The sequence below is a fragment of the Rhizobium oryziradicis genome, assembly GCF_001939045.1.
Lineage (GTDB): Bacteria > Pseudomonadota > Alphaproteobacteria > Rhizobiales > Rhizobiaceae > Allorhizobium > Allorhizobium oryziradicis.
This window is the reverse complement of sequence record NZ_MKIM01000016.1, coordinates 1-44,756: the sequence shown is the minus strand read 5'-3', so window position 1 is coordinate 44,756 and position 44,756 is coordinate 1. Positions and strand designations below refer to the sequence as shown.

42 protein-coding genes and 1 pseudogene are annotated in these 44,756 nt (G+C 55.2%); 23 read left to right on the top strand and 20 right to left on the bottom strand.

Translation table 11 applies throughout. The annotated features are described in order from the left end of the window. The 3 genes from repC to repA all read right to left on the bottom strand — a co-directional run. Positions 1-750, bottom strand: a 750-nt coding sequence (gene repC / locus BJF95_RS00495; protein ID WP_139317340.1) for a plasmid replication protein RepC, incomplete at its 3' end; no start/stop codon positions are given. 166 nt (positions 751-916) lie between these two features. After that, on the bottom strand, positions 917-1,879 hold the full coding sequence (gene repB / locus BJF95_RS00490; protein WP_075637481.1) for a plasmid partitioning protein RepB: 963 nt from the start codon (positions 1,877-1,879) through the stop codon (positions 917-919). 75 nt (positions 1,880-1,954) lie between these two features. Then, a complete protein-coding gene (gene repA, locus BJF95_RS00485; protein WP_075637480.1) occupies positions 1,955-3,151 on the bottom strand; it encodes a plasmid partitioning protein RepA in 1,197 nt (398 codons plus the stop codon). 506 nt (positions 3,152-3,657) lie between these two features. On the opposite strand from repA, the gene BJF95_RS00475 reads away from it, so the two are divergent. After that, positions 3,658-4,551 (top strand): GntR family transcriptional regulator, encoded by an 894-nt coding sequence (locus BJF95_RS00475; protein WP_075637478.1) that lies wholly within the window; start codon positions 3,658-3,660, stop codon positions 4,549-4,551. 2 nt (positions 4,552-4,553) lie between these two features. Here BJF95_RS00475 and BJF95_RS00470 read toward each other — a convergent pair whose 3' ends face one another. The 5 genes from BJF95_RS00470 to BJF95_RS00450 form a co-directional block, all read right to left on the bottom strand. Then, entirely contained in the window at positions 4,554-5,348 is a 795-nt protein-coding gene (locus tag BJF95_RS00470) for a heme ABC transporter ATP-binding protein (protein ID WP_075637477.1), read from the bottom strand. Then, a complete protein-coding gene (locus BJF95_RS00465; protein ID WP_075637487.1) occupies positions 5,349-6,434 on the bottom strand; it encodes a FecCD family ABC transporter permease in 1,086 nt (361 codons plus the stop codon). Positions 6,435-6,446: 12 nt separating this feature from the next. Then, positions 6,447-7,328 (bottom strand): heme/hemin ABC transporter substrate-binding protein, encoded by an 882-nt coding sequence (locus tag BJF95_RS00460; RefSeq protein ID WP_083638625.1) that lies wholly within the window; start codon positions 7,326-7,328, stop codon positions 6,447-6,449. Then, positions 7,325-8,377: a hemin-degrading factor gene (locus tag BJF95_RS00455; protein ID WP_075637476.1), complete on the bottom strand. Its 1,053-nt coding sequence runs from the start codon at positions 8,375-8,377 to the stop codon at positions 7,325-7,327. Before BJF95_RS00455 ends, BJF95_RS00460 begins: the two co-directional genes overlap by 4 nt. Positions 8,378-8,570: 193 nt before the next feature. Then, positions 8,571-10,745 carry a TonB-dependent hemoglobin/transferrin/lactoferrin family receptor gene (locus BJF95_RS00450; RefSeq protein ID WP_245297199.1) on the bottom strand — a complete coding sequence of 725 codons (2,175 nt, stop codon included), beginning with the start codon at positions 10,743-10,745 and terminating at the stop codon, positions 8,571-8,573. A 478-nt stretch (positions 10,746-11,223) separates the two neighbouring features. On the opposite strand from BJF95_RS00450, the gene BJF95_RS00445 reads away from it, so the two are divergent. The 7 genes from BJF95_RS00445 (at position 11,224) to BJF95_RS00415 (ending at position 18,900) form a co-directional block, all read left to right on the top strand. Next, the gene (locus tag BJF95_RS00445; protein WP_075637485.1) at positions 11,224-12,108 is read left to right on the top strand and encodes a helix-turn-helix domain-containing protein; all 885 of its coding nucleotides are present in this window, start codon (positions 11,224-11,226) and stop codon (positions 12,106-12,108) included. Between the two features lie 98 nt (positions 12,109-12,206). Further along, positions 12,207-13,124: an ABC transporter substrate-binding protein gene (locus BJF95_RS00440; RefSeq protein ID WP_075637474.1), complete on the top strand. Its 918-nt coding sequence runs from the start codon at positions 12,207-12,209 to the stop codon at positions 13,122-13,124. Between the two features lie 63 nt (positions 13,125-13,187). Then, positions 13,188-14,690, top strand: coding sequence for a sugar ABC transporter ATP-binding protein (locus tag BJF95_RS00435; protein WP_075637473.1), 1,503 nt, complete (start codon positions 13,188-13,190; stop codon positions 14,688-14,690). After that, entirely contained in the window at positions 14,680-15,666 is a 987-nt protein-coding gene (locus BJF95_RS00430; RefSeq protein WP_075637472.1) for an ABC transporter permease, read from the top strand. The genes BJF95_RS00435 and BJF95_RS00430 overlap by 11 nt, the downstream gene beginning before the upstream one ends. Before the next feature lie 68 nt (positions 15,667-15,734). Beyond that, a complete protein-coding gene (locus tag BJF95_RS00425) occupies positions 15,735-16,466 on the top strand; it encodes an SDR family oxidoreductase (protein ID WP_075637471.1) in 732 nt (243 codons plus the stop codon). A 37-nt stretch (positions 16,467-16,503) separates the two neighbouring features. Continuing rightward, a complete protein-coding gene (locus BJF95_RS00420; RefSeq protein WP_075637470.1) occupies positions 16,504-18,126 on the top strand; it encodes an FGGY-family carbohydrate kinase in 1,623 nt (540 codons plus the stop codon). A 48-nt stretch (positions 18,127-18,174) separates the two neighbouring features. Then, complete coding sequence (locus tag BJF95_RS00415; protein ID WP_075637469.1) at positions 18,175-18,900, top strand: SDR family oxidoreductase; 726 nt, start codon at positions 18,175-18,177, stop codon at positions 18,898-18,900. Between the two features lie 55 nt (positions 18,901-18,955). On the opposite strand, the gene BJF95_RS00410 is transcribed toward BJF95_RS00415, so the two are convergent. Together BJF95_RS00410 and BJF95_RS00405 are read right to left on the bottom strand one after the other, a co-directional pair. Further along, positions 18,956-19,918, bottom strand: coding sequence for a dihydrodipicolinate synthase family protein (locus tag BJF95_RS00410; protein ID WP_075637468.1), 963 nt, complete (start codon positions 19,916-19,918; stop codon positions 18,956-18,958). A 216-nt stretch (positions 19,919-20,134) separates the two neighbouring features. Further along, positions 20,135-20,839, bottom strand: a complete 705-nt coding sequence (locus BJF95_RS00405; protein WP_075637484.1) for a GntR family transcriptional regulator — start codon at positions 20,837-20,839, stop codon at positions 20,135-20,137. A 279-nt stretch (positions 20,840-21,118) separates the two neighbouring features. On the opposite strand from BJF95_RS00405, the gene BJF95_RS00400 reads away from it, so the two are divergent. After that, complete coding sequence (locus tag BJF95_RS00400; protein WP_075637467.1) at positions 21,119-22,147, top strand: LacI family DNA-binding transcriptional regulator; 1,029 nt, start codon at positions 21,119-21,121, stop codon at positions 22,145-22,147. Here the strand turns inward: BJF95_RS00400 and BJF95_RS00395 are convergent. Together BJF95_RS00395 and BJF95_RS00390 are read right to left on the bottom strand one after the other, a co-directional pair. Further along, complete coding sequence (locus BJF95_RS00395) at positions 22,144-23,097, bottom strand: alpha/beta hydrolase (RefSeq protein WP_075637466.1); 954 nt, start codon at positions 23,095-23,097, stop codon at positions 22,144-22,146. The two genes, BJF95_RS00400 and BJF95_RS00395, sit on opposite strands and share 4 nt — an antisense overlap. A 17-nt stretch (positions 23,098-23,114) precedes the next feature. Next, the gene (locus BJF95_RS00390; RefSeq protein WP_280950423.1) at positions 23,115-24,263 is read right to left on the bottom strand and encodes a Gfo/Idh/MocA family protein; all 1,149 of its coding nucleotides are present in this window, start codon (positions 24,261-24,263) and stop codon (positions 23,115-23,117) included. A gap of 137 nt (positions 24,264-24,400) precedes the next feature. Here BJF95_RS00390 and BJF95_RS00385 point away from each other — a divergent pair, with 137 nt between their 5' ends. Genes BJF95_RS00385 through BJF95_RS00340 form a run of 10 tightly spaced genes read left to right on the top strand, consistent with a single transcriptional unit; the run spans position 24,401 to position 33,843 of the window. After that, entirely contained in the window at positions 24,401-25,738 is a 1,338-nt protein-coding gene (locus tag BJF95_RS00385) for an ABC transporter substrate-binding protein (protein WP_075637464.1), read from the top strand. 1 nt (position 25,739) lies between these two features. Further along, positions 25,740-26,672, top strand: coding sequence for a carbohydrate ABC transporter permease (locus BJF95_RS00380; protein ID WP_075637463.1), 933 nt, complete (start codon positions 25,740-25,742; stop codon positions 26,670-26,672). After that, a complete protein-coding gene (locus tag BJF95_RS00375; protein WP_075637462.1) occupies positions 26,669-27,505 on the top strand; it encodes a carbohydrate ABC transporter permease in 837 nt (278 codons plus the stop codon). Before BJF95_RS00380 ends, BJF95_RS00375 begins: the two co-directional genes overlap by 4 nt. Positions 27,506-27,508: 3 nt before the next feature. Continuing rightward, the gene (locus BJF95_RS00370; protein WP_075637461.1) at positions 27,509-28,324 is read left to right on the top strand and encodes a sugar phosphate isomerase/epimerase family protein; all 816 of its coding nucleotides are present in this window, start codon (positions 27,509-27,511) and stop codon (positions 28,322-28,324) included. A gap of 11 nt (positions 28,325-28,335) precedes the next feature. Further along, the gene (locus BJF95_RS00365) at positions 28,336-29,412 is read left to right on the top strand and encodes a Gfo/Idh/MocA family protein (protein WP_075637460.1); all 1,077 of its coding nucleotides are present in this window, start codon (positions 28,336-28,338) and stop codon (positions 29,410-29,412) included. After that, on the top strand, positions 29,412-30,233 hold the full coding sequence (locus tag BJF95_RS00360) for a sugar phosphate isomerase/epimerase family protein (RefSeq protein WP_075637459.1): 822 nt from the start codon (positions 29,412-29,414) through the stop codon (positions 30,231-30,233). Before BJF95_RS00365 ends, BJF95_RS00360 begins: the two co-directional genes overlap by 1 nt. Beyond that, positions 30,233-31,057, top strand: a complete 825-nt coding sequence (locus tag BJF95_RS00355) for an alpha/beta fold hydrolase (protein WP_075637458.1) — start codon at positions 30,233-30,235, stop codon at positions 31,055-31,057. Before BJF95_RS00360 ends, BJF95_RS00355 begins: the two co-directional genes overlap by 1 nt. Next, on the top strand, positions 31,054-31,782 hold the full coding sequence (locus BJF95_RS00350; protein ID WP_075637457.1) for a ribulose-phosphate 3-epimerase: 729 nt from the start codon (positions 31,054-31,056) through the stop codon (positions 31,780-31,782). The genes BJF95_RS00355 and BJF95_RS00350 overlap by 4 nt, the downstream gene beginning before the upstream one ends. Next, positions 31,779-32,753, top strand: a complete 975-nt coding sequence (locus tag BJF95_RS00345; RefSeq protein ID WP_083638624.1) for an ROK family protein — start codon at positions 31,779-31,781, stop codon at positions 32,751-32,753. The genes BJF95_RS00350 and BJF95_RS00345 overlap by 4 nt, the downstream gene beginning before the upstream one ends. Then, positions 32,746-33,843, top strand: coding sequence for an ABC transporter ATP-binding protein (locus BJF95_RS00340; RefSeq protein WP_075637455.1), 1,098 nt, complete (start codon positions 32,746-32,748; stop codon positions 33,841-33,843). The genes BJF95_RS00345 and BJF95_RS00340 overlap by 8 nt, the downstream gene beginning before the upstream one ends. Here the strand turns inward: BJF95_RS00340 and otnI are convergent. The 7 genes from otnI to BJF95_RS00305 form a co-directional block, all read right to left on the bottom strand. Beyond that, entirely contained in the window at positions 33,821-34,597 is a 777-nt protein-coding gene (otnI, locus tag BJF95_RS00335; protein WP_075637454.1) for a 2-oxo-tetronate isomerase, read from the bottom strand. The genes BJF95_RS00340 and otnI overlap by 23 nt on opposite strands. Positions 34,598-34,666: 69 nt before the next feature. Continuing rightward, the gene (locus BJF95_RS00330) at positions 34,667-34,996 is read right to left on the bottom strand and encodes an L-rhamnose mutarotase (protein ID WP_075637483.1); all 330 of its coding nucleotides are present in this window, start codon (positions 34,994-34,996) and stop codon (positions 34,667-34,669) included. Between the two features lie 2 nt (positions 34,997-34,998). Continuing rightward, entirely contained in the window at positions 34,999-35,811 is an 813-nt protein-coding gene (locus BJF95_RS00325; RefSeq protein ID WP_075637453.1) for an amidohydrolase family protein, read from the bottom strand. A gap of 6 nt (positions 35,812-35,817) precedes the next feature. After that, positions 35,818-36,828 carry an aldo/keto reductase gene (locus BJF95_RS00320; protein WP_075637482.1) on the bottom strand — a complete coding sequence of 337 codons (1,011 nt, stop codon included), beginning with the start codon at positions 36,826-36,828 and terminating at the stop codon, positions 35,818-35,820. Positions 36,829-36,886: 58 nt separating this feature from the next. Beyond that, on the bottom strand, positions 36,887-37,828 hold the full coding sequence (locus BJF95_RS00315; RefSeq protein ID WP_075637452.1) for an ABC transporter substrate-binding protein: 942 nt from the start codon (positions 37,826-37,828) through the stop codon (positions 36,887-36,889). Positions 37,829-37,908: 80 nt separating this feature from the next. Then, complete coding sequence (locus BJF95_RS00310; protein ID WP_075637451.1) at positions 37,909-38,943, bottom strand: ABC transporter permease; 1,035 nt, start codon at positions 38,941-38,943, stop codon at positions 37,909-37,911. Further along, positions 38,940-40,511, bottom strand: a complete 1,572-nt coding sequence (locus BJF95_RS00305; protein WP_075637450.1) for a sugar ABC transporter ATP-binding protein — start codon at positions 40,509-40,511, stop codon at positions 38,940-38,942. Before BJF95_RS00305 ends, BJF95_RS00310 begins: the two co-directional genes overlap by 4 nt. Positions 40,512-40,744: 233 nt before the next feature. Between BJF95_RS00305 and BJF95_RS00300 the strand changes: the two genes are divergently transcribed. The 4 genes from BJF95_RS00300 to BJF95_RS00285 all read left to right on the top strand — a co-directional run bounded on the left by BJF95_RS00300 (position 40,745) and on the right by BJF95_RS00285 (position 44,411). Next, positions 40,745-41,428, top strand: a complete 684-nt coding sequence (locus BJF95_RS00300; RefSeq protein WP_075637449.1) for a FadR/GntR family transcriptional regulator — start codon at positions 40,745-40,747, stop codon at positions 41,426-41,428. 76 nt (positions 41,429-41,504) lie between these two features. After that, on the top strand, positions 41,505-42,239 hold the full coding sequence (locus BJF95_RS00295; protein WP_075637448.1) for an SDR family oxidoreductase: 735 nt from the start codon (positions 41,505-41,507) through the stop codon (positions 42,237-42,239). Positions 42,240-42,258: 19 nt separating this feature from the next. Next, positions 42,259-43,104, top strand: a complete 846-nt coding sequence (locus BJF95_RS00290; RefSeq protein ID WP_075637447.1) for a fumarylacetoacetate hydrolase family protein — start codon at positions 42,259-42,261, stop codon at positions 43,102-43,104. 26 nt (positions 43,105-43,130) lie between these two features. Beyond that, complete coding sequence (locus tag BJF95_RS00285) at positions 43,131-44,411, top strand: L-fuconate dehydratase (RefSeq protein ID WP_075637446.1); 1,281 nt, start codon at positions 43,131-43,133, stop codon at positions 44,409-44,411. A 101-nt stretch (positions 44,412-44,512) separates the two neighbouring features. On the opposite strand, the pseudogene BJF95_RS23945 reads toward BJF95_RS00285, so the two are convergent. Beyond that, positions 44,513-44,756: pseudogene (locus BJF95_RS23945) on the bottom strand (capsule biosynthesis protein); the annotation flags it as partial.

Here is a 44,756-nt window from a genome sequence, read left to right as displayed (position 1 = left end):
GTCGTCATTGCCATCGTTTTTTTGACTTTTAAGCTGCATTTCCAAAATGTTGAGGATCTCGGAGCGCAACATCTCCAGCTCCTCCAGAATGGGCGCAATATCCGCCTGGCCTGGATTGCGCGGAATACGGCCAACAACGCCAATATAATGGCTTTCAATCATACCCCAATCGCCAGCGGCACCCTCTTCCATCGCAGCCGAGATCAGCTTGCGCACATCCCGCCGGCAGAGTGTCAGGCGCTCCTTCATTTGGCGAAGGGCCTTCTTATCCGTTTCCACCTGCTGGGCAAGGTGCGCCAGTTCGTGTGCGCGCGCCAGCATGGGGGCCAGGCTGAAACCATAGGCCGTCTCAATCGCGCCTGAGCGATCCTTTCGCGCATAGCGCTTGCCGTTCGGGCTGTCTTTGCGGATGATCAGACCCGCATCCACCAATGCACCCAGATGGCGGCGAAGCGTTGTGCCGCTCATGCCATGGGCCCGCACGGAAAGCTGAACATTGGAGGGGAAAACCACCAGTCCAAACTCTTCCGACAGCTCTGTTTCGGGATAAAAGGACAAAAGCGCATTGAGCACGGACAGCGCCGGCTGGGCAATGCCCAACAACTCGCGCGCCTCACAGGCGTTGCGAAAGGCTTTCCATTTGTCCACGGCTTTGACAGGCTTGGCATCGGCTGTGTCCAGCTGATTTTTGACCAAAGCAAGCGTCATGGAGCGCCGCCCAAAGGGCGTCGTCACATTTCCTATCTGCATTTTCTTTCACCTTTCAAAAGGCAAAGGAAAAACGCTCACCAAAACGGTGCCAAAACTCTTGACTATGATTCGAGGAAATGCGATTCTCTACTTGCTTAAGGTTATGAGAAGGGCTTCCACGACGGAAACGTTTGGGGGCCTTTTTCTTTTGCGGTTCTGTCTCCTGCTATTTATCTTTTGTCTTGCGAAACGCTGTATACAAGGCGTCGAGATGGGCGGTAATATAATCGCCAAATTCGACAGCATCTTTTGCCTTCAGCGCCATTGTGTATGTCTTGCCATCACTGCGGATATCGGCCGCAACCTTGCGATCCGAAGCGCCCCATTGCACTTTTCTGGGCTCTCGAAAAACGCCTGCAATTTTCTTGCGTTTCAACAGATCATAGACCAGAGCAAACCGGGCATTGCCATCGAGGCCGCTGAAATCCATCTCCGTGATGCGCGCCCGCAATCTGTCCAGATTTTTGGGATCTTCCAGCAATTGGCGCACCTCATACCATCGATCGCGACCTGGCGCCTTTGCTCCGCCAATGATGTCAAGAATGTCTTGCGGAATCTGGCCAACCGACAGCATTTTCGACAAGGTCGCCGGATCAATCGACAAGGCCGACATCACGGTCTGAGTGTCATAGTTCCGCGCCATCAGCTTTTGCGCAAATGTCGCCTTCTCGATGAAGGAGAGATTGGCACGCGCTGAATTTTCCATGCCTTGCGCAATCACATGATCACGATCATCAAGCGCTTTGACCACCGCCCGCACGTTTAGCCCAAGCTTGCGCATCGCTTTCAGCCGTCTATGGCCAAAAACCACCATATAGCGGCCCGAAACGGAGGGATGAGGGCGCACCAGAATGGGTGAATCCTGTCCGCGTTCAGCGATGGCCGCCACCAGCTTTTCAAACTCTTCCGCACTGTCTTCAATACGGTCTTGAACAAATGAGCTGTCGATCACATCCGGCTCAAGCTCAACAACGGTTTCGCCCTCCAGAAGCTTGTCGGCCTGTGCACTCAACTCATCAATGGTTGATATGATCGAGCGTGACGCCCCTTTGATGGTATAATCCGAGGCAACAACGACGGCCGCGGGTGTATCACCCATCACATTTGCAAACGGGTTCTTACGCGCCATGCGGTTTTCTCCGTCGAATGCCGATGTCCAACCGCTGCTCAAACAACGAATGCGCTTTTCGAACTGTCATGCTCATCACAAGCGCCCCCATGCCCGATGCAACAGACCTTGAATTTCAAAATTAACGGCATCCATGGATTCAATGGCGCGATCATAGGTCTCGCGGGTGAAATTGGCGCGCTCGACCTCATACAGCGTTTGCTTGGTCAGCCCCGCATCCGAGATTGCCGTTGACTTCAACATCGGATTTTTAAGAATTTCCTCCGCCAGCATCGACTGCATAAAACCCAGCATTTGTGCCTGCGGCACATCCGTCGGTTCATAGCGTGTGATCAGATAGCGCAGCCAGTCCATTTTTACATTGGCACCCGCACGCTTGATCGTCCTGGTGATATTGCCCAGCATCAACAAAAACTGGCTCATGGACATCAAATCCAGCATCTGCGGATGCACCGTGATCAACACCGATGTGGAGGCCGTGAGCGCCGTTAACGTCAGATAACCCAGCTGCGGTGGGCAATCGACCACAACCACATCATAACGGTCATCCACATCCATCAGCGCCTTGCCAAGACGGGTGAAAAAGCGCTTGCCCTCTGTGCCGCTCTGCATGGCAAGCGGTGTGTCATATTCATATTCCTGCAGCTCAAGATTGGCCGGAATAATATCAAGGTTTGGAAAATTGGTCGGCGCAATCACATCACTGATCGGCCGCTTTCCATCATCATAGCGGATTGCATCGTAGAGTGATGGATTTTTGTCCAGCTCCGGCTGAAAGCCGTGCAGAGCAGACAAGGATGCCTGCGGATCCAGATCAATCGCCAACACCCGATGGCCGGTCAGCGCCAAATGCTGGGCGAGATGGGCCGTTGTCGTGGTCTTGCCAGATCCACCTTTGAAATTGACCACAGCAATAATCTGTAATTTATCATCACCCTTGCGCTGAGGCACATATTTCTTGGCATCGGACTTGCCGGTTTTGTCGAGAAACACCCGCAGATCCTGCATCTGCTCAGCTGTATAGAAGCGGCGCCCGCCGGACGAGGTGGTGGGAACGGGGCCCTTGCCTTCGAGATGCAAACGCTTCAAATTGTTGGGACTGACACCCATGTAATGGGCAACTTCCGCCATGGAAAATTTCCGTAGCGTCTTGCGCGCATTCGGCGGAAATTTCTCCAAACGCAACTGATCGAGACGACGCGAAATCTCTGCCCCTTGGAGCAGGATTTTCTCATCGAATTCAAACGTTGGCATCGGCGAATAAGCGGTCATTCAATCTACCGTTCTGGCGATATTTTGGAGCATTTCATAGAACTGTCGCTATTATCGATGTTTGATGTGATTTGACAAGGGAATTCAGGCTCATCAATTTTCAAGGGCAAGAGCGCATCTCATCCATCAAACAGCAAGAAATACAACGTTTCCATGAGGTTATGATCGAGTGTCGTGAGAGACAGGGCTTCGATGCGCCCAACGGAAATTACGATCATTGTTGAGCAAAGATCGCAAGGGAAGAGACAGACGCGTCAAAAACGCCGCTATCGCGCTTCATCTCACAAGAGAATCGCAAAGATGTGACGCTCAACGACCGGTGAGTCGCAAACCATTTGCAATCAGCCCGCTCAGAAACGGAACATGCATCACCGTCAAAGAAATTGAAAAACCGGGCGATCCTTTGTGCCTGATAATGCGGCATAATCTCGCTGGCATTCAATTGTCTTTTATCGAAAAAAATCATATTTTGCGTCAGCCGTGCTCACATCCTGTCAAGAGATGCCATGAAAACCAACGCTCTGTATAAGAGAACCTATAATCAATGTCTCCGACGATTGGCCACTGCATCTGCCGGGGATGTTCTGCCATCCGAACCCAAGCTGTCTGCAGCCTTAGGCGTCAGCCGCACCACGTTGCGCGCCGTGTTGGCGCATATGCGAGAGCGTGGCATCATTGCCATTGATGGTCGCTCGAAACACATGCTGCGCAAGCCTTTCGCGGATGATTATCTCGACGGCAGCGATCTTGAACCGCTGTCAGAGATGGTCGAGCGAAAATTCATGGAGTGGATGAGCGGGCCGGAATTTCACCCCGGCCAACCCATCAACGGCCTGGATCTGGCGCGCCAATTTGGGGTATCCACATCGGCTATTCGCGATTGCCTCAACACCTTCAGCCAATTTGGCCTTTTGCAGCGCCAAAGCAGCGGGCGTTGGACCGCGACCGGATTGAGCGTCGAATTTGTCGCTGAGCTGTTTGACATGCGCGAGGTGATGGAGCTGCGCGCTGTTGAACATTTTGTCGCCTTGCCCGCCAACCACGGGGCATGGAGGGCCTTAGCCGCCATTGAAAAGCAGCATGAGGCTCTATTGGCAGATATAGAGAGCCGATATCGCTATTTTCAGGCCCTTGATGACCGTTTCCATCGCCTGATCAACAGTGTTGCCCCCAACCGCTTCTTCAGCAACATCCAAGGGGTTATGTCGATGATTTTCCATTATCACTATCAATGGAACAAGAAGGACGAGAAAGAACGCAACCACGTGGCCGTGACAGAACATCTCGCCTATATCAAAGGCTTGCAAAGCGGCGAGATCAGCGATGCCAAAGCCGCCTGCCGCCTGCATTTGCGAACGGCCCGAGCGACATTGCTCGCCTCACTGCAAACCTCGGCTTGACGTCAGCACGCAAACATCGACTGCGGCAAGATAAAAGGCATGTTGGGCGCAATTACATTTGGCGCAATCGGGCAGTCAAACACATCGCGCAGTGACTTTCGCGTCAACACCAATGATGGCGCACCTTCAATGGCGACAGCACCTTCCTTCATCAACACGAGATGATCGGCATAGATTGCCGACAGGTTAAGATCATGCATCACCGCGATCACGCCGCCGCCTTGTCGGGCATAATGGCTGGCAATATCCATCAACGCGATCTGGTGTTTTATGTCGAGATTGGCCACCGGCTCATCCATCACCAACCAGCGCGGGCCGTCATCGCCCATCGGCTCCCAGATCTGGCACAGCACGCGGGCAAGCTGCACACGCTGGCGCTCGCCACCGGAGAGTTGAGAGACCAGACGGTTGGAAAAACCCGTAAGATCCACCCTTTGCAAGGCTGTCTCAATCAACGCGCTGGTGCGCTGTGAGCGGCCCATTGCACCGGCTTCCAGGCCAAACCGCACCACTTCCGCAACAGAATAAGAAAAGGCGATAGAGGTTTCCTGAGGCAAGACGGCGCGAAGCGCCGCCATTTGCCACGCTTTCAACGTCACAAGATCGGTGCCGTTGATGCAGACCTTGCCTTGATAGGGAATTTCGCCGCTGATCGCCTTGATCAGGGTTGATTTTCCAGAACCATTTGGCCCGGCAATCACCGTCACCTGACCTGCCCTGGCGCAAACATTGACGCCATGCAAAATCCGGCGGTCACCATATCGAACATCAAGATTGTGCGCTGTAAGGTCTGCCATTCACATGTCCAAAAGATTGCGCCGTTTCAGCAGCAACCAGAGAAAAAAGGGTGCGCCAAACAAGGCAGTGATAATGCCAATGGGCAGCTCGGCGGGCGCAACAATGATCCGCGCCACAGCATCGGCCAGCACCAGAAGAGCGGCACCCAGCAGCGCTGTTGCAGGCAACAGATAACGATGATCCGGCCCAATCGCCAACCGCAGCACATGCGGCACCACAATGCCGACAAAGCCGATGCCGCCGCTGACCGCCACAGCGCCGCCCGTCATGGCCGACACAACAACAATGCTGCTGCGCTTCAATGTTTCGACCGGAATGCCCATATGGCCAGCCACGGCCTCACCCATGGACAAGCCGTTCAACCCACGCGCCATGAACGGAAGCGCCGTGGATGCCAAAACCATGATGGCACTGAGGGTTGCAACCTTGAGCCATGTGGCCCCGGCCAAAGACCCAAGCTGCCAAAAGCTGAGGTCTCGAATTTGATGGTCATCAGCGATATAAACAAGGCAGCCGGTTGCCGCCATGGCCAAGGCCCCAAAGGCTATGCCCGCCAGCAACATGGTCGGAACCGAGGTTCGACCATGGCGGGTGGAAACAGCATAAAGAGATGCGGTGGTGGCCAGCGAGCCGACAAAGGCAAGCAGGGGCAGAGCCAAAAATCCGGTATAGGTCACAAAGGGCAGGGCAAATGTTCCGCCCAGCACAATAATGAAGGCGGCGCCAAGCCCGGCCCCGGCCGAAACGCCCGCAAGACCAGGATCGGCCAGCGGATTGCGAAACACACCCTGCATAATGGCACCCGACACAGCAAGGGCCGCACCCACCAACATGCCCAGAAAGACACGCGGCAGGCGGATTTGCTCAATGATTAACAAGTCCCGCCCGCTGATGACCGTGTTAAACCCCAGATAATGGCCAAGCACGGCCTTCACGGAGGCATCCGAAGCTCCGGCGGTGAGCGAGATCGCCGCAGAGAGCACCAAAAACAGCGCAAGCAACACAAGACAGATTTTAGCCCGGAGCGCCCGCGATGAAAGAGCAAAACGCGGCTCTGAAGGTGCAGAAATCCGTGGCCATGCCATTGCCATCAGCCATCACTCCGTTTTGCCGGGTTCTAAAAGGGCTGCGTTGAGCGCCGTCACCGCATCCGCCGTTCTGGGTCCGAACCCGAGCAGATACATGCCATCCATACGCACCAGCCGCCTGGCTTTGCCCGCCGGTGTCGCAGCGATGGCGGGATTGCTGAGAACTGTCTGATCATCAGTTGCATGACCACCCGTGCCCGTCATCATCACAACGACATCGGGTGCCGCTTTGATGATGGCTTCATCGCTCACCTGTTTGTAGCCATTGATGTCGGCCATAACATTCTCAGCGCCTGCGAGTTTCAAAATGCCGTCGGCGTGATTGTGGTTGCCCGCCGCCATCACCCGACCATTTTGCAAAGACAGGATGAACAGAACACGGACCTTGGGCTTTTGATCGGCACTTTTGGCGATAGCCGCTTGAAGTGCACCATTGAGGCGGTTAGCCAGCACATGCGCTTTTGGCTCGACGCCCAAGGCAGCACCAACCGCTTCGACCTTTTTGGAAATCGATGCCGCGTCATAGCCATCGGGAATGGTTGCAATGGGCACGCCTGCGGCTTTGATGGTTTCCAGCGCTTCAGGTGGTCCGGCACCATCCAGCATGAGAATCAGATCCGGGTTGAGCGACAGAACGCCCTCTGGCGAAAGGGCGCGAATATAGCCGGCATCTGGCAGTTTTAGCGCTTGCGGCGGGTAAACACTGGTGGAATCCCGACCAATGAGACGCGCCTCTTCGCCCAATGCATAGACGATTTCCGTCACAGAGCCACCAATGGCGACAATTTTTGCAGGATGGCTATCCTGCGCGATCCCAGAGGTGGCCCAAAAACTGAAGAGCACACCCACCAGCATCCATGCTTTCAGATAGGAAGACCGGATCTGTGTCATGCGGCCCTCGATGTGTCTTGGGTTGGCAGCGCTTCAACGATTGCGCGCCACTCTGACCGCTCGTCCTGACCTTCAATGCGCTTGCCAAAAAACTGGATGATCAAATTGCCGCTCGCGTCATAGGCTTCCAGCGAGGTCACATGGCCTTTATCGGTCGGCTTTCGCACAACCCAGGCTTCAGCAATGTGGTCTTCGCGCAGATGCAGATGGAAGGTTTCATCCATCACATTCAGCCAAGGCCCAACCGATTTGATATTGGCCACCGGCCCCGAGTGGATCTGCACGCAGCCCTGGTTGCCGACAAAGCACATCAGGGGAACCTGGGTGCGGACGGCCCCTTCAAACATCACCGATACCGCTTGGCGGGACACCTTCCATGCGAAATCATCACCAACACTGGACACCGCCTTCAGGCGCGACAGTTCAAGCGCATTGAGCAAGCCCACAAACTGGTGGGTGTCAGTCATGTTGCTCCAGCGCTGGCGCAAAGCGTCCACAGGCACATTGTCGTCATTGGCAAATACGTCTTCAACGGAAGGCGTGATGTCGAGATCAGCCGATTGATCGTCCAGCGCCAACTCAACAGCAAGCGCCTTCCACGCTGCAACATCGCTCTCCGGCCGCAGGTGGATTTTGTGTACAGCCTCGCCTTGGGCATCAAAGAATTGGAAGCTGCGCTTGACGACATCTCCGGCCATCGCCTCAACGGCAAATCCATAGACCCAATGGTGAGGGAACATGCGGGTATCAATGTGCTCGCCCAGCATCATGGCGGCTTTTTTGCCTGCAAAGAAACGGTCATAGCAGCCGATTTTTTCATGCACCGCATGGTCGTTGCGCGTCAGAGCCATGACGGTGCCAAGCGCCTCAAGCTTTGGAAAAACCCGATCAAAATCCGTGGTGATCCGCGTTGCCGAATGGCCGAGCCAGGCGGCAACATATTCGGCTTCGCTAATACCACATTGCGCCGCAATATCGCGCTCACGCATGTTTGGATTGTCAATCTTGATCTGCCGGATATCGGCGCTGGTCAGTGTTGCACGCTGCATTGTAACATCTCTTTTGGAAAAGAACCGTGCTCAGCCAAAGCTGCGTGGGAGCACTGGTTCGGATGATATTTTATATGAGTATTACAGTCATATTATCTTCGTCAATAAATATATGACTTATATACTCATCTTTTATTGGAGCGGTACGAAGCGGCTCGACAGCCGCCCCGTTGTCGCAGGCATCAGCGTGCAATTAGAACCGCTGTGTCACGGAAATCTTGAAATAACGTCCGGCCTCGGAATAGAGCGCGTTGGCATTGTTGACATCCTTCACCTCCAGCGCGTCATAATACTGGCGGTCGAACAGATTGTAGACACCGCCCTGAATGCGCATGCCTTTTGCCATGTCCGGCTCAATCCAGCCGGTCAGGTTGACAACACCATAACCACCAGGCTTGCTCTTGGCGGTGGAATTTTTATCCACACCGCCTGCCGCCACAAGCGTGACATCTGTGCCCCAATTTTCAGCATTATAGGCGGCACCGACAATGGCCTTGACGGGCGCAACGGTTGCAAGAATCTGATCGGTATCGAGATCCGTTCCGCGCGCATAGGCAACGGAGCCGTGCAATGTCACGCCAATCGGGAAGGTTTTGTGAATGGACGCTTCCACACCGGAGATGCGCACATTGTCGCGATTGAAGTAAGAGGTCTCGCCGTTGGAATAGCCGGTGTTAAACACCACATCGCTATCGATGAAGTTCTTGTATCGATTGCTAAAGCCTGTCACCCGCCCGCCAAAATCATCGTCGCCAAGGTTGGCACCGACATCAAAACCATAGCTGCTTTCCGGCTTCAGGTCCGGATTGCCGATGGTGCGATAGCTGAAAACCGGATTGGCATAATTGACATACATTTGATATTCGTTCGGTGCCTTGAAGGCGGTCGAAAATTGCGCAAACAGCTCAACATCGGGCGTCACCTCCCAGGCCGCACGCAGCTTGGGCGACAGGCGGGAATCGCTTGATGCGTTTGGCACGCCGCTGTAACCGCTGTTTGCCATCCACGCCGCGCTGTTTTGCGGATCATACTTGTACCAATCAAACCGCACGCCGGGGGTGAGCGAGACCGGGCCATCGCCCAGCGAAATCTTATCCTCTATGTAAACGCCGAGCTTGTAGCCGTTGACGTCGGGCGCATAGGCCTGATTGGTGTGATAGCTGGCGCAGGCCCGGGCAAAGAGTATGTTGCAACTGTCTTGACCGGCAAGATAATAACTCGTCTGCGAAAAGCGCAGGTCTCCGCCAACCGTCACACGATGGCTCAAGGGGCCGGTGTTGAAATCGGAATTGAGATAACCCGTAAAGCCGACGGCCTTCTCATCGCTCTGCATGAGGCGTTGATAAAAGCCGACAGGTGCTGTGGTGCGAATGGCGGATGTGCCTTCAATCCGTTTGCTGCGCTGCCAATAGAGCGTGGCCATGCCGCTATCGATCAGGCTGTCTTTGTCTGTCGATTCATACTTGTAATCGAGCGAGAGCCGATCTCTCGACTTGTCTTGTGTTGCATCGAGATTGCCCGCTTTATAGGTGGTGCCATAAGAGGCATTGGAGCGATAATCTTTCGTTGAATCAGCATCATAACGCTCGGCGGTGATGCCGATTGTGTGGCCGCCCTCAAGCTGCTGGCGCAGTTTGAACAGGAAATTGCGCTGGATCTCGGTCAGCGGGTCAGCCTTGGTGCGGGTCACGCCAAAACTGTCAACATTGCCCTTGGTCTTGGTTTCATGGCCGTATTTGTAGGAGCTTTGGAACATGATCGAGGTGTTTTCGATCTTCTTGGCCACGGCTGCGGAGCCAATGAAAGAACGCTCGGAACTGTCATAGCCCAGCTTGGCCATTCCCCCAAACGTCTTGCCAGCCCCGATCAGATCTTCAGGTTCCAGAGTGCGCATCACCAGCGCGCCGCCAAGAGCACCCGATCCGGTGCGGCTGGAATCTGCCCCATGCAAGACATCGACGCTGGAGAGGGCATTAAAGTCGAATGTATCGGCGCCGCCGCCAAAACCATAAATGTTATCAAAGAAATAGGGAACAGGAATGCCATCGACCGTGGTCAGCACCCGGTCGGCTTCCAGACCGCGAATATTGATCGACTTGGAGTTTTTGACATAGGTAACGCTGGGATCAACCGTATTGCCAAGATCCTTCACATCGGCAATGTCCTTTTTGGCAATCTCGTCTGCTGTGGTGCGTGTGGCAAGCGGGCTATCGGCAACGGAGCCTTTTTCAACCTTCTTGCCCTTCACTGTAATGGTTGAAAGCTGGGTCTGATCCCCTGCATTTGCAGCACTCGCCGACGTTGTCGACGCCTGTTGGGCCGATAGAGGTGCCGCAAGGGCCACCGTGCCAAGCGCTGTGCATGCCAAAAGTAAAACTCGTGTTCCCCGTAAACCCATCTCATCAAACCCCAGAAAAAAGGACGCAGAAAATCCTCCGCTGAAAACAGCAGATTGCGCGCACCCATCGTTATTGAAGAAAGTGCGCGCAGATGACGCGCACCGTTCGCGAGAGGTTTATTTAACATGATTTTTTGTGTCAAGATTTAAATATGATTTTTAAACTCATATTTAAATCGACCGACAGATGACGCATACAGCCCAAATCCTTGAACCATCGACAATGCGTTTCGCCGATGCCCTGAGATGTGAAACGCGCGTAAAATTGCAGCACTACAACTGTGCATATTGCAGCACAGAAATGTCAAAAAAGTATCTGCAAAATTCTTGCGGTGAGGTAGAGGCCCCGGCAAATACGCTATACCTTTTGAACATACGCTGGTTTTGCAAAATTGGAGGTTTGCAGGACGGATCGGCTTTTTGCACGGCGTAGAAGGGAGGAGTGATGATGCAACCTGACCTGGAACTTGTCCATATCCGCAAAGGCGAGTCTTTTGCTGCCTGGAAGCACGGTTATCCCTTCCGCACGGTTCGCTGGCATTATCATCCCGAATATGAGCTTCATCTGGTTGTTGCCACCTCCGGTCAGTTTTACATCGGGGATCACATCGGCCGGTTCGAGCCGGGGCAATTGATCCTGACCGGGCCAAACCTGCCGCAAAACTGGATTTCTGAAATTGCCCCGGACGAAATTGTTCCGACACGAACATTGGTTATTCAGTTTCCAGAGAAATTCATTCAAGATTGCATGGCCACCATGCCGGAGCTCGGAGCCTTGAGCCCGTTGATGGAGCGCAGTCGCCGCGGGCTTTTGTTTGATGCAGCAACCAGTGATACGATTCGGCCCTTGATGGAGCGTGTGATTGAGGCGCAAGGGACGATGCGCCTCGCCATTTTTTGGGAAATCCTCGATGTGCTTGGCAATGCGCCAGAGCCCGAAGTGCTGGCAAGTCTCAGTTACGAGCTGGATCTGTCCGATATCAACGAGGTTGGCATCAACCGCGCCATCGCGCACTTACGCGAACATCTGACGGATGACATTGATGAGCGCGAGTTGGCCGATCTGGTGGGTATGAGCCCAAGTGCGTTCTCGCGGGCGTTCAAGCGCCACACCGGCACAACGCTGGTGCGCTATAAAAACCAGCTTCGCGTTGATCTCGCCTGCCTGATGCTGCTCACCCAAGCGGAGACAAAAGTGGCCGAGGTGTGCTTCGAGATCGGCTTTGCAAACCTGTCGAATTTCAACCGGCATTTCCTCAAACTCAAAGGAATGTCGCCATCGCAATTTCGCTCAACATTCGCCGCCAACAGCGCGTTGGAAGCCGCGCAATAGCAGCAGAGTAAACTGCCACACATAGGGGCATCGGGTTTGGATGGCGTTGCGCTGTCCGAAGGAGGACAGGCTTTGCCTGTTGTTACCAAAGGGAGGAAATGGAAATGAAGAAAACGCTGATAGCATTATCACTTGCAGCATTGGCACTAACGACGGTGCCCGCCATGGCGCAAGAAGCCAAGCTCAAGATCGGCATGTCCTTTCAGGAGCTGAACAATCCTTATTTTGTCTCCATGCAGGAAGCACTGAAAGAAGCGGCAAAATCCATCGGCGCAGAGGTAATTGTCACCGATGCTGGCCATGATGTTGCCAAGCAGATTTCAGACGTCGAAGACATGCTGCAACAAAAGATCGACATTCTTCTGCTCAACCCCACCGATTCCGCAGGCGTTGAATCGGCTGTGAAAATGGCAAAAGACAAGCACGTTATTGTGGTTGCGGTTGATGCCAACGCCAGCGGCCCGGTTGACACGTTTGTGGGGTCCAAAAACAAGGACGCTGGCTATCAATCCTGCCAGTATCTGGCCAAGGCCTTGGGCGGCAAGGGCGAAGTTGCCATTCTGGACGGCATTGCCGTGGTGCCAATTTTGCAGCGCGTTGAAGGTTGCAAACAGGCTTTGGCCGAGTTCAAAGACGTCAAGCTGGTGGATACCCAAAATGGACGCCAGGACCGCTCTGTCGCCCTTGGCGTGGTCGAGAATATGATTGAGGCTCACCCCAATCTGAAGGGCATTTTCTCGGTCAATGATGGCGGTGCCATGGGCGCGCTTTCGGCCATTCAAGGCTCCGGCCGCGATATCAAGCTGACCTCGGTGGATGGCGCCCCGGAAGCCGTCAAGGCCGTTGCCGATGGCACGCCTTTCATTGAAACCACAGCACAATTCCCTCGTGATCAGGTGCGCGTTGGCCTTGCCATGGCGCTTGCGCAAAAATGGGGCGCGCGCGTGGTGCCAAAGGAAGTTCCCATCGATGTGAAGCCAGTCACAAAAGAAAATGCCGCTGGTTTCAGCTGGTAAGTCTCTTGCTGGCGTCCCCGTTTGATGCGGGGACGCTCATCTATATCAACGCGGGAGCAAGCAATGCTGCACCTAAAAGGAATCAAAAAAAGCTTCGGCAAGATTGCGGTTCTGCACGGGGTTGATCTGAGCGTTCGCGGTGGCGAAATTCACGCTCTGCTGGGCGAGAATGGCGCTGGAAAATCGACACTGACGAAAATTCTGTGCGGCATCCTGCAACCCAGCAAAGGCGAGATCTGGCTGGAGGGCAAACTTCGCCATTTCAAGGATTATAATGAGGCGATCGACAGCGGCCTTGGGGTCGTGTTTCAGGAATTTTCGCTGATCCCCCATCTCAACGCTGTCGACAATATGTTTTTGGCGCGGGAATTGCGCAATGGCTTTGGCCTGCTCAAGCGGGCCGCCATGCGCACGCGCGCCAAGGACATTCTGGGGCAACTGGGCATCACCATCCCTTTGAATGTGCCGGTTCAAACTTTGTCTGTGGCCGAACAGCAATTTGTTGAGATTGCCAAGGCGCTGGCCCTGAACGCCAAAATACTGGTGCTGGATGAACCAACCGCAACGCTGACACCCGGCGAAGTCGAGCATCTGTTCAAGGTCATGCGGGTTTTGCGCGAACAAGGGGTGGCGATCATTTTCATCTCGCACCATCTCGAAGAAATTTTTGAGATCTGTGATCGCATCACCGTGCTGCGCGATGGCGAATTTGTGGCTTCCTGTGCTGTGAGCGATGTCGATCAACAGCGGCTGGTGGAAATGATGGTTGGCCGCAAAATTGAAAACAGCTTTCCGCCCAAACCAACCATTTCTGAGACGGCACCTGTGGTTTTGGAGGTGTCGGCTGTTCAACTGGCGCGGGGAGGGCCTGTCTCGCGGTTCCATTTGCGGGCCGGAGAAATTCTGGGCTTTGCCGGTCTGGTCGGTTCGGGCCGAACCGAAACGGCCTTGGCGATGATTGGTGCCTATCGGGCAGCCCGTTGCGAACTTTCGATTGACGGGATCACGACACGCTTTTCCGATCCTGCGGAAGCACTGATGAGCGGGATCGGGCTTTTGCCCGAAAGCCGAAAAGATCAGGGGCTGATCACCAGCTTTCCCATTTTGCACAATGTGTCGCTCAACAATTATCGCAAATATCGGCGCGGGTGCCTCTTTATCGACGAGAAGAAAGAACTCGCAGATACCATTGCCGCGATGCAACAGGTGCAGGTGAAAGCGCAAGGGCCAAAGGCGCGCGTCGATACCCTCTCCGGTGGCAACCAGCAAAAAGTGGTGATTGCCCGCTGGCTGAACCACAGCATGAAGGTTCTGATTTTTGATGAACCAACACGGGGCATCGACGTTGGCGCCAAGGCCGAGATTTATCAACTGATGCGCGCATTCACCGCGCGTGGCTATTCCATCATCATGATTTCATCGGAGCTGCCGGAGGTCGTCGGCATGTCGGACCGGGTCTGCGTGTTCCGCTCTGGCGGCATTGTTGCAACCGTCGAAGGTGCGGCCATCAATTCGGAGGAAATCATGACACACGCTACCACCGGGAGGGTTCAAAATGTCGCATGATGCAAGCTCGCTGAGCGACGAAGGACATAAAAGCGCGCTGACATCTGCGCTGAAATCCATTGCTCAATCACCTTTGGCCCTGCCGTTGGTAGGTCTGGTTGTCGTATCAATCTTGGTGGGATTCGCTTCCGACAGCTTCTTTTCGGTCTCCAATATCCTGAATGTTCTCAGGCAGGTCGCGGTGGTTGCCATTCTTGCCGTCGGCATGACCTTTGTCATCCTCACAGGCGGCATTGACCTCTCCGTCGGTGCCGTCATGGCCCTGGCTGGCACCATTGGTGCCGGATTGATGGTGCATTTCGGCCTGCCGGGATGGCTCGGCCTTTTGGCCGGTGTCGGCATTGGCATCGGGCTTGGCATGTTCAATGGGTTGCTGGTGGCATGGGGCCGCATGCCCGCCATTATCGTCACCCTTGCAACCATGGGTATTGCGCGTGGCATCGGCCTGATCTACTCTGGTGGTTATCCGATTTCCGGTCTTCCATCGTGGATTTCATGGTTCGGCGTGGGGCGCATTGGCATTGTGCCGGTGCCGGTTGTGATCATGCTGATTATTTACGCGCTGGCCTGGGTTTTGTTGCAAAGGACACCGTTTGGACGCCATGTCTATGCCATTGGCGGCAACGAATTGGCCGCACGCCTCTCTGGCGTGAAGACGGGCCGGGTGAAACTCGCTGTCTATGCCATCTCAGGTCTTACCGCATCGCTGGCCGCCGTGATTTTAACGGGACGGCTCATGTCTGGCCAACCCAATGCCGGAGTCGGATTTGAGCTGGACGCCATTGCCGCAGTGGTACTTGGCGGCACGGCCATTGCCGGTGGGCGTGGGTTGATTTTGGGAACTTTGATCGGGGCTGTGCTCTTGGGCATCCTCAGCAATGGCCTGAACCTGATGGGCATCAACCCTTATCTGCAAGACATCATCAAAGGCTTCATTATTCTGCTGGCCATCTACATCGCCCGCGACTGGCGATAGCCGGACAGCGTAAACCCCAACAAAATCAACAGATACCATTCATCACTTAAGCAAAAGGGAGAAACACTATGGGTGAATCATTGCAAGGCAAAATTGCCGTTATCACCGGCGCCGCATCCGGTATCGGACTGGCCACCACGGAAATGCTTTTGAAAAATGGTGCAACGGTGGTGATGGTGGATTGGAATGAGACCAGTCTGAAGGAACTGGCCACTAAATTCGGCGAAAAAGCCATTCCGCAGGTGACCAACCTGCTGGATACTGAGAGCTGCGCGGCCATGGTGCCGGAGATTTTGAAAAAGGTCGATCACATCGACATTCTCTACTGCAACGCAGGTACCTATATCGGTGGCGACCTGACGGAAACCAACCCGCAAGCCATCGACAAGATGCTGAACCTCAACATCAATGCGGTGATGAAAAACGTCTATGACGTGGTGCCGCATATGAGCGAGCGCTGCACCGGCGATATTATTGTCACCTGCTCCATTGCCGGTCATTTTCCAACCCATTGGGAGCCGGTCTATGCCGCCTCCAAATGGGCGGTCAATTGCTTCGTGCAAACCATGCGCCGCCAGATGATCCCCCATGGTGTGCGCGTGGCGCAAGTGTCGCCCGGCCCGGTTATTTCGGCTCTTCTGGACGATTGGCCAGAGGAAAATCTGCGCAAGGCCAAGGAATCGGGCAGCTTGATGGAGCCGAGCGAAGTGGCGGATGCCGTGGAATATATGCTGACCCGCAAGCGGTCCGTGACAATCCGCGATATGCTGGTTCTGCCTACCAATTTTGATCGCGTTTAAACCATCAGCATGCCCGCGTTTCAGCAGGAGGAATATTGTGGCCGAATTTGTAATTGGCGTTGATGTTGGCACCGGCTCGGCGCGGGCAGGCGTATTTGATCGGCATGGGCAGCTTTTAGCCCATGCCAAACAGGATATTGTGATTTTTAGAAGTCACCACGGCAATGTCGAGCAATCGAGCGCGCAAGTGTGGCAGGCGGTGTGCAAGGCAGTTGCGGAGGCTGTTGCCCTGGCGAAAATTTCACCAGACGATGTTGTCGGCATCGGCTTTGATGCAACCTGTTCTTTGGTGGTTCAAGGTGCCAAAGGTGGTGTGGGTGATGCCGATCACCCGGAGCGCGACATCATTGTGTGGATGGATCACCGCGCGCTTGAGCAGGCAAGGCGGATCAACAGCATGGGCCATCCAGTGCTGGCTTACGTTGGCGGCAAGATCTCGCCAGAGATGGAGACGCCCAAGCTGTTGTGGCTGCGCGAGCACTTGCCAGAGATATACGCAACGGCTGAAAATTTCTTCGATCTCACCGACTTTCTAACATGGAAATCCACCGGCGCGCTGGATCGCTCTTCCTGCACGGTCACCTGCAAATGGACCTATCTGGCGAAGGAAAACCGTTGGGATGAGAGCTATTTTCGCGCCATTGGCCTTGGCGATCTGGCTGATGACGGCTTTTCCCGCATTGGTCGCCAGGTCGTACATCCCGGCACGGCACTTGGCGATGGCTTGAGCGCAGAAGCGGCGAGAGAAATGAACCTTCGTCCCGGCATTGCGGTGGCGGCGGGCTTGATTGATGCCCACGCCGGTGGCCTTGCAACCGTTGCGGCAAAAGGTGGCGCGCAAGACCCCACGACCTGCCTTGCCTATGTGTTTGGCACATCATCTTGCACCATGACCACGACCTTGGAGCCCACATTTGTGCCGGGCGTGTGGGGGCCTTATTATTCCGCCATGGTGCCCGGCATGTGGTTGAACGAAGGCGGGCAATCGGCGGCGGGTGCGGCCATTGATCACCTCGTCCAGCACCATCCGGCCAGTGGGGAGGTGACGCAAGAAGCATTGCAAGCCAAGAAAAGCCTGCCGCTGTGGCTGGCAGATCGTGCGCTTGAATTGGCGGGAGACGCCTCGAGCGCCGCCGGCCTTGCCAATCAGCTGCATGTGGTGCCGGAATTTTTGGGCAATCGCGCCCCCTTTGCCGATCCCGATGCACGGGCCGTGGTGGTGGGTCTTGGCATGGACACCAGCGCTGACGGCCTGGTTGCGCTTTATATCGCTGGCATTTGCGGCCTTGGTTATGGCCTTCGCCAGATCATTGATGCGCAAGCGGCGAAAGGCGTGCACATCCAGACAATCTCAGTCTCCGGCGGGGCTGGTCTGCACCCGCTTGTGCGGCAAATATTGGCGGACGCCACCGGAATTCCAATTGAGATCACCGCTTGCCCGGAACCCGTGCTGCTGGGCTCGGCCATGCTGGGCGCGGTTGCGGCCAATCTCTATGGGGATTTGCAGACGGCCATGCCAGCCATGTCAGCCATTGCCTTACAATGCCAACCCGCAAGCGGTGCTTTGCGCGACCTGCATGACCGGCGCTATCGCGCCTTTTTACAGCTGCAAACGCTGGCTCGCGACATCCGCATGGGTGGCGCGGCAAAGCCAGAATGACGTTCAAGCCATTGAGGATGCACCAAAAGACGCGAGGAGGAAACAGACATGCAGTTTGCCGGAAAATCCATCATCATCACGGGTGCAGGCAAGGGCATTGGCCGCGCCTGCGCAAAACTCATGGCAGAGCGCGGTGCCGAGGTGATTGCGCTCAGCCGCACGCAATCGGACCTTGACAGCTTGAGGGACGAGATTGGCGGCAGATCCATTGCTGTGGATCTCGCAGACCCTGCGGCCACACGCAAAGCCATGGGTGAAGCGGGCACCGCCGATTTTCTGATCAACAGCGCCGGCACCAATGTGCTCGAATCCAGTTTTGATATGACAGATGCGGGCTATGAAACCGTGATGGGCATCAACCTTCGCGCCGCCTTGATCACCTGTCAGGAATTTGGCCGCGCCCGCCTGCAAGCGGGCGGAGGTGGCGCTATCGTCAACATCACCTCCATTGCCGGGCATCGCGGCTTTCACGAGCATCTCTGCTATGCCGCCTCCAAAGCAGGGCTTGAAGGTGCAACGCGCGTTCTTGCCAAGGAGTTTGGCCCCCACGGCATCCGCGTCAATGCCGTTGCACCAACGATAACACTGACAGAACTGGCAATGGCGGCCTGGAGCGATCCGACCAAGGCCGAACCCATGATGGTGCGCCACCCATTGGGCCGCTTTGCAACTGTTGAGGACGTTGCCACAGCCATTGCCATGCTGCTATCGCCCGACACGGCCATGGTGACGGGCGCTGTGTTGAACGTAGATGGTGGCTTTCTGGCGGTGTGAACAATTCCCAAGAGCCGTTGCAAGGCACTACCTCGCAACGGCTTTTCATGAATTTTCAAGCCTTGCAGGTCTGCACGGCACCCGGCAATTGGCTCCACTGGGCATACCAGTTATTGAACAGCTTGAACTGCGCTTCAACATAGCCACGTTGGCTATCGGTCAAGGCATCCGATTCATTGAAGTGGAGGGTGTATTCCGCATCTCCCTTCAAAACCATCATATGTTTGAAGTAAAGCACCAGATCCGGGCCTTCATCGAAGGATGAGAGAACGGCAAGCGCCTGCTCCAGTTCAAGCGCACGCACGCGTGCATCGGCATCACCCTTTGCGGCGGCCTGTGCAAGATTGCACAAATGCAGCACTTCCTTGGGCAGAACATTGCCGATACCGGTGATGGCACCGGTAGCACCACAATTGACAAAGCCGTGGAAGACGGCGGTATCGACGCCAATCATCAAGGTCACTTCGTCATCCCGGCTGGTGATGTTTTCTGCGGCGTAGCGCATATCGTCCAAACCGCCGAATTCCTTGAAGCCAACAAGGTTGGAATGTTCTGCCCGCAGCGCAAAAAACAGATCGGCGCGTGTGGCAAAGCCATAATAGGGGCTGTTGTAAATCACGGCTGGAAGCTCAGGGGCGGCCGACAGGATTGCCTTGAAATGGGCTTTTTGGGCAGAAATCACCGAGCCCCGCGACAACACGCGCGGAATGACCATCAAGCCCTTGGCACCAACCTTTTGCGCGTGCGCCGCATGGGCAACCGCCGTCGCGGTGTTGACCGCACCTGTGCCGACAATCACCGGAACCCCGGCTTTTGCAAGGCGCTCAACGCCTTCCATGCGCTGGGCATCCGTCAAAAGCGGCCAATCGCCCATTGATCCGCAATAGACAACGGCAGACATGCCAGCATCGATCAGTTCTTTGCCTTTGCGCACCAGCCCATCGAAATCGGGGGTTCTGTCGTCTTTGCAAGGCGTCATCAAGGCCGGAACGACACCTGAAAAAATATTGCTGGCCATGTCTATCTCCTAGAGTTTGTCAGGGAAAAGTGGAACCCGGTTTTCCCGAAAAGACAAACGAAAACAAAAGAATCTAGAGTCTGTCTGGTTCAATCTGAACTTGCAGACTCTAGGATGGGGCTTTGACGGAGAGCGCCGATTTTTATGGTTCAGATCCGTCCTGTGAGACAGCATTACTCTTTTGTATTTTATTTGTCGACAAGAAATCATTCACCCTCAAAGATCAATGTCGAGCCTTTCATGGCCAACCAGCATTTTCTTCACCTGCTCAACAATTTGTTCGGCGTGTTCGCGGGCAAGACGCTCGGAAAGGTCCAGATTGCGATCAGCAATGGCGGCAATCATCTCATCGTGCTCCACCACGAAACGCTGGGGCAAGCGGTCATCATAGGACTGGTAATAAAGCCGCAAAATGCGTCTGCCCTCATCGAGGAGCCGCTTGAACAGTGTGGTAAAATAGGGATTGCGTCCCGCTTCTGCGATGGAGAGATGAAAGGCGGCATTGGTGGCAATCATGGACAGCGCGTTTTGCGCGTTTACGGCAGCCGTAAAGGCGGCCTGATCTTCGCGAATGCGCAGCAGATCATCGGCACGGTGATATTGAGCGGCGAGCCTGGTGGTGACCCGATACATCAGCGTCAGCGCATCGAAATAGGTATGCATATTGAGAAAATCGATGTTTGACACCATGGTCGAGCGATTTGGCAATGTCTCAATCAAGCCTTCTCCTGCCAGCCGCACCAGTGCTTCGCGAATGGGCGTTCGCGACATTTTAAATCGGTCAGCCAGTTGGACTTCATCGACAAAACTGCCGGGTGACAGAACGAGATCAAGGATTTCATCGCGCAAAATGTCATAGACCATTTTCACGCCTGAGCCTCGTTTGCGCTCACTCTGGGGTGCCGTGTCCAAATCTGTCATGATCATCATCTTTCTTGCCATCTGCCGCAGCCAAAATCATGGTGCGCAAAACTGTTTACACGCATTTGCACGAAATTTCGCTCCATCAGCTTGATTATCCGCGGACCAGAATGTTTTTTGACATTTTCGCCGAATGATCGACTAAAATTTTACATGCGCTATTTTTTTCGCAGTCTCCCGCTATAAATTTATATTTCACAACATCCACGTTGGTTGTATTCTTGCACACATAAAGACATAGAGTGTGTGTGACAGCACAAGCAGAACGGTCCATTCTTGATGACAAAAAGCGGCGATAAAACAATGGCGGACTTTGCCAAGTCCAGCGGCATCTCGCGTCCCACCTTGTCTAAATATTTTGATGATCCCACCAGCGTGAAGCCGGCAACCCGCGCCGCCATTGAGGCAGCACTCCGCTCATCAGATTACCAACCCAATCTGTATGCCCGCAATCTCAATCGCAAGCGCACCCGCAATGTTGGTATTCTTGTGCCTGCTCTGACCGACCCCTTTTATGCCGAAATGGTCAACCGGCTGGAGCTGAGCCTGCGGGCCGAAGGCTATTGGCCCATTGTCATTTCCTCGCACGGATTGCCGGAGCTGGAAGCCGAGGCCGTCAACACCATGTTGTCGTTGAAGGTGGCCGGTGCCCTGATTGCCCCGCTTGGGTTCAAGTCTGATCCGAAAGTCTTTGAAAAACTGGGGCAAAACCTGCCGATTGTCTATTTCGATACTTATCTAGAAGGCCCCTGGCCCTTCATTGGCAATAATAACACCCAAAGTGTTGCGATGATCGTCGATTATCTATGCCGGTCTGGCGATGCACCTGCCTATCTGGATATTCCCCATATCAACCTGAACTCTCCCGAGAGGCTGGCCAGTTACATCGCCACCATGGAGGCGGCGGGGTTTGAGCCACGGGTGATCGAAACCAATGCAGACTACACCTGGGATTTCGAGCGTATTGGCTACGAGCAGATGGAGGATTTGCTGCGCCGCCATATGCTGCCCAGCAAAACCATTCTGTGTGCCAACGACCGTCTGGCATTTGGCGCTATGGCTGCCGCCTATGCCAACCAGCATAAGGTGGGGCGCGGGAGGGGCGCGCACCTGCGCATTGCCGCCCATGATGACCATCCGTTAAGCCGCTACACCTGCCCATCGCTGACCACCATGGCGCAGGACTTTGCCGCCATGACCGCCCATTGTGTCAGCACGCTTCTGGCTCTTTTGGATGACGTGGATGTTGCCAGCCTCACTCGTCAGGTGCGGTTGGATGGCACGCTGGTGATGCGGCAATCTGCTTAAACCTTAAGCACCTCTAAACTGCGCCATGCGGCGACCGCTTCAACAACGGCCTCGCGCGCTGCCGGAATGTGACGACCCATCGACACAAAACCATGAATCTGTCCCGGCCAGAGGCGTGAGATAACGCGCACGCCCTCCTGTTGCAGGCGCACGCCATAGGCCGTTCCTTCATCTTTCAGAATATCCAGACCGGCAAGGGCAATAAATGCGGGTGGCGCATCGGCAAGGCTATCGGCCCGCAGTGGTGAAACACGCCAATCGGTGATGTCGTCAGGGGTGCGGATATAATGCTCGCGAAACCAGCGCATTGTCGCGGCGGTCAGGCCAAAACCTTCGCTGTAGTGGCGGTAGCTGTCTGCCGTCTGGGTCGCATCGGTATTGGGGTAAAACAACAATTGGGCGGCAACAGCTGGAACATGATCTGATCGCGAAAACAGCGCTACAACACTTGCAAGATTGCCGCCTGCGCTATCGCCCGAAACGGCAATGCGCTGCGGATCAATGCCCAGATCCGTGGCCGAATTGGCCATGAAATGCAGCACATCCAAGCAATCCGTCAGGCCTGCAGGAAATTTATGCTCTGGCGCAAGGCGATAGTCTGGACACACAACCACGCATCCAGCCTCATTGGCAAACCACCGGCAGATCTCATCATGCGATATAAGATTGCCAATCACCCAGCCACCGCCATGCAGGTAAAGCAGGGACGGTGCATCTTGCGGAGGCGCGCCTGTGCCGCGATAGATTCGCACCGTCAACTCCCCATCCGCCGTTTTCAACACACGGTCTTCAACCGATGCCACGGCGTCTCGCACACCTTGCAATATGGGCAGCCCGGCAATGTAATCAATTCGTGCCTGAGCAGGCGTGCCAAGCTCAAAGGGTGGAGCATTGGCCGCCTGCCCAATGGAGAGAACGTGCGCGGCATGCCGATCAATGATCGTGTTCATGACTTATGCCACCGAGCTTATACCAAAAGACTGCGGGCTTCGTCTTCCCCCAGCAAGGGTGGTTGCGCAACGCTTCCAGTGATTGTCACCGATTGCTGGTTTTCGCCAGACAGCAAAATCGCCTCCATGATTTCCAGCACATGCAGGGCTAAATCGCCAGAGGCGCGCGGTGCGCGGCCCTCATGAAGGGCGCGGACCAGATCGGCCACGCCAACCATGCGGTAATTGGCACGATCAGGTGCATCAAACGGCCAATTGCGCACACCAAACAGCTGTTGATCACTGTCAAAATCCTGCCAGTCTGCGCCCCGCGCGGAAAGCGAGACGGTGCCGCCAAAGGTGTCGGGGTCGGGCAGACGCAGCGAGCCTTCTGTGCCATGCAACTCAATCGGATGGTTGGAATGGCGAAACACATCCCAGGATGCCCCGAAATTCACGGTGGCACCGCATTGAAACTCAAGCAGCGATAAAACATTGGTGGGGGTGCCAACGGTGAAGCTTGTGTTTTGAAACGGACCTTCCGCCGTGATCAGGCGCTGATCTTGCCCCTTGGTGGCCATGGCCATGACCCGCACCACAGGACCAAGCAGATTGACCAGCATTGTCAGATAGTAAGGCCCCATATCAAACACGGGGCCACCACCCGGCTGATAGTAGAATTGTGGATTGGGATGCCAATGTTCCATGCCGCGCCCCATCATGAAAGCGGTGCCGCTGACCGGCTTACCAATGGCTCCTTGCTCCATCAACAGCCGCGCGCGGCGCCCGGCAGCGCCCAGGAATGTGTCGGGTGCCGAGCCAAGCAACAGGCCTTTGGCTTTGGCGGCCTGCACCAGTTTTCGGCCAGCCTCAGCAGAGGTTGCCAAAGGCTTTTCGGTAAACACATGCTTGCCCGCATCCAACGCTGACATGGTGACATCAAAATGCACTGCCGGAACAGTGAGGTTGAGGATGAGATCAACCTCTGGATCGGCCAGCAACTGATCAACACTGAGGGCGCGGATATTATATTCATGCGCGCGAACGGCTGCCATCTCGGCGTTAATGTCGGCGCAGGCGCGCAATTCTACGCCCGCAAACAGCGCCGCATTGCGCAAATAGGTCATCGAAATATTGCCACAGCCGATCACGCCAAGGCCGATCTTGTTCTTGATTGTCGTCGTCACGTCTTCGCTCCTCCACATGCCTCCCGGCACCTCAACTAGAATTAAAGCATTTTATTTCTTGACGCGCGACAATTTTTTGTGAAACATACGGAAATACTGGCGGAGTTGGAGATCGTCAGTTGTCCTGGGAGGGAACCATGAATGATTTTAAGAAGGAGCCCAACGGCTCCAATGCTGTCGGCCATGCAATGATGGTTGATCGGCGTCAGCTTTTGATGGGTGCAGCCACCGGTGTCGCGGCCCTTGGCGTCGCCAGCACGCTGGGTATGCGTTCCGCCAGAGCCGCAGATCGAACCGAAATCAGCTTCGCCAGTGCCAATTTCTTTGGCAAGGAGCGTCTTGGCGATCTGGTAAAAGCGTTTAATGAATCGCAAGATCGTATTCTGGTAAAGTTCATTGAGCTGCCGCCGCCAAGCTCATCAACCGAAGTGTATCAGGGGCTTGTGCAGCAGCTGGCGCGCAAAAATGGCACGCCCGATGTGTTTACGCAGGACGTGGTGTGGATTGCAGGTTTTGCCGCCGCTGGCTGGGCCTTGCCGCTGGATGAGTATTTCCCAAAAGACAAGCGCAAAGACTATTTCCCCGGCACAGTCGCGGCCTGCACCTATAATGAAAAATTGACGGCGCTGCCGTGGTTCGTCGATTCCGGTATGTTCTACTACCGGAAGGATCTGGTTGATAAGCATGGCGGCAAAGTGCCAGAGACCTGGCAGGATATGGCCACCATGGCAGCTAGCGCCCAAAAGGCAGGCGATGTCAAATTTGGCTATCTCTGGCAGGGCAAGCAGGCCGAAGTGCTGATCTGTGATGCGGTGGAAATCATCACATCCAATGGCGGCTCCATTTTGGCCCCCGATGGCAAATCGGCCATGATTGGTGAAAAGCCAGCCATTGAAGCCATCCAATTCCTGTATGACACCATTAACACGACCAAAATTAGCCCGCAGAACGTTCTGTCCTGGGATGAAGAGCCGTCGCGCCAGCCCTTCACTGCAGGCGATGGCATGTTCATGCGCAATTGGTCCTATGTTTATCCCATTGCGCAGGACCCGAAGGCCTCGCAGGTGGTGGATAAGGTCGCGGTTGCGCCGCTGCCGCATTTCGCTGGTGGCAAAAGTGCAGCTTGCCTTGGTGGCTATCAGCTTGGTGTCAATGCCAACACCAAAAAGCGTGAGGCCGCCATTGAGTTTCTCACGTGGATGTCCTCGCCGGAAACCCAGACCCGCCTCGCGCTTAACCTTGGCCTTGCGCCATCGCGCCCCGCTATCTTCGATGATCCGAAACTGAAGGCAGAACAGCCGTTTATGGCAAGCCTGCAAAGCGTGTTTACCGGGGCAACGCCAAGGCCGATTACGCCAGAATATGCCAAGGTCAGTTTGGCGCTGCAATCCAGCATTTCCAAAGCCTTGGTGAGCGGCAATGTCAAGGCAGAGCTGGAAGCGGCAGCGGCCCAAGTCAACAAGATCGTGGCCTGATATGGCGTTCACGGTCACAGCCTCAGTTGCGGGGCGGACACGCAAAGCAAGGAGGGCGCTGACCCGCGCCCTCTGGCCCTGGCTTTTGTTGCTGCCCGCGTTTATCTCGCTTGGCTCAGTGTCGTTTTATCCAATTCTCAACGGTCTTTATCTGTCGCTGACTGATAGTTCACTGATTACCCAGAGCGACAATTTCATTGGCCTTGCCAACTACACGCAATTGATCGCTGATCCGGCCTTCTGGAATGCATGGTGGCATACCATCTGGTTCACCACTGCATCGACTGTGCTCGAAACGTTGATCGGCCTCGCTATGGCGTTGATCTTGTGTGAGACATTTGCCGGGCGCGGCATGATCCGGGCTGCCATGCTGGTGCCATGGGCCATGCCCACCGTTGTGACCTCCAAAATGTTCGGCTGGTTGTTTGATGGCCAGCACGGCATTATCAATTTCATTTTGCTGCATATGGGGCTGATCGACCAGAATGTGAACTGGTACGGATCGCCGGATACGGCGCTGATCACCATCATCATTGCCGATGTGTGGAAAACCACCCCTTTTATGGCGCTGCTGCTGCTGACCGGTCTTCAAACCGTGCCGAAATCGCTGATGGAAGCGGCGCGGATGGATGGTGCCAAAAGCTGGGCGATTTTTTGGAACATCCGCCTGCCGTTGCTGCTGCCAACGCTTTTGATTGCCGGGCTGTTTCGCGCCCTTGATGCTTTCCGCATTTTTGATCTTGTTTACGTGTTGACCGGCGGCGGGCCTGCGGATTCGACTGAGACGCTCTCAACCCTGTCCTACAAGGTGCTGTTTTCAACCCTGCAATTTGGCTATGGCTCGGCCATGTCCACCGCCATGTTTGTGACAGAAGGCGTGATTGCCGTGGTGTTTTGCGTCTTTCTTGTTCGCCAGATCAGGAGAACAACATGATGGCAACCCGATCAATTTTGCAAAATGCCGTGATCTTCCTCGGTGCTGTGTTCATTCTGCTGTGGTCGGCTGGTCCATTTTTGTGGCAGTTTTCCACTTCGCTCCAGCTCGATAAGGCGCTGACCGATCCGGTGCCGTCACTAATCCCCAGCCCTTTCACGCTGGAGCATTATTACAATGCTTTTGTCGAAAAGGGCCTGCATCATTACATACTCAACTCGCTGATTGTGTCGCTCTCAACCACGGCGCTCTGCCTGATTGTCGGCGCGCTGGCCGCCTTTGCGCTGTCGCGTCTGGATATTCGTGGCCGGTTCGGCATTTTGATGGTGATCCTGTCGGTGTCGATGTTTCCGCAAATTGCATTGGTGGGGCCGCTCTATCTGCTGGCGTCCGAGCTTGGGTTGCTGGATACACATACGGTTTTGATCATCACCTATCTGGCCCTTGGCCTGCCGCTGGTGACGTGGATTTTGTTTGGCTATTTCGAGACCCTGCCGCGCGAAATTGATGAGGCAGCGCGGATGGATGGCGTGGGCGTGATTGGCCTTTTGTGGCACATCATCTTGCCCATGTCGCTGCCAAGCCTGGTCACCACCGGCTTGCTGGCCTTCATCACCGCATGGAACGAATTTTTGTTTGCGCTGGCCTTTACCTCCAATCAGGAAAGCCAAACCATTCCGGTCGGCATCGCCAATTTCACCAACCAATATTACGTGCCCTGGGGCGACATTGCTGCCGCATCGGCGGTGGTCACTGTGCCCCTCATCATTCTTGTGCTGGTGTTCCAGCGCCACATCATCGAAGGCCTGACACAGGGCGGAATCAAGGAATAGACCATGACCAAGGATTTAAAGGTCGGCTGCCAGACGTTTACATGGGAAATGCTGGGCGATGCCTGGCGCGGATCGGCAGATGATCTGCTCAAGGCCATTTCGGCTGGTGGGTATGCGGGCATTGAAATCACCGACACCATGGTTGGTGATTATGCGGAAAGGCCCACCAATTTCGCCAGGGCGCTCAAACAGCACGGGCTGCATCTGGTTTCTTTTGCTTTTGGCTCCAAAACGGGTTTCACGCTGGCCGATCAGCGTAAGAATGATCTGAAATTTGCGCAAAAATGGGTTGATTTTGCCGCCCATTTTACCGGCGCTCTGGTCTCGATTGGCTCGGCAACCATTGTCTCGGATGGACCGCGCGATGAAAAATTTGCCATTGCCGCTGAATTTTACAATCGCGCCACAGCACTTGGAAAAGCCGCGGGCGTTGATGTTGCCATCCACCCAAGTTCGCATCACAACACGCTGCTGTTTGATCGCAAAGACTACGACCAGATGTTTGCGCTGCTCGATCACACCGTCGGCTGGGTTCCCGATACCGGCCATATCCTGCGCGGCCATAGCGACATTCTCGATACGCTGACCACCTATCAAAGCCGTATTCGCTATCTGCACCTCAAAGATGTCGATGCCCATGGCCAATGGGCGATGCTGGGCGAGGGCGCGTTAGATGTGCAGCCGGTCATCGACATCGTTGCCAAGGCACCCGGTTTTAACGGCTGGCTGGTGCTGGAAGAAGAATCCGACACTGCGACGAAAGATCCGGCTTTGGCCGTCAAGCGCAACCGCGAAACCATGCGCCATTACGGTTTGTGAGGAGCAAGTTGATGATTGAGAAAGAACAGCGCCGCTTGCGCATGGGCGTGCTTGGTTGCGGACCCATTGCCCAATTTGCCCATCTGGAAAGTTGCGCCAAAGCGCGCAACGCCGATCTTTACGCCATTTGTGATGCCGCACCCGACCTGTTGGCGCGCATGGGGGCCACCTATGAGCCACAAAAAATGTTTGGCGATTATGATGCCATGCTGGCCGATCCCGAACTGGAAGCGGTGATTATTGCCACTTCCGATGCCTATCACGTCCCCATGTCGATCAAGGCCTTGGATGCGGGCAAGCATGTGCTGTGTGAAAAGCCAATCGGCGTCTCAGTCGAAGAAGGCGAAATGCTGGCCGCCGCCGTCAAGCGATCCGGTAAGGTGCTGCAAGTTGGCCATATGAAGCGCTTTGATCCGGCGTTGGAAGCCGCCCGCGATTTTGTGCGTGATGACATCGGCCAGATTTTTGCAATGAAGGCGTGGTATTGCGATTCCACCCATCGTTACACCAATACCGATGCTGTGCAGCCGCTGCCGATTACCAGCAAGCTTGCAAAAAAGCCATCCGGCAATCCCAAGGCCGATTTGCGGCAATATTTCATGCTGGCCCATGGTTCGCATCTGGTCGATACAGCGCGTTTTTTCTGTGGCGAGATTGTCGCCGTGCGCGCACGTTTGCTGGAGCGGGCAGGGGCTTACTGCTGGTTTGTAGAAACCGAATTTGCCAATGGCGCGCTTGGCCATCTTGATCTCACCGTTGCCGTGCGCATGGATTGGCACGAGGGCTTTCAGCTCTATGGCGAAAATGGCTCCGTCACCGCCAAGACCTTTAACCCATGGTATTTCCGCGCCAGCGAAGTGGATATTTTCGTTGAGAAAGACGCCACCAGTCGCAGACCGTTGGGGGCCGATGGCCATTTCTTTCGCAGGCAAGTGGAAGGTCTGGCCGACACGGTTTTGAACGGCGCGCCGATGCGCGGAGCCAATGTGGAGGATGGCATCGCCTCCATCCGAGCCATGGTTGCCATTGCCCGCTCGGTGGAAACCGGCAATCGCGTTGAGCTTGCCTCGGTAACGGGAGCGGTATGATGCAGGTTGGTATTTTTGCCAAGACCTTTGCAGGCACCGATCCACTAGCCGTGCTGACCGCTGTTCGCGCCAGCGGGTATGATGCAACCCAGTTCAATCTTGCCTGCTGCGGCTTGCCATCCATGCCCGATGAGGTTGCGCAAAGCACGATCGCCGCGATCCTTACGGCAAGCAAAGCCAGCGGCGTTGCGCTTGTGGCCTTGTCCGGCACCTACAACATGGCGCACCCGGATCAACGGGTGCGTGACACCGGCCTCAAGCAATTGGAAACGGTTATCAAAACCGCATCAGCCCTGTCCATTCCGCTGGTCACGCTGTGCACCGGCACGCGCCATGCTTCTGATCAATGGGCGCATCATCCTGACAATAGCGACCCTTCCGCCTGGGCGGATATGGCGCGTGAGATGGCAAAAGCCTTGGATCTTGCGGAGCACTTTGGTGTAACGCTCGGCATCGAGCCGGAGCAGGCCAATATTGTCACCTCAGCAGACGATGCCATGCGGCTGATTAGTGAGATGGGCTCAAACCACCTGCGGATCGTTTTGGACCCCGCCAATCTGTTTGAAGCGGCAACCGTGGATGAGGCGAGAGACATCGTCACCAAAGCGGTTGAGCGCGCAGCCGGCCATATCACCATGGCCCATGCCAAGGATCGATACGCAGATGGCCGCTTTGCAACGGCGGGCCATGGCGTGGTTGATTTTCCGTGCTTTATCGCGCGCCTGAAAGCCACCGGCTTTGATGGCCCCTTGATAACCCATGGCTTGAGCGCCGATGAAGCACCAGAGGTGGCCCGGTTTTTAAACGGATTGGTGGCGTGATGGCGCAAAGCATTCTCACGCGCCTTGGTGCCAAGCTCAACCTTGTTGAAACCGGTCAGGGCTTGCCGGTGGTGTTTCAACACGGGCTTGGCGGCGATTTTGCGCAAGTGGCACAAACATTTCCCAACACTCTCAACATGCGCCGCATCACGCTGGAATGCCGGGGGCACGGCGGCTCAACGCTGGGTGACGTGCGGCCTTTTTCGATTGCGATGTTTGCAAACGATGTGCTGGCTGCCGTTGATCAACTGGGCATTGAGCGCTTTGTTGCGGGTGGCATTTCCATGGGGGCGGCCATTGCGCTACATCTGGCCCATTTTCACAAAGACCGTGTCAGCGCTTTGCTGCTGGTGCGGCCAGCGTGGTCGTTTGAAGCAAAGCCTGCCAATATGCAGCCGATCCGCATGATTGCCGATTTGTTGCAATCCTATCCGATCGAGGAAGCCAAACAGCGGTTTTCGTCCTCCAGCATTGCATTGGCTTTGCAGCAAAACGCGCCCGACAACCTCGCCTCCCTGCTGGGCTATTTTGAACGCGACGACGCCACCGCATTTGCCGAGGTTTTGACCGATATTGCGTCTGACGGCCCCGGCGTTTCAAAAGCGGAGGCGGAGACCCTTTCCATTCCAACTTTGATTGTCGGCAACCAGATGGATGCCATTCATCCACTCAGCACGGCGGTTGAATTGGCCGCAACCCTCCCTGATGCGCAGTTTGTCGAAGTGGCTGCGAAAGCAGCCGACAAGGCCCTGCATTTTGCGCAGACGCAAGAATCCATCACCCAATTTCTCACCATGCATTGCAGCGAAAAGGGCCAGTTATGACCTCCACAAACACCTTATCAAGCCAAGCAATTGTAAAGGCTCTGCCGCGCCACAGGCTGTTGTGCGAATTTTCGCTCTGGTCTGCCGATCTTGCCAATATGGCAAGCGATTTGAAGCGGATTGAACAGTATGTCGATCTCCATCACATTGATGTGGCCGATGCCCGCTTTACCCCCGGATTTCTGTTTTTTCCAGATTTTGTCGCGCGCATTGCTGCTTTGACCGAAAAGCCCATCCACGTTCACCTCATGGTCGAGGCTGAGATTGTCGAAGAGCAAACCCGCCAGTTTATTGAGGCCGGGGCCGATTTGATCAGCGTTCACTCCGAAAATGGTGAGGCGGGTTTGCGCGCCATTGCGCTTGCCAAACAGCTCGGGGCTGCGACCGGCGTTGTGCTGCGGCTGGAAACGCCGGTGGAGGCGGTTAAACCGTTTTTGAGCGAAGTGGATATGGTCACGCTGCTTGGCACATCGATTGGTGTAAAAGGGCAAAGCCTGTCTGATAAAGCCTGTGATCGCTTGATCGAAGCGCGCACTCTGATGAGGCAGGCCGGGCGCGAAGCAGACATTATCCTGGCAGCCGATGGCGGCATTCGTGAGCAAACGGTGCCGCTGTTGCGCGCAGCCGGTGCTGAAACCGTCGTGCTCGGCTCGCTGGCCTTTGGTGATAAAGACCTCAACAGCCGCATCCAATGGCTGCATGGCTTGGAGAGCAAGGTTCAGTGACAGCCGCCGCCCTCGCCATTGATCTTGGAGGAACTCAGCTGCGGGCCGCAATGGTCAGCAGCGCAGGCAGCATTCTGTCGTTTGCCGTTGAGCCGACCCGCGCTCTGGACGGCCCAGAGGCAATTATCGCCCAGATATTTTCCCTGCTGGAAGAGATCGTGCGACAAAATCCAGGGCAGGTGCCCGTGGGCATCGGCATTGCCGCACCCGGTCCGCTTGATCCCAAAGCGGGCATGGTGATTGCACCGCCAACCTTGCGCGGTTGGCATAATGTGCCGCTCGCCAAGATCATCGGCCAGCGGTTTTCCGCACCCGTGTGGCTGGAAAACGATGCCAATGCCGCAGCGCTTGGCGAATGGCGTTTTGGTGCCGGTCGCGGCGTCGATTCCATGGTGTTTGTCACGGTGTCCACCGGCATTGGCGGCGGTGTGATTGCCGATGGGCGCATCCTGCACGGGCGGCGCGGTTTGGCGGCAGAAATTGGCCATATGACCATTACCCATGAGGGCGAACGGTGCTTTTGCGGTGCCATTGGCTGTTTTGAAGCGGTGGCCTCTGGAACAGCGCTTGGTCGGCGGGCAAGTGCGCGCACAAAGCCGTTTGATGGCTCAGCCATGCGCGCGCTGTCTGCCAATGCCGATGTCAGCGGGCGCAATGTGGTGGATGCCGCCCGCCAGGGCGATGCGCTGGCCAAACAACTGCTGGATGATGAAGCGCGGTGGCTGGGCATTGGCTTTACCAATCTGCTCCATCTGTATTCGCCAGATATGATTGTCATGGGCGGTGGCATTTCTCATGGCTTTGATCTTTTGCAAGCCGGAATTGCCAGCGCGATGCGTGAGCGCGCCATGCCCGCATATCGCGATGTGCCGGTTGTGACCGCCCAACTTGGCCATCACGCTGGCCTGGTGGGGGCCGCCAGTCTGGTCTTTCAAAACCACATCCATTCAGAGGAGGCCTCTCATGGCTAATCTTACGCTACAAAAGGTTCACAAGGCCTATGGCGCTGTTAACGTCATCAAGGGCATTGATCTTGAGGTCGAGGACCGCGAATTTGTGGTCTTCGTTGGCCCTTCTGGCTGCGGAAAATCCACCTTGTTGCGGATGATTGCGGGGCTTGAGAAAATCACCGGCGGTGATCTGCTAATTGATGGGGAGCGGGCCAATGACATTGACCCGTCTGAGCGCGGCCTTGCCATGGTGTTTCAGTCCTATGCGCTCTATCCGCACATGACCGTTGCCGAAAATATGGGATTTGCTCTCAAGATCGCCAGAATCGCCCCCGCTGAGCGTGCACGAAAGGTGGAGGAGGCGGCCAAAGTGCTGGAACTGTCGCATCTTCTCGATCGCAGGCCCAAGGATCTCTCCGGCGGCCAGCGCCAGCGGGTGGCGATTGGCCGCGCCATTGTGCGCAATCCAAAAGTGTTTTTGTTTGATGAGCCTTTGTCCAATCTCGATGCCGCACTTAGGGTTCACATGCGCTTGGAATTGATGCGCCTTCACAAAGCGCTGGATGCCACAATGATCTATGTGACCCATGATCAGATTGAAGCCATGACCATGGCCGATAAAATCGTGGTGCTGAATGGCGGCCACATTGAGCAGGTCGGCTCACCGCTTGATCTCTACAATCAGCCCGCCAATATGTTTGTCGCGGGCTTTATCGGCTCACCCAAAATGAACATGCTTGCCGTCGAGATTGCAAAGGTCAGTGCAACGGATGTGAGCGTCATCCTGCCCGGTGGCAATACGCTGACCATTGACTGCGCGACCGAAGGATTAGAGTTGGGTGCCACCATCACGTTGGGCATAAGGCCAGAGCATTTGCGCATCGGCCAAAGCGGTGTTTTTAAAGGGCAGGCGGTGCTGGCCGAACGGCTGGGTGGTCTGACAATTTTCCACGTCGATCTCGATCCTCATACAAGCCTGGTTGTGCAAACGGACGGTGCAGACCAAACTGCCTTGGGCACACCCATTGGCTTGCAGGTTGATCCCGCCAACTGCCATCTGTTTGATGCTGACGGCCGATCTTTGCGGCTCAACGCCGTGCAAATGGCTTAAACCAGCCCAAACCATCCAGCGTATGGCCACTCGGGATATATTCACAGCCGACAAAGCCCTGATAATCAAGCTCGTCCAGCAGGTTAAACAGATAGGGATAGTTCAACTCTTCACCATCGGGCTCATGGCGTGATGGCACGCTGGCAATCTGCACATGGCCTGTCATGGGGATAAGCTGGCGCAAGCGGGTGGCGACATCGCCGTGGATGATTTGGCAGTGGTAAATGTCAAATTGTAATTTAACATTGCTCAAACCAAGGCCTTGGATAAAGTCCGCTGCCCTATCGACATTGTTAAGGAAATACCCCGGCATATTGCGCGGATTAATCGGCTCCAGCAAAAGCGCAATCCCGCACTCGGAAAGCTTTTCTGCCGCGTAAACAACAGAGCGGTGATAGGCCTTTTGTGCAACCGGATCATTGGGGTCTGCAAGTCCCGCCATCAAATGCAAACGCTTTGCACCCACGGCTTGCGCATAATCCAGTCCCTTGGCAATCGACGCTGCCAGATCATCAAAGCGCAAGGCAAGGGCTGCCATGCCGCGCTCGCCAGCCTGCCAATCGCCGGGCGGCAGGTTGAACAGCGCTTGCGTCAATCCATTGCGCGTCAGCCGATCGGCGATGGCTTCCGACTTTTCCCCATAGGGAAACAAATACTCAACGGCGGAAAAGCCTGCATCAGCCGCCGCATCAAACCGATCCAGAAACGACCATTCGTTGAACATCATTGTCAGATTGGCAGCAAAGACTGGCATACTGTCTTCTTTCGTCACCGTTGGGTAAATTTCCACACGCAACGAACAGATATAAACCGCGACAGCGCCTCAATCCATATGGAAAACCGGCTCCATCATCGCCCACCACTCACCCTGTTGTCGGGTGTCCAGCGGTGCCTGGCACGGAATGCAAAAAGACCACCACTCCTGATTTTTAGGGTTGGCCGCCATCTTGGCCATATCGGCTTCATAGTCACTGCCGTGATATTCATAATAGCCAAACAGCAGATTTTCAGGCTCGCGCAGAAAAATCGTATAATTGGCGATGTTACAGTCTGCAAGAAGCGCCAGAATTTCCGGCCACACGGCAGCATGCAGCCGCTTATAAGTGTCCACCATATCCGGCTTGACGCCAATCACCATTCCCATACGTTGCATCATCATATCCTGTAAAATCGGGCTGCATTGCCACCAAACACGTGCTCATGGTGTTCTCTCAAAACAATTTCTTCACACTGCGAAAGCCAGCGCATATAATCGCCAGCGAGGCGCACCACTGGCCAATCGCTGCCCCAGAGAACACGATCCGGGCCAAAAAGCTCAAGAATTGTCTCGATATAGGGGCGCAGAGCCTCCGGCTTTTGTGCACCCGCTTCGGTTAAAAGACCAGACAGCTTGCAGTGAACATGTGGGTAAGCGGCAAGCCTTGCCATATCCTTTTGCCAATTTATAAACCGGCCTTGCGCGATTTCGGGTTTCGCGCCGTGATCAATCACCACGCGCAAATCGGGCGAGCGCTCAACGCGCTGCAAAAGCCCTCGCAACTGCCATGGCATCACCAAAGCATCAAAGGCCAGATCAAGCGCAATCATCGTGGCAATCGCCTGATCAAGGGAAGGCTTGGCAATCCAATCATCGTCCGGCATGCTCTGGAGCATGGGTCGCAGACCTTTTATCATAGGATTGGCGGCCAACCGAGCAATCTGCTCACGCGCATCCGATGCGCTGAGATCGACCCAGCCAACGACACCTTTGATAAAATCGTGCTCAGATGCCAGAGCCAGCATGAATGCCGTGTCTTCTGCCCTTTCCATGGTTTGCACCAAAATGGTGCCATCCATGTTTGCTTCCTTCAACAACGGCAACAAATCGTCGGGCGTGAAATCACGATAGATCGCTGCAAGCTCGGCGGGTGGCCACTCACCCTTGCGATCTTTCAAGTGCCAAAAATGCTGATGCGCATCAATTCGCATGGTTTATCATCCAGCCAATGGCAGCGGTGCTTCAGGATCAATCAGTGCTTGCGCCTTCAGTGCATGCCAAAACTCATCCGCAATGCTTTCTTCCAGCCAATCGGCATTGGATGAGATCTGCCCGCCATTGCGCGCACCCGACACCACCGACACCGCAGCCGGATGGGCCAGCGGAAACTGCAAGGCGGCGGCTTGCAGGGTTACGCCCATATCATCACAGACTTTTTGCAGCGCTTCCACGCGGGTCAATAACTCTGCCGGTGCATCGGTATAGTTGAATTTACGATTGCCGGCCAAAATGCCGGAGTTAAAGGCACCCGCAATCACAATGGCCGTACCAACCTTTGCACAGTCATTCATAAAGCTAAGGCTTTGCTGTTCCAACAGCGTATAGCGCCCGGCCAGCATGGCCACATCAATGTGGGTTTGCGTCATGGCATCGCGCACCACTTCCCACTCATTGACGCCAAGGCCAATGGCTTTCACGGCCCCTTGCTCTTTCAAGCTGTTCAAGGCCTTGAACCCGCCACCTGTCGTCAACTGCGCCCAGTAATGGGCGTTTTTATCGCCATGGGTGACCGTGCCAATATCGTGGATGTAGAGAATATCAGGATCAATCACCCCAAGCCGCTTCTGGCTGTCTTCAAACGAGCGGAAAATGCCATCAAAGCTATAATCATAAACGCCTTGAAAGGGCAGGGGATTGATAAAACCGTTGGCTTCATCGCCAATGTTCGCATCTGGCTGCATCAGTCGTCCCACCTTGGTGCTGACCACATAATCCTTGCGTGGCTTATCTGTCAGCATGGTGCCCAGCCGCAGCTCTGCGCGGCTATGGCCATAATGGGGTGCCGTGTCAAAATAGCGAATGCCACGCTCCCACGCAGCATCAAAGGCGGTTTTGCATTCGTCATAGCTGGTCAGCCGATAAAGATTGCCCATCTGCGCACAACCAAGGCCCATGGTGGTGATAGTGAGATCAATCGTCGGAAGGCGGCGGATGTCAGACGGCTTCATAAGCGCATAATCCTTGAAAAAGGGCTGCAAGCACGACTGCGTGCAGCCCGATGAGAGATCAATAGAGAACGTTCTTGGCTTCTGGCTTGTCGATATTGTCCTTGGTCACCAGCACAACGCCAGTGTCGACAAACTTCTCGACCTTTTCTTTTTTCAGCACTTTCATCAGGGTCTCAATGCCCTTTTCGCCCATCTGGTAAGAGCCTTGCACGGCAATGGCCTGCAACGTGCCATCCTTCACAAAGCCCTGCAAATCGGTGTTGCCATCAAAGCCCACGGCCACAACCTTGCCAGCGCGGCCGGATTGCACAAGGGCACGGCCCATGCCAATGGCGGTTGGCTCGTTGGCACCGAAAATACCCTTGAGGTCAGGATTGGCGGCCAACATATCGGTGGTCTGGTTCAAGGCCGTTGCCATTTGCGACTGCGAATAGAAGGGGCCAACAATTTCCAGCTTGGAATGCGCCTTGATGTAATCGGTAAAGCCACCCACACGGCCAATTTCAGAGCCTGCACCTGCGACATAAGACATCACGGCGATTTTGCCGGTGGTGCCAACCTTGTCAATCAGCGCCTTGGCGCACAGCTCACCAGCCTTCTTATTGTCGGTCGACAGGAAGGACTGGTAATATTTGTCAGCGCCCTTGGCCAATTGGCTGTCGATGACGATCACCGGGATATGGGCTTCCCAGGCCTTCTTTACAGCAGGAACCAGCGCATCAGGATCTGATGGTGCCAGCACAATGCCTGCCACTTTGCGGTTCACCGCATTTTCAACCATGTTGACTTCGTCAGCAATGGCCGATTCTGATGCCGGGCCTTGGAAGGTCAAAGTGTAATCGCCACCCGCCTTTTTAATGGCAGCATCGGCACCCTTTTGCACATTCTGCCAATAGGTCGAATTGACGGTTTTCACAATCACCGCGATTTCAGCGGCGCTAGCTGGCACGCTGGCCAAAGCGGCAACGGATGCCAAAGCTGCAATCAAAAACGTTTTCATAAGGTTCTCCTCCGGTTATCTGGCGCAAAGGCCGTTGTGTGAAAGAACACTCCCCTGTTCTTTCTCCTGTCTTGGGCATGTCAGCGGCGATTGCGCAGCTGGTCGATCCAGACCGTGCCAAGAATGACAAGGCCGATAATAATCTGTTGGGTGAAGGCCGAAACGCCGTTCATATTCAAACCATTGCGCAAGATCCCGATCACAAAGGCCCCAATAGCGGTGCCTGAAATGGTGCCCACGCCACCAATCAGCGAGGTACCGCCAATCACGGCGCTGGCAATGGCATCCAGTTCATACATCACCCCTTCATTCGGCTGGCCGGTGACAAGGCGCGACATCAGCACGCAGCCGGTTAGCCCCGCAAGCGTGCCAGACAGCACATAGGTGAAGACAGTGATGCGAGCCACATTGACACCGGACAGGCGCGATGCATCGGAATTGGAACCAACCGCATAGATATGGCGCCCCAGCACCGAGCGGTTCAGCATAAAGGCCACCGCCAAAGCAATAACCACCATCAAGATCACCGGATAGGGAATGCCCGGAAAGGTGACATTGGGAAAACCATCATCGCCAATCGTGACCATGCGCATGAAAGCGCCATTGCCCAACTCGCCAAAAGCCTCACCCAGGCCAGAAACGGCGCGTGCATCGGTAATCTGGAGGGCGACACCACGGGCAATCAACATCATGCCAAGGGTAGCAATAAACGGCGGAAGCCGCAGTTTGGTGACAACAAAGCCATTGATGGCACCGCAGACCGTGCCGGTAAAAATGCCCAGAAACATTGCCAATGCCGCCGGCCATTGCCAATCGCGCACCGCAATGGCGGCAACCACACCCGACAAGGCCAGCACCGAGCCAACCGAGAGGTCAATGCCGCCGGTGATGATAACGCAGGTGGCGCCAATGCCCAAAAATGCGATGGAGGTGACCTGAAGCGCCACCGTCATACCGTTATCAATGCTGAAAAAGGCGGGGCTGGTGGCTGCGAAAATCGCAATCAACACAATCAGGCTGCCGAGGGCTGCGAATTTCTGGATCAAATCCTTTTGGCGATCACTCAGCCGCCTCTGTTTTTGGTCCGCTGTGGGTGCCACGACACTGTCCTTCATGACCGGCTCCCCTGATAGCCCGAGGCAAAACGCATAATCTCCTCCTGATTGGTCTTGCGCGTTTCCAGAATGGCCGTGATCCGGCCATGATGAAACACCGCGACACGATCTGTCATGCCGAGAATTTCCGGCAGTTCCGAGCTGATCAGCACCACGCCAATGCCATCGGCTGCCAACTCATCCATAATCTTGTAAATGGCAAACTTCGCACCCACGTCGATGCCGCGGGTTGGCTCATCAAAAAACAGCACTTTGGACTGCCGAAACAGCCATTTGCCAATGATGATTTTCTGCTGATTTCCACCCGACAATAGCCGGACCGGTTGGTGAATCGAAGGCGTGCGGATATTGAGCTTGTCAACATAATGGCGGGCAACGGCATCGTGACGTTTGTTGTCCACCAGGCCATAGCGATTGGACACCGCCTCCATATTCGCCAAAGTCATATTGGCTGCTACCGGCATTTTCAGCGCCAGACCCTGACTTTTGCGATCTTCCGACAGATAGGCAATGCCTTCCGCAATCGCATCGCGTGGATTGTTGATGGACAGCGTGCGCCCCTGATAGGAAATCTCGCCAGAATCCAACGGATCAGCGCCGAAGATCGCGCGGGCAACCTCGGTTCTGCCAGCGCCCATCAGGCCTGCAAAACCGAGGATTTCCCCGCGCCGCAAGCTGAAATGAATATCGGAAAACACACCGGCGCGGTTCAGCCCTTTGGCTTCCAGCAGGACGTCCTCTGTTGGGGTCGAGATCCGCTCCGGAAACTTCTCTTCCAAGGCGCGGCCTACCATGCGCGAGACGATTTCATCGACGGTGGTGGCCGCAAAATCGCTGGTGCCAACATATTTGCCATCGCGCAGCACGGTCACACGGTCAACAATCTCGGCCATTTCATCGAGGCGATGGGAAATATAGACAATGCCAACGCCGGAGGCTTTCAACTCGTGGATCACCTTGAACAGCAGTCTCGTTTCCTGCTCGGTCAGCGAGGAGGTCGGCTCATCCATAATCAGCACTTCAGCTTTCAGCGACAGTGCCTTGGCAATTTCCACCATCTGACATTGGGCAACTGAGAGATTGCGCACTTTTTCATCGGGGCTGATATCCACGCCCAAGCGATCCAGATGTATTTTTGCGTCCGTGCGCAAGCGCTTGCGATCCACCAACACGCGGGCACCCAGCGTATTCAGGCGCGGCTCACGGGCTAGAAAAATGTTCTCCGCCACCGTGAGATGGGGGACCAGATTGAGCTCCTGATGGATGATGGCAATGCCCGCATGCTCGGCTTGCAGCGGCGATGAGAATTCCACAGGCTGGCCTTTATAGACAATCTCACCAGCGCTTGGCTGATAGACGCCACTGATCACCTTCATCAAGGTCGATTTGCCAGCGCCATTTTCTCCACACACGGCATGCACTTCGCCGGGCAATAAATCAAATTGCACGCCAGACAGCGCAAGAACACCGGGAAATTGCTTGGTAATGCCATTGAGAACAAGGATAGGCAGAGCAGCATTTGACGTCTGAGACCGACGGTTCTCCACCTGCTTCGATGACGCGCTCATAGCCTCTCCTCCTCATCAGCCGCGCCAGCCCCTCCACAAGGCCGATCTGACTGTTGATGCAGAATTAGCCCCCAAGAATAAATTGGTCAAGCCAGTTTTGTAACTTCAATAGATTTTCTAATGAAACCGCTTGAAAATGAAATTTATTGCCAGACGCTCCGCATTTTGGTAAGGCCAATTAAAGCGACCAAGCAACGGCACCAAATAACGGTTCAGCACGAGCACGGATCATCATGGAGCAAAAATTCGAAACACGCAGGCTCTATCAGCAGGTGGCAGACCAGATCCGGCAATTCATTGCGGGCAATGGCTTTGGCCCCGGCATACGCCTGCCCAGTGAGCGTGATCTCGCCCAACAGCTTGGTGTTTCAAGGCCTTCGGTGCGCGAGGCGTTGATTGCACTGGAAATCGACGGCACAGTCGAAATCCGCATGGGGTCGGGCGTTTACGTCGCTCTGGAGCGTGAGCATCCGGTTGCAGTCACCCAGTCCTTTGGCGAAAGCCCATCCGAATTGATGCAGGCTCGTATTGTAATTGAGGGCTCCACCACGCTTCTGGCCGCCAGCCGCATGGAGGCTGCAACACTCGCCACATTGCGCAGCATTATCGAGGGCATGCGCAGCGAAATGGCTCAGGGACGCCGCCCCTTGGAGCTTGATCGGCAATTTCATCTGACAATCGTTGCACAATCGGGCAATTCCGTTCTTGAGCGCATTGTCGGCTCGTTGTTTGATGAACGCTATAGCCCTTTGGCTGAGCGTTTGCAGGACCGCACCGAAAGCCTGCAATCGTGGAAAGAAGCGCTGGATGAGCATGAGGCCATTTTAAGCGCACTTGAAGCGCGCGAGCCATTGCTGGCGCAAGCCGCAATGCAAACACATCTCGGCGCATCCAGACGCCGTTGGACAGAGGGTTGAAATCCGCAAAATGGGCTTTCCAATTGCCATAATGTCATGCTGCATTACGGCCAAATTGATCTGAGGAGGAAATTCAGTGTCCATATCATTAGAAAACAAGCGCGTGCTTGTAACGGCCGCCGCCCAGGGCATCGGCCGCGCCAGTGCGCTTGCATTTGCCCGCACTGGGGCACAGGTTGTTGCGACCGACATCAATGAAGCAGCACTTGCGGATTTATCTGCTGAGCACAATATCACCACGCGCCGCCTCAATGTGTTGAGCGATGACGAGGTCAAGGCCGTGGTATCAGAGACCGGCCCTTTTGACATTTTGTTCAATTGCGCAGGCTTTGTGCATTCCGGCTCGGTGCTAGATATGAAAGACAGCGACCTTGCCTTTGCCTTTGATCTGAATGTTCACGCCATGGTGCGCACCATTCGTGCAGTATTGCCGGGCATGATAGAGCGCGGTGGTGGCGCAATTATCAACATGTCATCGGTGGCTTCCAGCATGAAGGGCGTGCCCAACCGCTGCGCCTATTCAGTCACCAAAGCAGCCGTCATTGGCCTCACCAAATCGGTTGCTGCCGAATATGTGGCGCAAGGTATTCGCTGCAATGCCATTTGCCCCGGCACGGTTGAAAGCCCATCGCTGCAAGATCGATTGAAATCGCAGGGCGATTATGAAGCCGCGCGGGCGGCCTTCATCGCCCGCCAGCCGATTGGCCGCCTTGGCACCCCAGACGAAATCGCAGATCTCGCCGTTTATCTGGCTGGTGCAACCTATACCACGGGCCAAGCCTACGCCATTGATGGCGGCTGGACAATTTAAACTCAGAAGGAATATTATCATGAAACTCATGCGCGTTGGTCCAATTGGCCATGAAACACCCGCTCTTCTAGACAAGGACGGCAAGATCCGTGATTTGTCTGGCCATGTCGCCGATATTGCCGGGGATGCCATTTCGCCAGAGGGCCTTGCAAAGCTCGCAACCCTTGATCACTCCAGCCTGCCGGAAATTGCCGCTGATAGCCGCATCGGTGCCTGCGTGGCGGGCACAGGAAAGTTCATCTGCATCGGCCTGAATTTCTCCGACCATGCGGCAGAAACCGGTGCAACTGTGCCGCCAGAGCCGGTGATTTTCATGAAGGCCACCTCGGCCATTTGCGGTCCTAATGATGACGTGTTGATCCCGCGCGGATCAGAAAAGACCGATTGGGAAGTCGAGCTTGGCGTGGTGATTGGCAAGACGGCAAAATACGTGTCTGAAGCTGACGCCATGGATTACGTGGCGGGGTATTGCGTCTCGCATGATGTGTCGGAGCGCGCCTTCCAGACGGAGCGGGCCGGTCAATGGACCAAGGGTAAATCATGCGACACCTTTGGCCCGATTGGCCCATGGCTGGTGACAAAAGACGAAATTGCTGATCCGCAAAACCTGAAAATGTGGCTCACCGTCAATGGTGAAACCATGCAGAACGGCTCATCGACCACCATGGTCTATGGCGTCGCCAATGTTGTGTCTTACCTCAGCCAGTTCATGAGCCTGCATCCCGGCGATGTGATTTCGACGGGCACGCCTCCCGGCGTTGGCCTTGGCATGAAGCCACAGCGATTCCTGAAAGCCGGCGACGTTGTGGAACTGGGCATTGAAGGTCTCGGCACGCAAAAGCAGACCTTCATCGCAGACGTCTGATCTCTTCTCCAAACAAGGCCATTCCCATGACCAAAATTACCAGCTTGCGCTCAATTGATCTGCGCTTTCCCACCTCTTTAAGCCTTGATGGCTCGGACGCGATGAATCCAGACCCGGATTATTCGGCGGCCTATGTTATTTTGGAAACAGAGAAACAGGGACTGGAGGGTCATGGGCTTACCTTTACCATTGGTCGCGGCAATGAAATTTGCTGCGCCGCGATCAATGCGCTCACCCATCTCGTTGTCGGCCTCGATCTCGATTGGATCGCAGAAAACCCCGGCCGCTTCTGGCGACATATCACCTCCGATAGCCAGTTGCGCTGGATCGGACCAGACAAAGGGGCCATGCATTTGGCAACGGGTGCCGTTGTCAATGCGGCTTGGGATCTGTTGGCAAAGCAGGCGGGCAAGCCGGTCTGGCGACTGGTGGCCGAAATGAGCCCGGAAGACATCGTCTCGATTGTCGATTTCCGCTATCTGACCGACGCTTTGACACCAGAAGAAGCGCTGGCCATTTTAAAGAAAGCCGAACCCGGAAAGCGCGACCGTATCGCCACCCTCGAGCGCGAAGGCTATCCTTGCTACACAACATCGGCTGGCTGGCTGGGCTATGATGATGAGAAATTGCGTCGCCTGTGCCACGAAGCCATTGATCAGGGCTTTACCCATATCAAAATGAAGGTCGGCCGCGATCTCGAAGACGACAAGCGCCGTTTGCGCATTGTGCGCGAAGTGATTGGCGATGAGCGCTTCATGATGATTGATGCCAATCAGGTCTGGGAGGTCAATCAGGCGATTGACTGGGTCAAGGAATTACAGCCCTACAAGCCGTTTTTCATTGAAGAACCCACCAGCCCTGACGATATCTTCGGCCACAAAAAAATCCGCGAAGCGATCGTGCCCGTGAAAGTCGCAACCGGCGAGATGTGCCAGAACCGCATTGTTTTCAAGCAGATGATTGCTGGTGGTGCCATCGACATCGTCCAAATCGACAGCTGTCGCATGGGCGGGTTGAACGAAGTTCTGGCGGTTCTGTTAATGGCGGCAAAATACGATCTGCCCGTTTGGCCGCACGCAGGCGGCGTCGGGCTATGCGAATACGTCCAGCACCTTTCGATGATTGATTTTGTCGCTGTGTCTGGCACCAAGCAGGGCAGGGTGATTGAATATGTCGATCACCTGCACGAGCATTTCCTTGATCCATGCATCATCAAGGATGCCGCCTATATGCCACCCTCCCTCCCCGGTTTTTCGATTGAGATGAAGCAACAATCCATCAAGGATTATACGTTTAAGGGCGTATGATGCACGGCTTGGATTGATCGGCGGAAACGGATCATCAGCACGACGCATTCATCCATTCGCGGCTATGTCCTGAGAGTCCCTTAGACTTTCAGGACATATCTTTAATGAGCGAGGTGGGCGCGTGTTAGGTTCAGGATACCGAGGGCTGTTGCCCAGAGGGTGAGGCTTGCGAGGATTGTGAGGATGATCCAGAGGGGGCGTTTTGGGTATTGGGCTTCGTCGGGGAGCTGTGGGGGGAGGAAGCTGTCGAGGTAGAGGAGTTGTTGTTTGCTGACGAACTGGATTTGTTCGAAGGATTTGACGGCGGCTGCGAATTGTTGTTGGGCGAGGCTTTGGGCCAGTTGC

What these genes read in the sequence shown, in the direction of transcription:
- BJF95_RS00310 (WP_075637451.1), bottom strand. Translation starts at nt 38,943, where the DNA reads ATGAAGGACAGTGTCGTGGCACCCACAGCGGACCAAAAACAGAGGCGG.
- BJF95_RS00415 (WP_075637469.1), top strand. Translation starts at nt 18,175, where the DNA reads ATGCAGTTTGCCGGAAAATCCATCATCATCACGGGTGCAGGCAAGGGC.
- BJF95_RS00465 (WP_075637487.1), bottom strand. Translation starts at nt 6,434, where the DNA reads ATGGCATGGCCACGGATTTCTGCACCTTCAGAGCCGCGTTTTGCTCTT.
- BJF95_RS00365 (WP_075637460.1), top strand. Translation starts at nt 28,336, where the DNA reads ATGATTGAGAAAGAACAGCGCCGCTTGCGCATGGGCGTGCTTGGTTGC.
- BJF95_RS00355 (WP_075637458.1), top strand. Translation starts at nt 30,233, where the DNA reads ATGGCGCAAAGCATTCTCACGCGCCTTGGTGCCAAGCTCAACCTTGTT.
- repA (WP_075637480.1), bottom strand. Translation starts at nt 3,151, where the DNA reads ATGACCGCTTATTCGCCGATGCCAACGTTTGAATTCGATGAGAAAATC.
- BJF95_RS00405 (WP_075637484.1), bottom strand. Translation starts at nt 20,839, where the DNA reads ATGACAGATTTGGACACGGCACCCCAGAGTGAGCGCAAACGAGGCTCA.
- BJF95_RS00395 (WP_075637466.1), bottom strand. Translation starts at nt 23,097, where the DNA reads ATGAACACGATCATTGATCGGCATGCCGCGCACGTTCTCTCCATTGGG.
- BJF95_RS00370 (WP_075637461.1), top strand. Translation starts at nt 27,509, where the DNA reads ATGACCAAGGATTTAAAGGTCGGCTGCCAGACGTTTACATGGGAAATG.
- BJF95_RS00410 (WP_075637468.1), bottom strand. Translation starts at nt 19,918, where the DNA reads ATGGCCAGCAATATTTTTTCAGGTGTCGTTCCGGCCTTGATGACGCCT.
- BJF95_RS00360 (WP_075637459.1), top strand. Translation starts at nt 29,412, where the DNA reads ATGCAGGTTGGTATTTTTGCCAAGACCTTTGCAGGCACCGATCCACTA.
- BJF95_RS00400 (WP_075637467.1), top strand. Translation starts at nt 21,119, where the DNA reads ATGACAAAAAGCGGCGATAAAACAATGGCGGACTTTGCCAAGTCCAGC.
- BJF95_RS00380 (WP_075637463.1), top strand. Translation starts at nt 25,740, where the DNA reads ATGGCGTTCACGGTCACAGCCTCAGTTGCGGGGCGGACACGCAAAGCA.
- BJF95_RS00445 (WP_075637485.1), top strand. Translation starts at nt 11,224, where the DNA reads ATGCAACCTGACCTGGAACTTGTCCATATCCGCAAAGGCGAGTCTTTT.
- BJF95_RS00470 (WP_075637477.1), bottom strand. Translation starts at nt 5,348, where the DNA reads ATGGCAGACCTTACAGCGCACAATCTTGATGTTCGATATGGTGACCGC.
- BJF95_RS00375 (WP_075637462.1), top strand. Translation starts at nt 26,669, where the DNA reads ATGATGGCAACCCGATCAATTTTGCAAAATGCCGTGATCTTCCTCGGT.
- BJF95_RS00300 (WP_075637449.1), top strand. Translation starts at nt 40,745, where the DNA reads ATGGAGCAAAAATTCGAAACACGCAGGCTCTATCAGCAGGTGGCAGAC.
- BJF95_RS00385 (WP_075637464.1), top strand. Translation starts at nt 24,401, where the DNA reads ATGAATGATTTTAAGAAGGAGCCCAACGGCTCCAATGCTGTCGGCCAT.
- BJF95_RS00315 (WP_075637452.1), bottom strand. Translation starts at nt 37,828, where the DNA reads ATGAAAACGTTTTTGATTGCAGCTTTGGCATCCGTTGCCGCTTTGGCC.
- BJF95_RS00435 (WP_075637473.1), top strand. Translation starts at nt 13,188, where the DNA reads ATGCTGCACCTAAAAGGAATCAAAAAAAGCTTCGGCAAGATTGCGGTT.
- BJF95_RS00325 (WP_075637453.1), bottom strand. Translation starts at nt 35,811, where the DNA reads ATGCGAATTGATGCGCATCAGCATTTTTGGCACTTGAAAGATCGCAAG.
- otnI (WP_075637454.1), bottom strand. Translation starts at nt 34,597, where the DNA reads ATGCCAGTCTTTGCTGCCAATCTGACAATGATGTTCAACGAATGGTCG.
- BJF95_RS00285 (WP_075637446.1), top strand. Translation starts at nt 43,131, where the DNA reads ATGACCAAAATTACCAGCTTGCGCTCAATTGATCTGCGCTTTCCCACC.
- BJF95_RS00475 (WP_075637478.1), top strand. Translation starts at nt 3,658, where the DNA reads ATGAAAACCAACGCTCTGTATAAGAGAACCTATAATCAATGTCTCCGA.
- BJF95_RS00350 (WP_075637457.1), top strand. Translation starts at nt 31,054, where the DNA reads ATGACCTCCACAAACACCTTATCAAGCCAAGCAATTGTAAAGGCTCTG.
- BJF95_RS00440 (WP_075637474.1), top strand. Translation starts at nt 12,207, where the DNA reads ATGGAAATGAAGAAAACGCTGATAGCATTATCACTTGCAGCATTGGCA.
- BJF95_RS00330 (WP_075637483.1), bottom strand. Translation starts at nt 34,996, where the DNA reads ATGCAACGTATGGGAATGGTGATTGGCGTCAAGCCGGATATGGTGGAC.
- BJF95_RS00320 (WP_075637482.1), bottom strand. Translation starts at nt 36,828, where the DNA reads ATGAAGCCGTCTGACATCCGCCGCCTTCCGACGATTGATCTCACTATC.
- BJF95_RS00340 (WP_075637455.1), top strand. Translation starts at nt 32,746, where the DNA reads ATGGCTAATCTTACGCTACAAAAGGTTCACAAGGCCTATGGCGCTGTT.
- repB (WP_075637481.1), bottom strand. Translation starts at nt 1,879, where the DNA reads ATGGCGCGTAAGAACCCGTTTGCAAATGTGATGGGTGATACACCCGCG.
- BJF95_RS00425 (WP_075637471.1), top strand. Translation starts at nt 15,735, where the DNA reads ATGGGTGAATCATTGCAAGGCAAAATTGCCGTTATCACCGGCGCCGCA.
- BJF95_RS00290 (WP_075637447.1), top strand. Translation starts at nt 42,259, where the DNA reads ATGAAACTCATGCGCGTTGGTCCAATTGGCCATGAAACACCCGCTCTT.
- BJF95_RS00460 (WP_083638625.1), bottom strand. Translation starts at nt 7,328, where the DNA reads ATGACACAGATCCGGTCTTCCTATCTGAAAGCATGGATGCTGGTGGGT.
- BJF95_RS00430 (WP_075637472.1), top strand. Translation starts at nt 14,680, where the DNA reads ATGTCGCATGATGCAAGCTCGCTGAGCGACGAAGGACATAAAAGCGCG.
- BJF95_RS00305 (WP_075637450.1), bottom strand. Translation starts at nt 40,511, where the DNA reads ATGAGCGCGTCATCGAAGCAGGTGGAGAACCGTCGGTCTCAGACGTCA.
- BJF95_RS00455 (WP_075637476.1), bottom strand. Translation starts at nt 8,377, where the DNA reads ATGCAGCGTGCAACACTGACCAGCGCCGATATCCGGCAGATCAAGATT.